Raw genomic sequence first — 41,506 nt, 5'->3', positions numbered from 1 at the left:
GGCGATAAATTTGATCACCAAATGCCATGAATGTTCCTCACTATTTCACCTATCTCATTATTTATTCATCTCTTTTTGTGGGGATTCGTCAGACTCTGAGTAGATCAACTTCTTATACTGAATTGGTATTAATATCTAGTTACCAACCAAATTGACGGGCTAAATTAATCCCTAATAAGGTTAATTTAGCTTCTCGATATAAAGGATCACCTCCCCCACCTTGATACCAAACTTGGTCATTTCGGTTTTATTAAACAGCCTTTGTTCATCAAAAAGATACATCCAGTCATCCAGGGTCACTTGATAGGTTTCTCCATCAACTTCGATATCCAAATCGTATCGCCAAAAAAGGGCTGAGCCACTGGTTTCACCTTGAGCAATACCGACAACATCCGCCGCCTCACCGACATATTGATTATCACCTTGCTTCGTCAACTGCCAAATGCGTGTTGAGCGCTCACCATCATCAAACACAAATTGCTCATTGATGGTGCCGGATTTTCCTTCCCAATGTGCATCAATATCGGCTTTAAAGCGACGTAACATCTTGCCAGAGCGATCAAACACCACTCCATAAGCAACCAGCTTACCGTTGAAAAATTGGTCTAAATGCAGCTCTGGAGTCGTTAATTCATAATCGTCTAACGTTGCAGTACTGCAAGCGCTAAGTACGAGTGTTAACAAACAGGTTAACAAACTGACTAAGATGAGCTTCATTTCACACCTCCCAATAATTTCACTCTTAACTCTGGCTCAGAGGTTTTTTCTGACAACCAGATATCTAAAAACGCCGGACCAAACTCTTCATCCTTAATCACACCTAACTCTTGAGTCGACACATCACTGATGTCTGAGTAGAAAATGCTTTGCCCAGCCTTATTGACATAAATAATCAGTTGATCGCCTTCATTAATATCCGGCCAGATAGTTTGCAATTGAACAAGCCAGCCAGCAATTGCGCTTTCGCTAATACCAATATGCTGCCACTGCTCTTTAGTCGCATTAAGTAGGTCTTCTTTTTCAATATCCCTAAAATACTTAATTTTAAGGAGTTTAGGATACTCACCTTGCTGATAAGGCAACTCTTTCACATACAGTTCAGCACGGTAAACATTCCAAAAAAGATAGCTCATCTCCCCTTCACCCAACTTAGTCAATTGCTGTAGTGGGCTAGCACTAATGGCACTGCTTACAAGTAACAAGCACAGTATTAACTTTTTCATCATGCCTCCCTTTCGTTCAATCGAGGTCGAGTAATATAACGAAAACACACCGCTAGCGTGGGCAGTAACAATCCCCAAACGAGAGATAAAAACAGTAAGGCATTGATGCTATTCCAGCCCAACTGCAGCGCTCCCATCTCCACACCTAACCGATAACTCATGGGTCCTGCTATCGCGCCAATTAATGCAATAAATGGTAGCCGTAAATCCATTAGCCATCTCAAGCTATGATTAAAACTGATGACAAATATGCACCATAGCAACGCCAGCCAAAAGGGAAATACACTTGATGGCACTAAGAAAAGGTTAAATTCAATCAGAACCTTATCTACTGCGATGCCCAAGGGCACTAATAACAGCAGCCTTAAATCGTTTTTTGGTGTGGGTGATAATACAAAATGTATCATTATTATCACCACCAAAATGGGCCTAGCGATGTCCGTAAAACCAGCAGAGACAAACCAACACAGCTGAAATAGGACTAGATTAATAATCCAAAACCGCTTCATTTTTCTCTCCCAGATAAGCAGGCTTTCTCGCCACTAAGTGATGCGTACTGATAACTCTTTCAATAAATGCACCTTCACAATAAGCGAAGTAGAATAACCAAAGACGCTTAAATGATTCGCTATAGCCTAGTGATGACAGCGTTGACCACTGCGCTTCGAAGCGCTCTCGCCAGTGATGTAAAGTGCGAGCATAATGCACACCAATATCATCTAAGTTATCCAGCACCATATCGGTCTGTTCAGCTATGTGGGATGCCATCACTGATACCGAAGGTAAGCATCCTCCAGGGAAAATGTATTTCTGAATAAAGTCGACACCACTACGGTACTTGTCATAACGTTGGTCAGCGATAGTGATCGCTTGTATCAGCATTTTTCCATCAGGCTTTAACAAATCACTACAGATGCGAAAGAAACCCGCAAGATAGTCATGGCCTACCGCTTCTATCATCTCTATCGACACGAGCTTGCTGTATTTTCCTTCGAGTAAACGGTAATCAGACTTCAGTAAGGTGATTTGATCCGATAAGCCTAAGCTTTCGATACGTTGTTTAGCATGATCGTACTGTTCATCTGAAATAGTGGTCGTGGTGACCTTACACCCATAATGACTCGCGGCATAAATCGCCAGCCCGCCCCATCCCGTACCGATCTCCAGCAGATGGTCTTCAGAATTTAGCGATAACTTACCGCATATCTCAGCCATTTTATTCTGCTGCGCCGCATCTAAGTCTTCGGCTTGAACATTATAAATTGCACAGGAGTACAGCATATCTGGGTCGAGAAAACGCTGATAAAGATCGTTACCAATATCATAATGCGCCAAGATATTTTTCTTTGACCCTTGCTCTGTATTGGCATTTTTCAAGCGTAAAAATTGATGTTTAATTTTACTCAGCCACTGTGTTTTATTTTCTAGCTCATCTAACTGAGCTTGGTTTCGAGCCATGATCTGAATCAGTACCGTTAAGTTGCTGCAGGTCCAATGATGAGCAATAAAGCTTTCTGCACCGCCAATGCTGCCGTCTTGGATAAGTGAGCTATAAAATGCACTGTCCAACACCACAATTTTACTTTTCAGATGTGAATGAACATCACCGAAAGCAAAGATCCTTCCCGCTTCCTCAATTTCAATAAATCCGCCTTCAAGTCGCGAAAGAACTTTATGAACTAGGGTTCGATATCGATCTACCAGCCAAGTAGTCTTAACCAAGGAGATCTCTTTTTGTGTACTTTCCATTGTTGACCTCAGTAATCTATGTTGTATGTCGGTTTTAAATGCTTAATCACCCTTGGGGATGACGAATAAAAGGCACTTTTTTCAAAAATAATTTTAATGCTTGCCAATAAATCCCAAACACAATGTTCACACTCATCATTGGCAGGCTTAACCAGGTTTTAAATAAGTTTCGAGGGGTGATCTCTCGCTTATTTAACGCCAAACTCGCTTCAAACTGCTTGCCCTCTTTATGATTCTCTATCCGCACAAAGGTGTTATCTGCAGGTGGAGTCACACGCCAGTGATAACGCATATCCATCTCCATAAATGGGGAAACATGAAACGCTTTATCGATAACCATGCTTCCTGACATATCAATCAGATAATAGTGTTGCTGATTCCATGGCGTGTTACTCACCTCAGCAAGCATGTACTGACAAACATCATCTTTGTCATAACAAAAATAGAAGTTGATTGGACTAAAGTAGAGCCCAAAACAGCGGCACTGCACCAACATCAATATTCGCCCTTCGCACCCTTTACCACCTAAGTGTTCAACTTTATTAGCAATACGTTGCTTAAGATTGAAAGGTTCACTTTTAATGTAATCTTTTTCACAAAAACGGATCGGATTAAACCAACGAGTACCGAAAAAACGACTCTTCGTAAGCACTTGTTCCTGTTCGTCAATATCGATAGCCATCATATAAATAGGATAGGTAAACTCATGCTCGAATTTCCCCTGTCGACGGTGATAAACTTGCCCTTGGTAGATCCCACTGTTCATAAACTGAGTCCAAAACGTTCCGTCACATCAAGCGCACTGTGCACACCATCTTCATGGAAGCCGTTGTACCAATAAGCACCGGAAAAATGCGTATGTTGTTTTCCACAAATATCCCCTCTTTGTCTTTGGGAATGAACGGTGTCGCTGTCCAGCACAGGGTGGTCATACTTGAAACGTCTGATGATTTTTGCAGGGTCGATGTAGGCTGTTTGATTCAAGGTGACACAAAATGCATCATCTGATTTTATACCCTGTAAGATATTCATATTATAGGTCACGCTGGCTAGGGCATCTTGTTTATCATCAAGCATATAGTTCCAACTTGCCCAAGCTAACTTACGCTTGGGTAACAAGGATTCATCCGTATGCAGCACCACTTCATTGCCTTGATAAGGGATCCCCGACAAAACTCGCGTTTCGGCTTCTGTTGCATCCATTAACAGTGACAAGGCTTGATCGGAATGGCAGGCGAGTATCACATCGTCAAACACTTCAACGTGTCCATCGCCAAAATAGAGTTGAACCTGTTCATTTTTACGAGTGAGACCTACCACATCAGCTTGTAATACCACCTCTTTGGTTAATTTTGCGGTTAACTTATTAACGTAAGTACGAGAGCCACCTGGCACCACATACCACTGAGGTCGATCAACAATATTCAATAGCCCATGGTGGTAGAAAAATTGAATAAAAAACGTTAATTCAAAAGCTTGCATCTTAGCTAAGCTGGTCGACCAAATCGCTGCTCCCATAGGTAAAATATAATGTTGACTAAAAAAGTCGGAAAATTGATGTTGTTCTAAAAATTCACCGAGTGTCAATTCTGCAGGAATAGCATCTGATTCATGCAATGCCTTACACTTATTATTGAACTTCACTATGTCAGATATTAATCGCCAAAATTTGGGTCTAAAAATGTTTCGGCGCTGTGCGAATAAGGCATTAATACCATGACCATTGTATTCAAAACCTGAGCCACGATGATGAACACTAAAGCTCATCTCGGTCGCTTGTCTCTCTACCTCCAACCGTTGTAACAGTTTATTAAAGCGAGGGTAAGTCCGGTCATTGAACACAATAAAGCCAGTATCTATTGCGTAGCTTTTTCCTTGGTGTTTGATATCAACCGTTGCGGTATGGCCGCCCACATAATCATTTTTTTCAAATACTGTCACCGTGTGAGCTTTATCTAATAGATAAGCACAGGTGAGTCCCGATATACCGGAACCAATAATGGCTATTTTCTTCATTGAGGGTTACATCCTTATGGCGAGTTTGCGCCAGAGGGCAAAAGGTAAGCACGCCAATATTTTCATCATGCAAGTAAAACTAAAGGGGAAGTCGATATGGCTCTTTCCTGTCGCAATTCCTTTAGCGATCTTAATTGCCGCTTGCTCACTGGTTATCTGCATCGGCATCGGAAAATCATTTTTTGCGGTTAGAGGGGTACTCACAAATCCAGGGCGTACAATGCTCACATGAATATCATGCTTGGCGAGATCAATACTGAGCGACTCCCCGAGATAAGATAAAGCCGCCTTAGATGCGCCATAAGCCTCAGCCCTTGGCAAGGCAAGTAATTCAGCACTCGAGCTCACCAACACCACTCTGCCGCCTTTTTTAACATGCTTAAGCCAGGCCTTGAGCCCATATGCTACCGAGATCAGATTGGTCTGAATAACGGACTCGAAACTGTCAGCATCAAAATCAATCACATTGTTGATGTATTGACAATCACCCGCATTAAAAATAAGCAGATCTAGCGACGCTAAATCAGATGATGTAGCTTGCACTTGATGTTTGTCTGTCATGTCAAAAGCCAGGGTTTGGATTGATGTGCCTGATAAGGCTAAATCTGCAAGCCTGTCTTTATTACGGCCACAAGCCAACACTTGCCAACCAAGCTGATCGTAATGCAGAGAAAGGGCTTTACCAATCCCTGATGAGGCGCCTGTTATCATCACGGTACTCATTTAGCAGCCCGCCTTTTAACCGTTTTAACCACCGAACCGAGCAGTGGAATATGCTCATACAACATGGCACCGACATCGAGGTAATCGCGGTGTTTTATCACTTTATTGTCTTGCTCAACCAAATAGGAATGTCCTTCAACAACAATCTCACTGCCTTGGTTAAGTTTTGGGTGACAAAAAGACATGGTCCAATAAAGGGCTGCTTGGTTGTCACAGCTGAACACCTTATCGATACTAAAGTCACAGTGTTCTAAATGGGTATAGAGGGAATCGAAATAGTCCAAAAGTGCATCGAGACCATTAACCTGATGCAGGGGATCCCTAAATTCGATATCCGGATGATATATCTGATCCAATGAGGTTAAGTTATTGACACCTAACTCACGGTAAACAGATATAAAATTTTGAAGCCATAAGGCATGAACCATAATCAACCCTCAATGATAACAATTGGTATTACCCCTTATAAAATGCAATAGCCCTGAGCCTCGCGGCTTTATGCTCTACCAAAAGCGAGCAATAGATGTCCGTCAATCCCTGCTGCGCCATATATTCATGGGGGAAATGAATATATTTATTAGGAATCTCTTTAAGCTCAGGAATATATCTACGAATGAAATCCCCATTTGGATCAAATCTTTGACTCTGAAGTATCGGGTTAAATACTCTAAAATAGGGCTGAGCATCACACCCCGTGCTTGCAGCCCACTGCCAACCACCGTTGTTAGCCGTAAAATCACCATCAATTAAATGCTCCATAAAGAACTGCTCACCGAGGCGCCAATCCACTAATAGATGCTTAGTTAAAAAGCTGGCAACAACCATACGCAGCCGATTGTGCATCCAGCCGGTCTTGATAAGCTGTTTCATGGCCGCGTCCACTAAGGGGTAACCAGTCTCCCCTCTTGTCCAAGCCTCAAAATGTACTCTCTCTCCGGGCCATTTGGTGTGGGCATACTTGGGTTGGAAAGGACTGCATTTCGATAATTTGGGATAGTGAAATAGCAGATGTTTGTAGAAATCACGCCAAATCAATTCATTTAGCCAACAAAATGCCGGATGATTCACATCTTCAATTAACTGTGGGTATCGATGCAGAAGTTGCTGATAAAGGGTTCTGGCACTGAGCGCGCCGATAGCTAAATAGGGAGAAAGACCCGATGTGCCTTTGATGCCGGGAAAATCTCTTGTTTCTGAGTACACTCCCACTTTGTCATCGAGAAAGTGGGGCACGACCTTTTCCATCAACTCATCCGCTAATGGCCACTGTGACGACAACGATGATGAATGACAGTCTTCTTCTGATTGATTTTCATCGGCATCAAATGAGTTTAACTGCTGACTAAGTAATGCGAGTTTTTGCTCTGCAAAAATAATGTGTGATTGAGGCAGGTTATCAGGCACCTTTGGCCAACCTATGCATTCAGCCCCAGACTCCCGAATATGCTTAAGCCAAGCTTTTTTAAACGGTGTGAAGACCTTAAACATCTCACCAGACTGGTTTAGTATTCTGCCTCGTGAAGCAATCACATCACAGTCATAGAAGGTAATATTTAGCCCGCTGTCAAGCAAGGCTTTATCCCTTTGTTGCTCATTAAACTCTGGTTCGGAATTGGCAAAAACATGTTCAATTTGATGATCATGACAGAAGTTTATCAAGCAGTCCTGTTGCTCATTAAAATCTGTAACACTTACATGCACCAGTTCAATGCCGTATTGCGTAAGATGACGCCCCATTTCCAGCAAATGCCTGCGCATAAAGTCGAGCTTAATCTGAGCATCATGATGCAAGTGCCATTGCTTAGGCGTCGATATATACAATGCATATCGGCAACCGCTTTGTACTGCTTGATTTAATGCTGGATTATCAAAACTCCGTAAATCCCTTCGTATCCACAACAGACTCATTAATAGCCATACCTTAACCTTAGTGCTTTAGGGTGTGGATTCAGATATGCCTGCTGCTTTAAGTAGTCATTCGGGAACTCCAATAAGTAGTGCTTAATCAAAGTTAATGGCACTAACAGTGGGGTTAGCCCCAGTCTATAAGCATCAATTTCATCACTTAACTCTTGGCGTTTGGCATGATCAAGCTGCTTTTTAAAGTAACCTTGAATGTGATGTAAGGTATTGGTGTGGCTCTTACGTGAAGCTTTATTTTTAAGCGCCTCCATCAAACCAGTGATATATTCCTGAGCCAATGCTTCAATTTCTAAATCAGCACTGCCAAGCAATTTACCTAATTGACGGTAGCTCTCAATATGGTGACTCATCACCAAATATTTTTGCTCACTGTGAAATTGGATAAGCTTATGTTTTGTGATGCCGCTTTCTTGTAAATCAAGCCATTTTTGGTAGGTAAATACCCGCGTCATAAAATTTTCACGTATCACAGCATCATTAAGCCGACCATTTTCTTCAGCAGGTAGCAGAGGATTTGCTTTCATCACTTGTTGGGCAAAAAAACCTACTCCGTTAGAATCTGAACCTTTACCGTGATGATGATGAACCTTAACTCTTTCCATGCCACAGCTTGGACTTTTGGCACAGAAGATAAAGCCACTGAACTGACTCAGTTTACTGCCAATATTTTTACCGTACTCAGTCAGCGCATCAGACACATCACCACTGCCATCAGGCCGAGATACAGTAATGATGTTATCTTTAATGATTTGACGAATTGTAGGACGTGGAATAGGTAAGCCAATAGCGACTTCAGGGCAAAAAGGTTTAAAATTGGCAAACTCTGCCAGCTCTTGAGTACAAAAAGTGGAACGTTTATGCCCTGAGTCATAACGAACCTTTTCTCCCATTACACAGGCACTTATCCCTATTGTTAATTTTTTATCCATAACCTATATCTCCAAATCAATATATAAACTGTCCAATAGGATTAAGTAACTGACTTACTCCTTTGGTAAAACGGATCGCGTTGCTTGAAACGGTTAAACAGACACAGCCAGTTTTAGTCACGGGTTGGTGAGTATGCTTACCGTCTAGCCAGATAAAGTCCCCCGCGTGATAGGTTCCCATTTCATCTTCGAAACTGCCCTGGAGTAACAAGGTGATCTCAAAGCCTTTATGGGTATGGGTCGGTACACTTCCACCTTTATCTATATGAAGAATACTAGTTCTAATATCGCCATCCTCAAGGCTCAGACGCGAACGAGATAATTTCCCTAACCCTTGAAACGGTTTCATCTCAACGGCTCTTAACGCTCTCGGGATCGTAAAACGAACGCCTGACACTTCAATCTCTTTGTCTTCAACAACAGCAGTATTTACAATCGTGTCCCTTTCTGGTGCCATGCCAGTTATGGCCTCAAGCATTGAAAGCTCGTTACTATCAAGTTCGGCTTCCAAAGAAAAAGAGCCAAATTCATCATCAATTTGGACAGAATCAACACCTGCCATCGGCATTACGTTGCTTTCGCCAAAACATGCATTAGCCGCTTGAAGAGTCAATCGCTCAACTTCTTGCTGGCACACAGAACACATCTCAACATGACTCGCAATAATGACCGACACTGAAGCGGGAAGTTCTCCGGCAACAAACGACGACAACATGGGTGTTTCAGGATGTAGTTTAATCATGTGATTCTCCAACCTGCTCTTTTAACTTTGCAAGTGCTAATCTTAATCTTGATTTTACGGTACCGATGGGTACATCTAATTGTTTCGCAAGCTGTTCTTGAGATAATTCTTGAAAATATACCCCTTTAACAACCAACTGCTGTGCTTCTGGGAGTTGGTCGACATAAGCCACCATTTGACGCTCCATCAGATGATCAGCATAAACCTCGCTATCGCTATGCTCCTCAGTTTCAATCGGCCAAATATCGTCACCTAGCAGTAACTCATTTTTCGTTTTAATTTTTCTGAGCATATCGAAGGAGGCATTTCTCATGATGCTATAGACCCAAGTGGTTGCCGCGCCTTTACTAGGGTCGAAAAGGTGTGCTTTGTTCCATACTTTGGATAAGGTTTCTTGCACCAGCTCCGCAGCCATGGCTTCGGTATTGAGTTGCTTGATACCAAAGCGCTTAATTTTAGGCGCAAAAAAAGTAAAGATAGCGGTAAAAGCCCGCTTATCACGCTGACTGGCTACAAGCGTTAACCAAGAGGATAGCTCTGCAGGAACCTGATCTTCTGATTGACTAGATATAATATTATTGACCTCAACAAAGTGTGGGATCCCATCGCTTTTCTGCATATCAACGTACTCACTTTTCAACACTCTTACTGTCGATACGCGACATAGATCAGAAAGGATCAACTATTTATGGTTGTACCTTGAATTAAAGTCTGTAAAAAACATTCAATTTGGTCAAAACTATAATCAAAGATAAATTTTTCCTTTTTATTCAATGATAAAGGTAACACCTCTATATATCTTGCACAAACCCAATTAGCGTCATAAAAGTGTGTTTTTTTATATAGTTGGCGCAAACTGATATGTTGTTTGAAAATATCACGTAGGTTTTTAACCAACCCTTCAGCGTTAGATTCTATTTCACGGTAGCCCCAATGTTCACGTAGTGTTAATTCGGCCCACAATAAACCGGTAGCCTCACGCGTCAGATTCGAGAGTTCGACCATGGCCAAAGCTTGTATATCAATAAGTAAAATATTGTCAGAACCAAGATTAAAATCGATGATCTTGACCCATACTCCCCAGGAAGAACATGTATAGGGTAAGTCAGGTTTAAGTAGGCTGGCCACAAACCCCTCTCCTTTTATGGCACTTTTTATCATAGATAAGTGCTTAGGGTCATGAACTTTTAATCTCTGAATACCACCGGGCAATAACACCAAAGGCAGGGGCATCACAGGTAAACGTTCTGCAAAAAAATCTCCTTGCGTTGAAATTACATCATCCATATCACGATCCGTTGCAGTTGTTAGTGATATTAGATACGCAGCAAGCAGCCATTGAGATCAATAAACAGGGAAGGAACGAGATCACACACTTACAATCTCTTCTTGGTGAATTTCTTTTGGAGGTTTACGTTCGAGTGGAATTGTTGATATGCACGGCTTTAATTTTGCCTATTGGCTTACATATTGAACATGAACGGTACGCAAAGGTCAGAGCCATAGAAATAGAAGTGCGTATATTGTCATGAATATAGAAAGGCTAAGAGTTTCAGTGACACCTTGCTAACGTGAGTATTATTGGCCTCGTTTAAACTATAAGAGCATTACAATAAAGTGTTATTTATCAAATTCTAGACTGTTATTTCTTTTAGCTTTTGTGCCATTTTTTGATAATTGAGCCGCTTTGGTTAACGCCCACCAGCCGATAAAAATGCTCATAATAATGCGGATAGGAAAATACATTAAAGCTGGCAAACTAAACAGCCATAAAACCACCGTTTCAGGTAACACATAGAAGGCAACTTGTTTTACCCAATAGATAATAGCGACATAATCGCGGATAAAATCATTTACCGATATGTTTATTGATGCCCAGTTATCCATCACATTTATCCAGAGCACATATAAAGCTAACGCCCCATCACCAATACTGCCTACAACTGATGACCAACCCAGTATTAATAGAAAAAGCCTCATTTCCGCTCCTTATCTCATCATTCATATACCCAGCAAACACAATAGAGATTCACAGAGCCGTAAACAATTGCGACTTATTGCCAAAGCAGCTGTTTACATAAGCACTTTAAATGATGTTGAAGAAATTAACATGCGTTTCTAACTTAAACCTCCCCCAAATACATCTAAATATTAGAGGGGTTAGATGGTTCAGATCAGTATCAGAAAGATTAGCCTAGTAACTGATTCTTTATTTATTCTTCCCTGCCAATACCGACTTCATGGAAGGAACAATCGTGACAGGATCGAGTCGCATCTGATACCAATTAACTCGCCAATCAAGATGCGGGCCCGTAACACGGCCAGTAGCCCCTACTTCTGCAATAGGTTGGCCTTGTTTTATGCTTTCACCTTCTTTGACGTACAGTTTACTCAAATGAAGAAAGCTAGAGCTGACACCATAGCCGTGGTCCAAAATAATTGTACCGCCGGAATAAAACATGTCTGGCACAGACAAACTAATCACCCCATCTGCAGGCGCAACGACAACCGTGCCAGTTTTAGCCGCCACATCCACACCATAGTGAGGATTTCCAGGCTTACCGTTATAAACCCGCTGACTGCCGTAAACTCCGGAAATTCTCCCCGTTAAAGGCCAGATAAAATCTTGATTGAAGGCCCCTTGCTCAGAAAACTGGGCTCTGGCGGCTTTTACCTGTTTACTGTCTTTTCTAGAACGCTCAACCGCTTTGGGATCCGGCTTCATGATCTTTTTACTGATCCCGTTCACTCTGTCAATTTTGTACTCTTTTGCACTGATGTTTAATGGCATGATTTGAGTCAAACCATCGGGATAAACAACTTTAAGCTCTTGGGTCAGTTCAGCTTCACGCGCAAAACCAAAGGCAAACTCCCCTTGAGGTGATACCTTAATCGAGTCTCCATTAAGAAATGCAGTGGTCCCAGGTTCAACTTGAGCACGAATTAATGCCCCTTGCTCCATCTGACCGATGAGCTCAATTTGAGCCGATGCACCTTGTGATACAAGCAAGCTAGTCGTCGCCAAGCAACACCAGACTAGAGAGAGGGAGCTAGGTATGTTCAAATTCATCTCCAAAAAATTCAATGTATCACCAAAGACTAAACTTGATGACCTTTAACAGATATTGCACCTTTACCTACGCCTTCATAGGCAATCACCTTAAACTGATTTCCCGGTGACATCTCAACTAAAGTATGTGCAATAAACTCAGCTAATAACTCGACGGTGGTGTCATGTGGGATAATTTCACATGATGATTTTGGCATGGCCAACTGAAAATCACCTTGAGGTGCTTGATAATGGAAACCGAAGTGGGTGTCATCGCTCACTTTAGCTTGAGGCGATAATGTGAGTTCATCCACCTTAACAACATCTTCCAACGTCCCTAAGTAGATATCTTTCCAACGCTTAGCCCAATATTCATCCCATTTAGGGGCAGCGATGCCATTTTCAAAAACATTAATCGGGCTACGATGTCCATGGGCAATACGCTGGCAGTTGCCATCGTGTTTCTTTAATCCGTGAGTATAGTGATAGTAAGGCGCTTCGTGCAGCTCGTTTCTCAGTGTCAAAGCTATCCCATCGACGTTATCCGGTAACACCGCCTTTAACGCTTTTTGCAAAAACGTGTTCACACTCTCGAAATCGATAAGTTCACTAGGAATAAGTGCAAATGCTTGTGCGGGACACGCTAAATGTATATCACCTTTAAGACTATTGAAGTCCATCCAGACGGTGTCGCCCTGCTGCTGCCAGCGAATTTCACTGCACGCGGTCGGGATCAGTAATCGATGATCGGCAATATTATCTATCGTGTCTTTAATGGTGCGCTTCACTTTTGAAAAATCGAGGACCATGTTTTGATCATCTAATCCACCATCAAGTAGCACATCGACAATCCAACTTTCTCCAACCATGCCACGAATGGGGCACAGGTAAGAAAAGTCGATCACGGTTAAATCTCTAACAAAAAGTTGCATTTAATCTCCTAGGTAGAAAAACAGTCTACCTTTGTACGTCCATTCGGCAGGAGCCAAAAGACAAAATAGTTCAAAAATGATTCACATCATCTTTTCAGTTATGGCAAGTTTACATCTGAACACGGTTTTTTTCGACACGTTTATTCTCTGTAATTGTAAAGTTGAAAAGTATGATTGATTTGTCATCAACATTAGTCCGATAATTGACTTGAACAGTCTATTTTCTTTCCAAACAGCAATGACCGGAGAGGTTATGTCAGATAGTAACGCAAGCCACACTCATCTAAACCTCCTGCATCAAGTTGACTCTGATATATGGTACTACGATGGCCCGGCAGTTTCATTCTATGGCATGCCCTATACCACCAGAATGACTGTTATACCAATCAGTATAAGACGTTGAGCTACTCAGAGTGTTTTTTGGCAAACTAATTCAAGGCGAATGGATGACATAATGGTTATTCCCTTATGAGTTCATTCAACGCAGAAGTAGGCAGCCAAAAACACTCCTTACAGGCGAGTTTTAGCGGTTCTGATGCTGTGTTAACGAGCTTAAACGTAGAATAACTATGCTTTTCACTCGCTGCAAGCCACATGGATGTCGTGAATGTCATTAATGCAGGAGCAATTAATGACCTTGCCTCAGAACCGCTAAACTCTCGCTGAGCGATCAAATCTTTATACTGATTGGTATAAATTAGTGTTTACCGAGCTAGCTTCTTCAACTAATAAAAAAGGCGCCTCAGGCGCCTTCTCATATTGAAGCAATTGATTTAGTTAGACACTACTGCCCGCCTTTCAAGCGGCGATCCAGTTGGTCCTTCAAATTTGCAGGGACACCTTTAATCATAATGGTATCTGAAATAGGATCGTACATGACTCGCTCACCAAGGTGTGCACCATCAAAACTCAAGGTAACACCGCCACCGGTACCAGAGAACTTTTTCAACTGCCTTAACGTCGGCTTATCACCAGGAAATTCATCTTCAAGTTCATAATTTCCACCGCGAGCAAAATCATAAAAAGATTCCATACCAGAATCTGCAAGCTCATCAGCAAGATCTTTAATTTCGATGTCTGCGCCGACATCGCAACGTTCAGTACAGTAATCGAATACTTTTTCACGACACTGCTGACGTTCATCTTTAGTCAACTCACTGCTAGAGACAAAGTCTTCAACCGCATTCATTAGCTCTTTATTTTGAGCCTTAGTGTTAACGCCTTCGACACATCCCATAAAATCGAGAAAGAAATCAGCCACTTTTCGTCCTGCACGACCACGAATAAATGAGATGTACTTCAGTGAGTCGCTATCGGCTTGCCACTCAGTGAGATCGATGCGAGCGGCGAGCTGCACATCTTTAAGATCCAAGTGAGTGTTTTGTGTCAATTCCATATCATCTAATACTGTCATGGATGACTTGGCATTTAATAAAGAGACGTAGAGGTAATCACTTGTCATGTGGGTGTAACACGAAAGCAATAGAAAGCCGCCTTGACTAAAATCATACTTCGACAGCTCTTCTTGCAGCAATTTACCTGCCAAGCCAGAGAACTCAACAAACCCAAGTTCACCGTTACGGTATGCCGTTAATGACTGCTCAAACTTAGGGTTCGTCTCACCATCTTCGCCATGAGTGCCAAAGTGACCAAAACCTTTACCCGCTTTAGTGGTATACGTTTGATGTAACTCTTCAAGCATGGCTTCAACAGCGTCACTGTTCAACAGGGGTTGCGGACGCAATCGACAGCTAAGCTGACCTTCACTATTCTGAGTAATGGAATGGATGATTGCTTGCTCGACGTTAATACTCATAGGCCTCGATATTGAAAATAATGTAAAGAACAACGATTGGTTCGTTGCTAAAAATAAGGGAAGTTATAGGATAGAGAATCGACCCTAAACGATATCGCTTATATTGCCCCAATTGAGCTATGGCAGCAAGTGAGAAACAACGCTATTGGATGTTAACTGGCTCATTTATATTCACGGCAAAAATACGAAGCTATGTAATAGTCATAAGACTACCACCATCAATCAAGCTTGATAATTCTCCCAAAGCTTCACCAAGTCGCCCCATAAGAAAAGAGACTAATTCACCTTTTTCATAAAAATGACTTCACATTTAACGCGCTATTACTTTAAATCGTAATCATAAGCCCGCGACTCAATGATTAAACACTCAAAACAGCGCATTAAAACGCAGTATGGATATCGTGATCCCTGAGAATTTCGGTTATCATATGCAGTTAATCAAGTTTAGAGTGAACATTTTTTAATTATGGCTATCCAATCCAAATATTCAAACATACAAGTTGAATCAATAATTGCTGAACTAAGTGCTGTCCTTGATAAGCATCAAGCACCCACAGACCTTAGATTAATGGTTCTAGGAAACTGCGTAACGGATCTTTTAGCGCGTAAAGTGCCAAGTGAATCAAGAGCAAAAGTCGCTGAACAATTCTCAAAAGCACTTGCACAATCAGTGAAAGGTTAATACCTTCTTCTTGTATTAAGCAAGATTACTGTACCGAAAACACACTTAAGATACACCAGTACCTAATTCAGTAAGCGGAGCCACATGGTCGAGCGTAAAAAAGAGATGGGACGTGATCGCGTATCACGCCTAATAAGTTGGGGGCATTGGTTTGCCTTCTTCAACGGCTTTCTTGCCATGATCGTGGGTTTTCGCTACCTAGACACCGTCGGTTATCCTGAAACATGGATCGGCTGGGGATATTTGGCGGTCAGCACCATCGGCCATTTTAGTTTTTTATCCTTTATCGTATATCTGGTACTGATTTTCCCCGTTACCTTGCTCCTGCCCTATTCTAAAATATTACGCGGGTATGCAGCTACGGTAGCCACCATCAGCCTATGTATTTTATTATATGACACTGTCATATATGATGATTATGGCTTGCATCTAAGTCCATTTGTGTTCGATTTAGCGTGGGCCGATCTCAATGCATTATTGCATGGTACCTCCTACATCATTACCCCTTTATGTATCATCATCATTGAACTTTCAGCGGCTAACTTTCTCTGGAAGCGCATAGACAAAATTCATAAAGCAAAATGTGGTAACAAGGTTGTGGCCTTCGTTGGCGTCTGTTTTGTTAGTAGTCATCTTATTCATATTTGGGCAGACTCAGCTTCAGTCAAAGAGATCACACGTCTAGACGATGCCTACCCGCTTTCTTATCCTGCCACTGCACGTTCATTTATGGAGAGTTATGGTATCGATAGTGAGCATAGCAAGAGCCGTAATTCGAACCCAAGAAGCAACATCAGTTACCCAGTTAAACCATTACAATGTGTGAGTGAGGAGCAACCCAACATACTCTTAATCACTATCGACAGTTTACGCGCTGATATGCTAGATGAAAGTACCATGCCTTTCCTGAGTCAGTACGCTAAAGAAAACTTGGACTTTCATCAGCACCTCAGTGGTGGAACCCAATTTACCAGCGGCTTGTTTTCAATCATGTATGGGCTTCAAGGCAGTTATATCAACGATATGACGTTAGGCACCACTGCGCCATTGCTCACCCAAGTCCTTAAACAACAGCATTACCAAACAGCGGTATTTGCAACGGATGATGTCGAACTAGAACCTAAAGCTATCTTTAAAGGTCTTGAACACCATATTTCCCATGTCGACAATAGTCATGCTATCGCTGACAAAGAATCAATTGCCAATTTTACTCAGTGGGTAGCAAAAACTAAAACACCTTGGTTTAGCTTATTAAATTTACGTTCGCCTGAAAGTTACGATACACCCGTCGGTTTTCTGGGAATAGAAACCGTACGCCCCAAGAAAACGTTAAAATCGGCTGAAAGAGTATTATTCAACCAATATCGTCAATCGCTTAATTTTATTGATCAAGAACTAAAGAAGCTAGTTGAAAACTTGCCTGAAGATACCTTAGTCATTATCACTGGTGTTAGCGGCAAACTGTTTACCAGTAATCCACATGAAGTGCGTAGCAATATGTCACCAGACAATGTTCATGTACCTTTGGTTATCCACTGGCCTGGTAAAGTACCAGCAAAAGATGTGAATTATCGTACCAGTCATTATGGTATTGCCCCCACTTTAATGAGTCAGGTACTTGGCTGTACTAATGCGCCAACCGATTATAGTGCGGGCCGAAGTTTACTTCAGCCTGATAGCGAGTCATGGATCTATGTGGGCGACAATCTTGTTTTTGGTATTTATCAAGACTCAGAAATAACCGTTATTGACCGTCACGGTAAATACCGTATTTATGATGAGAATTATGAACATAGATTACGTAAAAAAATGAGTGCGCCAGAACTTATCGAAGTGATGCGTGAAGGCAGACGCCTATACAATCATTAGTGCCAATACTAGAACAATTGTTTAATTTGCTATAAAAAGCATACAAATTAAGCAATTGAAAAGACTTGGTGACTAACTACTTGCACTAACAACGGCAAATTGATAAAGTTCGGCCTCGTTAAACAAGGCTAGTCCTTGTATGACAAACATCGGGATATGGCCTAGTCCGGTAAGGCGCTTGTCTGGGGGACAAGAGATCGCAGGTTCAAATCCTGCTATCCCGACCAAATATAGAAAAGCCGCTAATCGCAAGATTAGCGGCTTTTTGCTATCTGCCATTTCAGAATAAAACTGCCCCAAAATCAACCCTCTGCAACTCATACCAATCAGTATAAAGATTTGATCGCTCAGCGAGAGTTTAGCGGTACTGAGGCAAGGCAACGAGTGAAGAGCATAGTTATTCTACGATTAAGCTCGTTAACACAGCATCAGAACCGCTAAAACTCGCCTGTAAGGAGTGTTTTTGGCTGCCTATTTCTGCGTTGAATGAACTCACAAGGGAATAACCATTATGTCATCCATTCGCCTTGAATTAGTTTGCCAAAAAACACTCTGAGTAGATCAACTTCTTATACTGATTGGTATCAATCATTATATCTCCTGATCAAACATATCCTCATTAACCAATACATCGTAAGCTGTCGTGAACTAAACTGTTTTTAAGGCTCTATCATCAATGATATGAGTAATAGAAAGCGGCCAACTCAGTCCCCTTTATGAAAAGCATTCATAAAGAAAATTTGTGTGTTTCATTCGAACCGTATGTTAACAAAATACAGGCATTCTATTTTATATAAGGGTTTGTTACACTTGCGTTAGGTTTCTACTCCTAACGATGAGTTTCAATATTTAGCATAATAAGTGACAATGATAAGGCTTAAATGCTCAAGATAAACCAACAACACCTAAAACTTTCAGTCTTACTCGGTATTTTAGGTTTCATCGTAAATCTTTACCCTATTCCACTCTTTGGTAATGTCCAATTAGTGCTAGGTAATCTGTTTTTTGTCATTATTGCTATTCTGTTAGGCCCTTGGTTTGCTTTACTTTGTGCAGCAATATCTTCAATGGGGCTCATTATCACTTGGGCAAGTCCCCATGTATTTATCTTTTTTTGTCTCGAAGCACTCTGGCTTGGATTTGCTCGTCGAAGGGATATTTATGCGCTCTATGCCGATATAGGATATTGGCTTCTCTTTGGAATGCCACTGTTTTACTTATACGCCACCATTTTCTCTGAATTGCCACAAAGTCATCTCTCATTTATTACCCTAAAACAAGGCATAAATGGTTTTATTTATACTGCGTTAGGTTCGCTGGCTGTGACGGTATTCTCAGGATTCTGGCATCTCAAAGGTAAAGTTAAGGATAAAAAAAGACGTACTTTCAATGCCCAAATAACCTATAGCTTCACCTTAGTACTCACTATTTCTCTACTCAGTTCTGCCCTCATTTTTAATCATCAGGTGATTCTGAAGCAACAAGCTAGCCTCAAACAAAACTTACATGACTCCGCCATACACTTAGGTCAAGCAACCGAAGCGTTTCTTGACACTCACAAAAGAGCTATCGATAACGCCTCTCACTGGTTAAGCCTCTCTCAAACGGATATACAAGGGTGGCAAGCAAAACTGACCAAGCTTCACCACAGTTATTCCGGTTTTATCACCATGCTGGTTACTGATGATCAAGCAAAAATTATCGCAGCGACCCCCATTGAGCAACTTGGTTTTGAACTCGTCAAAAATAAAAGTTTTTCAGTCAAAGATCGGCATTATTTTCAGCAAGCTTTTCACAAAGAGATAACCTACGTCTCGCCTGCATTTTGGGGACGAGGCTTTGGTGCAGATCCCATTGTGGCGATAAGCGCTCCTATTTACCAAAAAGGAGTGTCTGAGAAGCCTATTGGGATTATCGAAGGCTCACTAAATTTAAATGGTTTTATCGATATTGAGCAGAGAAATCTGGTTTATGAATATCAATCTATGATACTCATCGATGAGAATGAGCGCATTATATATGCATCAAAAGAGTTAGCGTTACCAGTGCTCTCGACATTTAAATCCGTTGAAAGCGGTCAAAAATATAAGACCTCATTGCAGCTTATTAATCTCTATGATCTTAAAAACCCTAATCCTGAATTTGTTTACACCAACTATCAACTCAATAACGGTTGGGAGCTCTATGTTGTCAAACCCTTCTCCCCTTTATTGCAACTCTTAGAGACGCAATACCTCACCACTTTTGCAATTCTATTACTTTCTTTAGTGATCACCGTCATAGTCACCAGAGTGATTAGCGCTAGATTAACAGAGCCCTTGACCATAATAGCCAATAAGTTTGCAGATAAAGGCCAAAGAAACGCCGCTGACTTTCATATAGATGAAGAGTCTCCTCAGGAGTTTCTGACCCTGTATCAAAGTATAAAGAAGAGTAAACAAGAGCTCGTTAGCTACCAACTAGAACTTGAGGAGAAAGTTGCGATCCGCACTTTTGAGCTTGAAAAAGCCAACATCAAATTACAATCTTTAGCTGAAAAAGATGATCTAACCGGACTATATAATCGCCGATGCGCAGAAAGTAAATTTAGTACCACTTACAATCTATGCCTTAGAAGTAACGAACCTATGATCGTCGCCATTTTGGACATTGATAACTTTAAAGGAATTAATGATACTTTCGGTCATCTTGCTGGTGATGAATGTTTACGCATGATAGCAAAGTGCATGAAACGCTTTTTCAAACGAGACAGTGATGTCATTGCAAGATACGGTGGCGAAGAGTTTTTAATCATTTTACCAATGACCAATACTGATATGGTTGAAGAGCATCTAAATGAGTTTAGAACAAAGGTAAAAGAACTCGTGATCCATCCCCCTCAAGGAGGAGAAGATATCATGATGACCGTGAGTATTGGTGCGATTATGGCCCAAGCAAGCTATAGCAAAAATTTGGAAGAGTGGTTTAAACAAGCAGATTTAAACTTATACCAAGCTAAAAACCAAGGTAGGGACAAAGTGATTGTGACCAAACCTCTACTGCCAAATAGCGCTAATTTTATATCCTAACGACTTACTCATGATCTAGAAGTAGAGCAACGTCAGAAACACATGCTACACAGCGCTCATATCTTTATACCGAATGGTATTACATGTCTAAACAAGTAAAGCCTCATTAACACTAATACTGAGTAACAATGCCCTCATCAACCATTATCAGCACACAAAAAATGAATATAGGTTCACCGGATCCGACATACTGTTTCTATCTTCCTAATCCGCCACTGCTACCTGAGCATTGGCATTTCAGCCATGAAGATGCAGTGACTAAACTGATCGAGTTAAATGGGAATCATTGGCGTAAGATTCTGACAATTATGGCAAAAATTTGTGCACCAGATGATAATTGGAAGCACTATCGAGATACACAACTGCTCAAGCAAAACGAAGTGATCATGATAGGATCAAACCAAATGTTTACTGGGGAGATTCAAAGGGTACGATGGCATTTTCTTGTCGGCGCGGTTGTGTCAGAAGAACTATCGAAGCAGATTGAGGATTCATCTTTTGTGATTATCGATGACAAGAAAAAGTTACTATTTAATAACCAATCGACCTTCATAACGCCTTACTTAGATTACCGACAATACCCTAATCAATTAATTGTAGAAACCCGTCAATTAATCGCTCAAAAAGTCTAATTGATTACCGACGTCTAGCTGAACCCTAACAATTAAAAAGGCGCATAATGCGCCTTCTATCGTAAGTTCAATATCAATCAGTCATAAATAGTTGGTATCGCTTTACGCTTATGCTGAGTAGCCTTATAGATCCCAACCAACTTATCATCGACATGAGTATCGACCGGTTTACCTTCCAGAAAATCATCAATTTGATCATAAGTTAGCCCTAATGCCACTTCATCTTCAAGCTGAGGCTTATCCTCTTCCAGATCCGCTGTAGGGGCCTTTTCAACTAAAACCGTTGGCGCACCAAGATGGGCAGCTAACTGACGTACTTGACGCTTATTTAAACCAAATAATGGGGCTAAATCACAAGCACCATCACCCCATTTAGTATAAAAGCCCGTAATATTCTCAGCACTGTGGTCTGTTCCAACCACTAAGCCTCCAGTTAAGCCTGCAATCTCATACTGCGCAATCATACGCATTCTGGCTTTAACATTGCCTTTTACAAAATCTATTTTTGAACTATCAGAGATATTAATGCCAGCAGATGCAAGCCCATCAATGGTTTCACGGTGAATTCCAGCGACACCATCATGGATATTAACCGTAACTTGGCTTGATGGACGTATAAACTGGCAAGCTAGTTGTGCTTCGTCTTCATCTTTCTGCACATCATAAGGTAAACGCACTGCGATAAAATGATATGGTGCAGAGTCAGTTTCATTGTTTAACTCATCGACAGCCAGTTGGCATAATTTTCCAGCCAATGATGAGTCAACACCACCACTAATTCCAAGCACTAACGTTTGTGTGCGTGACTCTTTAAGCTTTAGCTTTATAAATGCAATCCGTCTTTCAATTTCATAGTCAGCCTCTATCGCTGGTTGCACTTTCATTTCACGTAAAATCAGTCCTTTCACAAGCTGAGCTCCAAAAATTGTTTCATTTTACAGGCCGATATTATGAGCTAAATTAAAATAAATACCAATCCCAATACTCGTTTAACGCGACTAACTTTACTTATTCAGTATTAAAAACATAGGCATATCTCTCTGTAAATTAATGATATTGGTAACTTTGCAAAACTAAGCCACAGAGTCGCTCATTCAAAGTTATGGTCATTTAAATATAAAAATGCCAGCACACAATGCTGACATTCTACCCACTCAGGTTACAACACGAAAAATCATATATATGAAGCACAAAAACTATTTAATCTTTCATGCCACTCTAAATAGCTCTGCCTAGATCAATTGACAATCCCATATGAAAAGGAGTAAACAATACCAAGTGAAATAGCATGAGGGTCATTCCCCATCATCGGAATCACTTTATCCCCATGACCTTTACCATTCACACTAAAGTTAACATTCTCATCGTTATTCATATTGGCATAAGCAATATAAATGGTTGTCTGCTCATCAAAACTATAATCGTATCCTACAGCTATTTGAGTCGCATCACTTGCATCGCCTTCACCTGAACTAACAGCAAACTGGGCTTTTACCTTTCCTTTTTCACCAACCTCCATGCTGCCGCCGACAGAGAAGCTTTCTCTGTCGTTACCACTGGCTCCGCCAATGTCCATTTCACTTTGATATCCCCCACCGACACTAAATTGTCCAAAAGAATAACCCAAAGTTACTGCGGCTGCCGTATGATTGTTATCAGCTACTTCACCTTGCCCAATACTGGTATACATTACACCTAGCTGTAAGTTCTCCCGCCCATAATTACCCTTCAACAAGTAGTAATCGGTGTCATTGACTCCTTCTTCAGGAACATAAGTTACCGCAGCGTCAAAGCCTGAAAAATCAGGTGTTTTATAGTAAATCACATTATCTGCTCGACCTGGAATACCGTTCGCTTCCCATAAATTACCAAGGTCACCAATCTGATCAGCAAAAAGATTGTAGTCGTTAGCATATTGATCTAGAAACGGCATGTGACCAGCTAAAACAGTACCAAAGTGACCTTCAACACCTAAGTATGACGGCCGTCCTTTTGTAAATATTTGACCCGATGATTCAGCACCACCATTGCCATCATTTCCACCTTGGGCAGTTAAATCGATCCCTGTTTCGTACTGGAAAATAATCTTCATTCCATCGGTTAATTGATGCTCACCATTAAGCCCTAAACGTGAGGAGTTACTGGCAACATATATACTGTTTTCTTGCCCATCATCAACACTATCAACAGATAGATGCCCTAGTCCATAAACATTGAGTTCAATAGCTTGTACTGGTGAGTACAAGCAGTAGATACATGTTGCTAAGAGAGTCGTTTGTCTAATCATCATTCAAATTCCATTTATTGTTGTGTGAAATCTTTATGCTTGATTCAGCTTAAAACGCGACAACATTAGCTGTAACTGCTCAGCCTGTTGAGACAACTGCACTGCTGCAGTCGCACTTTGCTGAGCTGTATCATTGTTCTGTTGAGTCACGCCATCAATTTCAACGACGCCCTGGTTGATGGTCTCTGCGCCAATGGCTTGCTCATTACTCGCTGTTGCTATTTCAGAAACAAGTTCAGAGGTTTTTCTAACGGTTTCAAAAATACTTCTTAAACTCTCTGCAGTCTCATTCGCTATTGCACTGCCTTTCTCTGTTTTAGTGACAGAGCCAGCGATTAATTTTGACGTTTCCTCTGCAGCAGCCGTACTTCTAGCCGCTAAGCTACGAACCTCATCTGCAACCACAGCAAACCCACGTCCTTGCTCGCCGGCACGAGCAGCTTCAATTGCAGCATTAAGAGCCAAAAGGTTAGTTTGTGCGGCAATTTCATCAATCGTGCTAATAAAACCAGAAATGCTCTTGCTCGCCTCTGACATCTCTGACATAGCAACAATCATCCCTTCCATCTTCTCGCTGCCCTCTTGTGCTGCAGTCTGCGCCTGACCAGCAAGAGTACTCGCTTGATTAGCATTTTGGGCATTGGTGTTAATTTGTGTGCTTAATTCATTGAGAGAACTGGCGATATTGTCCAGGCTAACTGATTGTCTTGACGCACCATCTGAAAGTGCTGAACTACTTGATGAAACACTAGCACTGCCCTGGGAGATTTCATCACTGGCAATTTGTGTGGAACCTAACACTTCATTTAAATTCTCAGTCATTGCTCTCAGTGCAAGGCCTAAAGCATCTCGATCTGACTCTAATTGAACGGTATGATCTAACTCTCCCTCAGCAATACTTTCTGCCAGGTTGACCTTTGATCTCAGCGATGTCTTCATCCTTTTTATATCAGCCAAAATACCTAGAGTAGCCCCTTTACTTTCAAGGGTTAGGGATAAATCACCATCGGCAATTTGCTTGATTACCTCGCCTATATAACTAGGTTCACCGCCAAGAATACTCATAATGTGCTTTGTTAACCAAAGTGCTATGCCAATCCCTATAATTATGGCAATTAAAGTACCAAAAATGGTTGCATTAATAACCAAGGATTCAGTCGCTTGCAGTGAATCCATTCGCGATCCCATCAAACTACTCTCTCTTTCTTTAAACGTGCTAATTTGCGCCCTAAATTTATCGAAATAGACTTTCCCTTTGGCTTCACCAACGAAATCTGCCATATCGTCCATGTTCTTGCCATCACCTATCTGATGTCTTAACTCCACTTGTCCATTAACGACTTTACTTATCCAGTCATCTATCGTCAGTTTACTTTCCTTTAATAATGTTACTTGAGCAGGATTATCGGAAACCGTATTCGACAACTGGTCAATTAACGCATAGAAACTGGCTTTACCATTGGTAAAAGGCTCAAGAAACCTATCATCTCCAGCGAGCAAGTAGCCTCTCATGCCTGTTTCCATATCGACAGCAGATGCAACGATAGCTTGCGCCATAGCAATGACTTTATAGGTATGTTCTACCCGTTCATTTAACTCTCTAAGCTCATAAATATTCTGTGTTTGACTTGCAGCTGCTTGACGAGACTCCATCAAAACACGCTCACGTTGGATAAAGGTTGCTAATTGGCCCCTAAAGGTATCGAAATACTCTTTTCCTTTCGCTTGCTTAATCAAGTCAGCCATATCATTCATGGAACTTGAATCACCAATCGCAGCCCTCAATGCAATCACAGGCTCTGTCACATTAGTCTGCCAATCACCTATCGTGGTGGATATTTCATTCAGTAGCGTCACTTGAGCCGCGTTATCTGACACGGTACTTTTAAGTTCACCGACTAGTTTATTAAAAGATTTTTTTCCTTCATTATAGGGAGTCAAAAAATCAGGTTTACCGGCAAGTAAGTACCCTCTCATCCCCGTTTCCATATCAACAGCTGCAGCTTCAATCTTTGAAGCTGTGTCCATTACTTCATGTGTATGGTTAACCCAACCAAAGTTTGTCGTCAGAGACTTAACACTGGCGAAAACGACTAGCGCGATAAGAAACATCAAGGCCAGTACCAAACCATATCCTGATAATATTTTTGTCCTAAACCTCATGTTACTTAATACTTTGCTATTCATCGTGCACCTCTAATCATTCAAAACCAGCCGTTCTTTAACTAAACGGTCATTTTCATTCCATGGGGATTGAAAAATAGAATAGGAATTACCTATTCGCATTAGTGATTTAAGTATTGACGGGATTTTGGCTATAGATGTTATTTTTTTATAACTTTTTCAACTAAGCATCTATTTATGTATAACTATGGAGAGGATGGCCTTTCTTAATACAGCAAGGCATATTATCTTTATAAAATCATGTTCGTAGCGCTGTTGAAAATAACTTTCTTATTTAAAAACTGGCTAGACTAGCTGATATTTTTCAAGTCGATACAGAAAAGCCTTATAGGTTAATCCTAAAAATTTAGCGGCCTTAGTTCGGTTACCTTGATGTCTATTCATCGCTTGTTCAAGACAGCTTTTTTCAAACTCCTCCCATTGTATACCTGAGTCAGGTAATGAGAACTCGTTAGTATTAATTGTTTTAGGTTGACGACTTAGTTCCTCCACCATCTCCTCTTCATCTCCTAATAAAACAAAACGCTCAATTCGATTAGCCAACTCTCTGACATTGCCAGGCCAAGGGTAATCAAGAAGCTGCTTCATTGTACTGGCAGAGAGTGTTGAAGGCGTATGGTTATATTGGTTCGCATGGAGCTTTAAAAAATGTTCAACCAGTCTGCCAATATCTTCCTGCCGGTCACGTAAAGGTGGCATATGTATCGGCACCACATTAAGACGATAATAGAGATCTTCCCTAAAACGACCTTCTGCTACTTCATATTGCAGATCTCTATGAGTTGCAGCAATCACCCTGACATCCAGTTTTATTTCACCATTTTGCCCTAAGCGGCTAATCACACCTTCTTGTAAAAAGCGCAATAAGTTAGTCTGTAACAACAAAGGCAGCTCACCAATCTCATCGAGAAAGATAGTCCCTCCATTTGCAGCCTCAAGCTTACCTATCTTCAATGCAGTGGCCCCCGTAAATGCCCCTTTTTCTGCGCCAAATAACTCGGCTTCTGCAAGGTTTTCGGAAATAGCACCACAATTAATCGCAATAAATGGCTTATTATTTCTGGCTGACAGCTGATAGAGGGCTCGGGCAGCCAGCTCCTTGCCAGTACCACTCTCACCACCAATTAAGACAGTGGCATCGGTTGAACTGACTCGCTGAACTCGGGTATACACCTTCTGCATACAGGGCGCTTTGCCCACCAGCCCCACCATCTCTTCTTGCTGAGATAACTGAGAAGCTAACATTCGGTTTTGCTGTTTGAGTACAATAGATTTGGCCACTTTTTCAATGGCTAGTAGTAATGATTGCCTTTGATAGGGTTTAGCTAAATAATCATCAGCTCCGGCTTGCATTGCATCAACCGCATGCGTAATGGTTCCGTAAGCCGTTGCAATGATAAACCCCATGTCAGGGTGATCACGGCGTACATAATTAAGCAGGTCCATTCCACTGAGTTGACCCAACTTCCAATCGGAAAAGACTAGATCAGGATGATCGGATTTGATCGATAAAATGGCCTCTTCCACACTCTCCGCACTCTTGGTTTGGTAACCATTGGCTGCAAGCATTTTGGTTATTAAACTGCGCTGTTCTGGCTCGTCTTCTACAACAAGGATTTTAAGCGTCGGCTCTTTCATTGTCTTTCACCACTAGTATTATTATCTTCCCATTGACGAGAAAACGTTATCGTCACAACCGTGCCACCCTCTGGATTATCTTCAAACAAGAGTTCCCCACCGTAGTGCCCTTTAAGCAGTCGCTCTGCAATATATGCCCCCATACCAGTTCCTTCTGCTTTAGTCGTCACATGAGGCTGACAAAGTCGCTCCCTCACGCCCGGTAATATTCCTTTACCCGTATCCTTCACAACGACCTGATAAATATGTTCTGTCTCATTGATAGAGACTGTCACCTCGCCATCATTCGGTGTTGCTTCAACCGCATTGATGATCACTGCATGCAATATGCTTCTTAATTCTGATTCAGCCCCAAGCAAGCTATAGTGCTTTTCATTATCCTTAAACACTATTTTAGGTTTAGAGCCGTTAATGGAAAGCTCTAACAAAATATCGTGAATGATGGCATCCAATGGTACAGAGTGAGTCCGATTAACCTCATTACTGGATAACGTCAGCAATGACTGAATACTCTTATCCATCATGGTAATTTTCTGTTGGATTTTTTTAAGTAATAGCTCACCTTCAACAGGTGTTTCAGCTTGCAGCGCCCCTTCTGAGAGCAAACCTATAGTATGAAGTGGATTACGTAAGCTGTGCGCTATCCCTCGAGTGACCTCCCCAAGTTCCGCTAGCTGTTTTTGCTGTGTCATCAAGCTCTCTTTTTCACTGAGTTTTTCGAGTTGTCGACTCATCTTATTGAAACCAATCAATATCGCTTTAAGCTCTTTAACCCCTCTCTCCTCGACTTGAAAACCCAACTCCCCCTCCCCTAACTTCAGATGTCCCTGAGCCAACTTAGTCAAGGGTGAACTAATAAAATGGCTCAGCATATAAGCAAAAATAAGTGCCGCAATTGAAGTCAGTAAAATGAGTGCGAGCATCGACTCACTAAACCGTTCAAGTTGATCCTTAGTCCGGTGACTCGGTACTGAAATATCTTGAGAAACTCGAAAAGCGACTTCACCACCAATTGGCGAAGCTGGCGACTCTATAATCGCCACGTGACCATCTTTTAGCCATGAGTCAGCATCTATCTCTATCTGGCTGACAACCTCATGTAGTCGCTGTCGGTAAGCCACTGCGGTCTCCAGTCGAGCGTCAGCAATATTGGCCTTTTGTTGCTGTTTATATTCATACTCATGACGGGACATCTCTTTCAAGTGAGCCTTTAACTCTCTCTCTTTCTTTTGCAAAGCCTGCTTGAGAGCGACACGTTCCCCTACTGTGGCACGATTATTCGAGCTGCTCTCCAATAACATGACATCTTCGCTCAGTAGAGTGATCTCCTGACTTATCTCTTCAATATCTTGATTGAAATCATGTCTAGCATCTTCAATATCAACAATAGCCTCTTGTAAGTCATCTTCATCAAGTTCAAAAACAAACTCCTGTTCCATGCCGACATTATCGATAAGCACTTTCACCAGGTTTTGAGATAACGTTTTGGAGCTTTCACTCAACTCGCTTTGTAACTCACCTTTATAGTACTGAGATATCAATAACTGACTTAATCCCAATAAAATGATTAAGGTGCCAAAAAGCAAAAACAGATAACGTTTTATCGACATTCAAACCTCAAAGTAAATTCACTGCCCTCAGTCAGTCCATCAAGAAACATACCAAGACTAGTGCGCTAGATTTCAGATACTTAACAGACAGACGTTAGCATAATTTTAACAACATTCCTCAAATGCGGAAACTTATTACTGATATGAGGCTTAACTGCAAACCTGCTCTCCTTTCAATAAGTCACAAGTCCTGTGAAATAAGGTTTTTACCTACTTGGCACACTCTTCGCTAATGACTGTTAGCTATTAACTATTGCTAACCACCACTTCATTTAACTCTGATAGAAAAAGGAAAACCCATGAAATCAAAAAAACTTGCCATACTGTTTGTCTGCACAAGCTTACTTGCTTTTACCGCTAACGCTGCTCCCTCTAATGTGCGTGAAATTGAAATTGTGGATAGTGCAACGGTGATGAACATTAATCAGGATGAGAATGAGCTAACCCAAGTATCCGTTAAACTGGGTAAAGAAAAACACGAGTTTACATTTACGCCAGCGGAGCTCAAAGACCCCGCAGTGATTAAATCTAAGCTTGCTGAACTGCCTGAGAAGCCCAAGAAAACACTGACGAAGCTCTTAACCAAACTAACGGCAATGGAGCATCGCAAGTTCGCACAATTTCACAGTAAAGAGCTTGATGCCAAAACCAGAAAAAAACTGGAAACCATCGCTAAAAAAATGGAGGGCAAGGAAGCTGAGATGCAAAGAATAGCGATGAAACTTGAAGCTAAAGCTGCTGAAATGGAAGCCCACGCGATGGAATTTGAAGTTCTCCATCAACAGCAAGAAGATGAGTATGCATTCATCGTAGAATCGATTGAAGGAAATGTCGCTGATATCGTTTCTGAGTTTGGTGATCTGGACATAGACATCGATTTTGCTCATGACAATGGTCATGGAAATCGCATCGTAATTATTAATGGTCATGATGAGGATGAGCAGGCAGAGCATCTAATCAAGATGATTAAGAATAGCAATCTAACTGACGAGGATAAACAAGCGATAAAAGAAGCACTGAATTAACCTCAAATTTTATAAACTGTGAACAAGCCGATAGAATACATCTTAAAGAATATCGTATTCTACGGCTAAAAGAGTAACTGGATTATTTTATGTGGTGGCGTGTAACGATAATAACTTTAGCTTATCTGCTTCTTGGTGCACATTTTATGCGCTACGGACAGATGTTTATCTGCGCTGCATATGTTGGCGCCCCTTTATTACTGATGTTAAAACACTCAACACTCACTCGATTACTTCAGATAGTGTTAGCCGTGAGTGCGCTGTTTGTCTGGGGACTCAGCAGTTATGATTATGTTCAAATGCGCATCGCAATGGACATGCCTTGGTATCGACTAAGTGCCATCATGTCATTGGTGACTCTATTCACGGTTTTAGCATCGCTTTGTTGTAATGGACTCATCGCTAAATGGAATAAAGCTAGATCTTTGGCTTAATGTGTACGAGAAGTGAGTGCCTTTCATCGCCGATAACAGGCATTCACTTTACCTTCTTATCGGCAAGCTAATCCCCCTCTCGTGCTTTGTGTCAGCAGTCGCCTGCTCACCAAATCCACCACAATATTGAGTAAAGCTGTACATGCCATCAAGAGCAGTGCAGTGCTGTAACGAATTTCCGAAAAAGCACTGTCGATATAAAAGCCCAAAGTCGCAACCCCTAAGATCCCAAAAATAGCCGTTTCTCGAAGTATTACCTCAAAACGATAGAAAAGTAATCCCATTAAATTGGGGTATATTTTGGGTAAAATATCGTAACAGTAACCATCAATACGGCCATTGAAATCTGCCGAAACCGAGACAGTATCCGATTGCCTTAAGGTTAAAAAGGCAATAAGCGCCCCATTATGCAGAGCAAGCGCTAACATGGCTGGCAACATGGAAGGGCCAAGTAACATCATAAAAATAAAGGCAAAGATGTACTCTGGAATTGATCTTAATATCAGCAAAAGTAACTTCATCACACTTGAAAATATACTGCCTGTTAATGGTTTAAAAGCTAATGCAGATGCAGAAACAGACACTAGATGCGCCATTGCCAGTGCACTCAATGCCAACAGTAAAGTCAATATCATCCCAGGGAGCGCTTGCTCAAGTAAGATCTTATACGCCCAATTCAGCAACTGAGTAAAATCAAATTGACTAAAGCCATCAAGGTTTTGCAGTGCAGGCGGCAAGATATCCTGACTGATAAAACGCCAAAGCAACATCCCATCAACCGATGGAATATTGGGTAAGGTGAACACAGCGCAGAACAAATAAAGAATAATTAAAGTAGGCCTACACCAAAACGATATTGTGCCTATCAGCGTAATAAACAGAATAAGTAACGCCGCTCCCTCATGGTAATTTCCCTGTCTGAATGCCGTTTCTAGATAAAAGCCTAGTGTTGGCATACCGATGAAACCCAATACAGCACTACTTCTTAGTGCACATTCGAATCGATACCTTATATAGGCGAGTATGGGCACAATGACATGGCTAATTCGCCCATAAAAATACCGACTTATTTTATCGGTATGTGCGGGCAGTGTTTGCACTGTAGTAACGGGCGACTGCAATAGGATATCGTGGAATACTCGAGCAAACGTCGCTCCATAGGGCAGCGCAATCGCGAGAATACCAGTAATGGGAGACAAGCCAAATATTTGCAGAAATAACAGCGCCCAAAATATCTCATGAATTGAACGGATGACGGCGCACATCGCAGCAATAAAACGATTGGTATATACAAGGGCTAGTGGCGCCCCCCATAAGAGACCAACAAAGACGCCTAATAGAGCGAAACTGACTGTTTGCCATAATGCTTCAAGCAGGTATTCAGTAGCGAAGAAATCAGGGCTCACTAGCCCCAAGCCCATACGCTGCAGCTCGCTCCAAGGATCAAGCGAGATAATCTCTGTATCGGATAAATAGAAACACACAAAAGCGATGACCCACAAGCTTAACGTGGTTTTCAGCCAATATCCGATAAAGGGAGACGACTTAGGCATTACAGGGCTGCGGAAATGACTCATGGGAATAAAAATGCGCTAGCAACTCAGGCGTCAGCTCATCTTGAGTGACATCAAGGCACAACTTTCCTTCCCGTAAACCAATGATACGGTCGAAATGTGACAAAGCTTGAGATTTATCATGCAACACCATGATCGCACTTGAGTGGCGAGCTAACACCAACTTAAGCAGATGTTCCGCCATCAAGGGATCGAGAGCCGAAAAAGGTTCATCACCAATAAAAATGGGTTGTCGCTGATACAAAGCCCGAGCCAAAGCAACTCTTTGTCTCTGACCACCAGAGAGCTCTGCCAGTAACTTCGCCATAGGGACATCAAGTGAAAGCTCATGACATAAGCCGTTCACTTCACCTAAAGGTACGCTAAAAGGGGTGACTAAATTAACCACATTATAGAGCCAGTTATGTCGAGCAAGCGACCCCATGTAGACATTGTGATAAGTACTTAAGCCATCAACCAATCCCTGCTTTTGAGAACAAAAGGCTGCATTATCTTTGAGTAAAGAGTAGAGGTGAAAAAGCAAGGTCGACTTCCCTGCACCAGATGGACCAATGATGGCCACCTTTTCACCATGCTTTATAGACAAAGAAAGCTGGCTAATAGCCAGCTTATCAGTATATTTTAGCGTAAGATCTTCAAAATTAACCATAGGTTAATCGATGAGCCCTATCGCTTTAGCCACATTTTCAATAGGTTCATAATCTAAGTTGTCAGCAGGCACAAATGAGCTTCTTGGAAAACTGGCAAGTAGATCAGGATCATTCATATTGAGCAAAGTCTGGGTTAAGCGTTCTTTAAAACCTTCGCCAAATGTTTCATCCACACCAGCTCTTACCGTCCACTGATAATCAGGGTAGGTTGGGCTCTGCCAGATAACCTTCACTTTATTGGTATCAACTGTGCCATTTTCAACCGCTGTCTCCCACACTTTGTAATTCACAGCGCCAACTTGGTACGCACCAGCCTCAACCTGCGTAATGGTACGACTGTGATCACCAGAAAAACCAATCCGCTTAAACACATCTTTGGTCTTCTTACCTAAATTTCTCTCAATATAAAACTGTGGCATCAGACGACCTGAGGTAGACCCCTTTGAGCCGAAAGTAAATGTTAGACCATTTAGGTTAGGGAAACTGTCTGACGACAAGACTTCCGCTGATTCATGTGCAATAAAGTAACTTTGAAAGAACTGATCTTCATTACCCTGTGCTATCGCATCAGAGCCAGGAACCAAGCGGCGTGCTTGAACTCCGGACAATCCACCAAACCATGCCAACTGAACTTGATTATTTCTAAATGCAGTCACTGCGGCTGAATACGATTTAACTGGCACATAATTAACTTCGATCCCTAATTCTTTTTCAAGGTAGAGAGCAACTTTCTCAAAACGTGTACGAAGCTGACTCTCATTTTCATCAGGAATTGCAGTGAAAGTAAAAACGGCAGCAAAAGCACTCGAGGTAATGGTGCTTAACGTAATAAACGCAGCTATTTTAAACAGCCCCATGAAATGTTTCCTATTGGTAACAAAATTGCGGCATTTTAACGAATCTAACGTTACATAACTAGCAGTTTATCCTTTATAACTTCACCTTATCCAAATAGCTATTTCATGGTCTTACAAAGAAGAAGTCAACGCAAAGTCATGCAGGAGGTGTTAGCAACCTCGAACCCTCTATTTTCTCGACATTATGCATGTTGAGAATGCTTGAGTATAAAGCCAAGTAAATGTCTATATCTCAGCCAGCTCAATACATAAGTCAGCTCTGGTTAAGTTAATCTCAGGTAAAATATTTTCTAAGATCAATATGTACACAGTTGGCACATCTTAGATATGTGAGTAAACTGAGCTAAATAATTATAAAGGCATCAAATTATGAGAATTTTGGTTGTTGAAGATGACCCAATCCTTTCCCATCATCTCAAAGTACAATTAAGTGAGTTAGGCAATCAAGTCCAAGTCGCGTTAACCGCCAAAGAGGGATTTTATCAAGCAACTAATTACCCTATTGATGTCGCAATCATTGATTTAGGTTTACCAGATCAAGACGGTATCAGCCTGATCCAAAGCCTACGAGATGAAGGGTTAAAAGCACCAGTGCTCATCTTGACTGCCCGAGTGAACTGGCAGGACAAGGTTGAAGGACTCAATGCTGGTGCCGATGACTATTTAGTTAAGCCTTTCCAAAAAGAGGAGCTCGTTGCCAGACTCGACGCTTTAGTCAGACGAAGTGCAGGTTTTGTCAAACCAGTGATAACCAGTGGACCGCTTGATTTAGATCTCGCAGCCAAACAGGTCACCATGCATGACGAAATTATGGAGATAACAGCATTTGAATATCAAATACTGGAATATCTAATGCGCCATTGCCATGAAGTCGTCGCTAAACAACGACTTTTAGATGTGGTTTATGCTGATAAAGAGGGAGATCCCAACACCATAGAAGTGATGGTGTCGCGGTTGAGAAAAAAACTCACCCTTGGCGGGCTAGACAACCCCATCGCCACCATACGTGGCCAAGGCTATAAGTTTAACTTACCATGCAGCTAAAATTTAGACCCAAGAAACGTCTGCTCACCCGGATGTTTCTCACTTCCTTGTCCATTATTGCCTTAGTCGGTTTTGGCTTGGCTTGGATGATCAATATTCTTCATGCTCAAAATAGCTATAACGAAGAAACAGCCCAATTGATCGCTGAGATCCCCAAAGTTGCAGCTGAACTTAAAGAGCACGATCTTATTCCTGACAGCAGTGAGTGGCTCAATGAGAATAACGCCCCTGAACGCTATGTTATCGCCAGTTGTGATACCGGGTTTAGGCAAGTGTGGACCTCTTCTTTAGCGGTCGATAGGGGGTTATTTGATACTTGTGAACGTTTTAATGAAATTCGTAACGACTCCCCTCCCTATTACCTTAACTTAGCTGATGATAATGGGTATTTTATCTATTTGTTAGTCGTTGAGATTGCTGGCAATAAGTACAACTTGCTTGTAATGAAGGATGCCGCCAACCTTGAAGCAGAGCTGGACAAGTTCAGTCGCCTAACCTACATAAGATTAGCCATGGTATTGGCCCTAGCACTGATATTGCTCATCAGCGCAGGTTATTGGGGAATGCGTCCTCTAGTGCGCATGAGATCTGAACTTGAAAACGTCAACAGTGGTAAATTGAAAACCTTATCACAAGATTACCCCGTTGAGTTAGAAGGCGTGACGCAAGCACTTAACCAACTCCTAATCCAATCCAGCGCCCAGCAGGATAGATATCAAAACGCGATGAACGATCTTGCACATAGCCTGAAAACAAGACTCGCGGCCGTGCATGCCATCACTGATGATGCCACCTTAGATAAACACGGTGCTAGTGAGAAGATTATGGAGCAGGTAAGCCAGATGGATCTGCTGGTTAAATATCAACTCAAGCGCGCCATGTTAGGTCGTAAAGGCTTAAAACAGCAGCAAACCTTAGTCGCACCTCTTGTTAATCAGCTTTCACAGATGCTATTTAAGGTCTATCGCGATAAACAGGTGATGTTTGAAGCTCATATTCCAATAGAACATGTGTTTCCCGGAGACAAAGGCGATTTGATGGAGCTCTGTGGCAACTTGATGGAGAATGCCTTTAAACTCTGCATTAGCAAGGTTAGAGTCAGCGCCAGTTACAACGACCACTCAGAGTTTGTACTCATCGTTGAAGATGATGGCCAAGGTATTGAGGAAAGCATCAAACAAAAAATCATCCAACGTGGCGTCAGGGCCGATACCCAAAAACCAGGACAAGGGATCGGGCTCGCGGTATGTCATGAGATAGTAACCAGCTATAGCGGTAAACTTGAAATTGAAGACTCAGAACTTGAAGGCGCCAAGTTCATCATCACCATCCCAATCTAATTTGCCGCCATCGATTAAAAAGGCTTTAACCCGCAAAGGTTAAAGCCTTTTTCTTTATATTGGTTGGTATAATACCAATCAGTATAAAGATTTGCTCGCTCAGCGAGAGTTTAGCGGTCCTGAGGCAAGGCAGCGAGTGAAGAGCATAGTTATTCTACGGTTAAGCTCGTTAACACAGCATCAGAACCGCTAAAACTCGCCTGTAAGGAGTGTTTTTGGCTGCCTATTTCTGCGTTGAATGAACTCACAAGGGAAAAACCATTCCATCATCCATTCGCCTTGAATTAGTTTGCCAAAAAACACTCTGAGTAGATCAACTTCTTATACTGATTGGTATAACAGCTCAGCTCGATTAAACATCACCCATGATGTGGCAATATATTTATCGCCACTAATTGGCGTGTTGCCACGATGAGAATGAGTAAAGCCTGCCGGAGCAATCACCATCGTACCTTTTTTAGGCTTTAGCTTTCTATCTTGATAGAAAAACTCAGTCTCCCCTCCCTCCTCGACATCATTAAGGTAAAACATATACAGCACAACTCTGTGCAACGCCTCATTATGACCCGCTTGAGGGAACTGCTCTGAATGCCAATGAGGATAACCGCCGAGGGACTGAGGATACTTTTGAACGTTAATAGTACCACTGCGATATAAGTACTTAACTAAGGCCTCTGCTCTCGGCTCTCCCAATATCGGGTAATTGTCTGGCGTCAAACTCACCCCAAGCCCTTTTTCATCTGCCACTTGCACTGAAACAGCCCCCATCAAAGCCATAGAATACTGATTAAAATAACGGGTAGAATATTTGAGGGTATGCGACAAAAGCTCATCCCTTAAGGGGAGGAGATCTTCAAAACTGTCTAAGGTTAAGTCACGGCTAACTTTCTTGGTCGTATCAACACCATGTCCCGTACGACCATCTGTCACACCCTGATGCTTTTCAAAAGCGGCCATCAATCGGTCACACAAATCAACGGGGATAGCATCGGGGTAAACTTCAATAAAATCCATTATAAGCTTCTTATATTTCAAAAGGCCTAGATATGCTTACACAGAGGTTAATCAATTGTAAAGTGGGTAGATAAACTTAAATTTTTACTGCTGTAAATTCAGCTTTTCAGCCATATTCTAACAATCAAAAATATAAAATAGAAAAGTACTAATCAAGTGGTTTTAACTTCAATTTCTTGCTCAATAGCGCTCCCTTAACTAGCTTAAAGGTATCACTTTCTATTAGTGGAAGAGGATATGACTCAGCTACCTAACTTCGATAGTCTTAAATGGTTGGCGGAAAATAATCCGGAAGAACTGGAACGATTACAAAAAAAGATGTGTGAAGAAGCTATTGAACGCTGCCCCGAATCAAATAAGGAGCAGCTTATTTCCATGCATTTTCATCTGGAGCAACAGCTGTCTCGTTGCTCCAATCCGTTTCATCGATGCTACCTTGCGATCAGTATCATGAATGATAAGTTTATTGCACTCAATGATATAATCAATAACCCAAATGAGTTTAAAAAACAAAATGCCAAAATTTTAAGCTTACCAGTTAAGAAGCTATAACCAGCCTTTTCGCTTAAAGAAGAAATAGGTACCAGCAGCACTCGCTATCATCATCAAAATGGCCATTGGATAACCCAAACGCCATTCTAGCTCCGGCATATTAACGAAGTTCATCCCATAAGCACTGGCTATCACTGTTGGCGGAAGAAAAATAACCGCAGCAACTGAAAATATTTTAATGATCTTATTTTGTTGTAAGCCACTAAAGCCCATTGCAGCATCAAGCAGAAAATTCAACTTGTCGAAAATGAACTGACTGTGAGGCATCAAAGATTCGATATCTGATAGCATCTCACGTAGATCTTTAAAATTCTCATCGGTTAATTGCCCACGATAATAACGCTGCATATAACGCAATGATCTTTGAGTATCCAAAAGACTGAGGCGAATTTTACCGTTTGAATCTTCCTGTAAAGTGATAAGTTTGAAAGCCTGATCCAATTTGTCATTGTCAAAAACCTGCTCACTGATCCCATCAACAACCGTATAAATATCCTCGATTAGATCTGACAGATAATCTACCTTCAACTTGAAGAGTTCCAAAAAAAGCACTTGAGGTGTATTCACCTCAATACGGCCTAATCTTAGGTAGTTTCGTAGCAAACGGATTAAACCAACGTCATCTTCTCTGATCGTGAGTAGAAAATCTTTTCTTAGATTGAAAGAGACGTTTACACCACGAACATCTTGTCCTACCCGTTGAGGAAACAAGGAGTTGATGTGCAAGCCGTCATTGTTTTGATAAAAACGGGCTGACGCTTCAATTTCATTAATATCTTCTTCGTCAGGCACTTCTTCCACTGAATACTTACTTAGCCATTCTCGCTCTTCTTCACTTGGCTTGAAAAGATCCAACCACAGTGTCCCAGGAGGGACTACGTCCTGAATATCTAATTCATTTATGCTTAAATTTCTGTCGGTATAGACATATGCAGTTATCATACAACCTCCTGAAAAACACTTGGCCTAAGTACGTTTGGCAAAGCGCAGGGTAAATGGACAACATTTTACCTGATAAATCACGATTTAAAAGAGCTAGCTAAGCCTCAATCCTAAATCACTCTTGCGTTTTTTGGGCGATAATAACGCGTTCCTGATTCGATAAACGTATATTTAATCCGTCTAATGTTTTGATTTCATGACTTAAAATATCTTTCTTTTTTACTTTATAAGTCATTGAACTGTTTTCAAGTGGCGACACGATAGTCACCGTAACCACTTGGTTTCCATCCTGCCAGTTCCAACACCAATAACCGCCACTGGCTAGCATAGAGATAAGAATAAACCCGTAAAAAACATACTTGAACATCATCTCCTGACCAAGCCGACTCGCACCTTGAGTGCTAGTATTGGCTTTCGGCTTTCGTAGGTAAAACCAAGCACCAAAAATAATGAGTAAAGTAATGATAATTTTAGTGAGCACATCTCTCTCCTAGAGAAAAAAACTAGCAAAGATTATAGCTAAAATTAACTTATAAAACTGTTATAAATCTCTATAACTACTGATGAATAAACAATTATCGCCCCTAGTCAGCTTCTACAACACCACTAAATAAAGCGCGACTAAAACAAGCAAACAAATAAGAGAGCATCATTTATTCCATAAAAGATGCTATAAAGGCACATAGAAAAAGTACATATTTACATTAGGATCCATCAATGAAAAACACCTTCCTCGCGACGAGCCTTTCAGGTCTAATATCACTCATGTTTGTGGCGCCAGCATTTGCCAATGTCAGTTTAACACTGCCAAAATCTGCTGAATTATTATTGGTCAATGGTCAAGAAGCATCAAGCCAACCGAAAATTGAGCTGGGTAATGGTGACAATCAGATAGTTTTCAGATACCAAACAAAGTACAGAAGCCATGGACAAGAAAAACGCTTTAGCTCAGAAGCTGTTATTCTCAGCTTTGCTGCAAAAGATACTGATTACAACTTAACTTTACCAACTTTGAAATCCGATAACCAAGCCGATAAATTTGATCTTGATCCCGAAGTTTATGTCGAAGACAGCGAGGGGAATAAGCTTGAGATCCGCACAGATACACTGCGTAAAGAGGGCATTCAATTAGGGCGGAACTATGACGACGAAATACTCGCCTATAACCAAACTAACTCGATAGCAGCTATCAAGGGTTTAGCCCCTACAAGTATGGTTATTTCACTGACTCAAAGATCAACGCAAGCTGAAAAAGAAGCCATTGTAAAAGCAACGCCAGCCTTAAAAGATCAGATAAACATCAGTGAAATGCTCGACTTTTGGTACAATCAAGCCGATGAAGCGACTCAAAACGAATTCAAAGCAAAGATAAACAAAGCTCAACACTAGTCACACATCAAGTACGACTCTACGTGTATCGACCTCATCCAGATCGCCAAGGGATTCGAGATTGAATCCCTGCTTTCCAAGTAATATTTTCGATAGCAGAATTCAGACCATAACAGCTTTAGCAAAAGCTTATAGAGTTTCTCTATTTGAGTGATTGAATTAATCAATTATACAAGCGGAACCTGATTCTATAGATTTAACTCATTCCACTGGGGGAATCTCTTTTATCAGGTCACATCATGCCATTAGCCTCTTTTCCGTCTGCTCAATACGAAGCTTCAGCGTCTGAACATTTATGTGGACATCGTTTAGACCATTCAGCATCACAGCCCGTCGCTCAGACTGCGCTCGTGGCTGAGGGCGGCGGTCAAAGGGGAATATTTACAGCAGGCATTCTAGACAGTTGGCTCGAAATGGGTTTTAACCCGTTTGAATTACTCATTGGCACATCTGCTGGCGCACAAAATCTATCAAGCTATATCACCCATCAAGCTGGTTTTGCTCAAGCATCCATTGCTAGGTTGTCACGCAACCCTCAGTTTTTTAATCTTGGACGAACCTTAAAAGGGCAAAACACAGTCGATCTTGATTGGTATTTCAACCAAGTGGAATTAGTAAATAGATCGGTCAAGGGGCCTTTAACACACAGACTCAATACTGAATGCGGTTTTAAACGGTTAAAACAGAGGCAACTGCTCATTTCGACCACCAACAGCTCTAATTACCAAGCTAACTTCTTCAGCCCAAATCAAGATAACTGGCTTACTCTACTCAAGGCCTCAAGTGCTCTACCCTATTTGTACCGCAAAGGAGTGAAACTTGATGGTGACTTTCATGTCGATGGTGGACTCTCGGCACCGCTACCTGTAGAAGAAGCTTATAAACGCGGCGCTCGTAAGATAGTCGTACTGCGTACTCTACCGAAAGAATATGCAGCTCATACCCCTTGGGTTAACCGACTAAAATCATGGATATGCTCATCTAATCAATGCCCGAAAGCTATCGATTACTTTGTTCACCACGAGCATGCTTATCGAGAGTCGCTAAAATTTATTCAATCACCACCATCAGGGGTAGAAGTGATTCAAGTTTTTCCTGAACAAGGATTAAAAAGTAAATTACTTGGAAGTCGAGAATCCGATCTCAATCAAGATTACATTCTAGGTAAGCAAGCGGGTGAAAAGTTTGTCGCTCAATACTCTCAGCCATTCTTGCAGTTCCAGCCCCAACCTCTTGAGCAAGAGAGAAAGACTAACGTAAAGTCCGCCAAACGTTACTGTTAACCGTAAATACACATATTGAGGCTGTTGAGGAACCGTAGTCTACTCAACATAGGGAGTAGGCACGCACGTATTCAAGTCAATAGATCAAGCGAGTTTCTCTATTTATACCAATCAGTATAAAGATTTGATCGCTCAGCGAGAATTTAGCGGTACTGAGGCAAGGTCATTAATTGCTCCTGCATTAATGACATTCACCACATCCATGTGGCTTGCAACGAGTGAAGAGCATAGTTATTCTACGGTCAAGTTCGTTAACACAGCATCAGCACCGCTAAAACTCGCCTGTAAGGAGTGTTTTTGGCTGCCTACTTCTGCGTTGAATGAACTCAC

39 protein-coding genes and 1 tRNA gene are annotated in these 41,506 nt (G+C 41.5%); 12 read left to right on the top strand and 28 right to left on the bottom strand.

The window, feature by feature from the left end; all coding sequences use genetic code 11:
• Positions 1-180 precede the first annotated feature (180 nt).
• The 17 genes from FN961_RS23535 to yejK form a co-directional block, all read right to left on the bottom strand.
• Positions 181-717 (bottom strand): DUF3833 domain-containing protein, encoded by a 537-nt coding sequence (locus FN961_RS23535; RefSeq protein WP_144042588.1) that lies wholly within the window; start codon positions 715-717, stop codon positions 181-183.
• On the bottom strand, positions 714-1,223 hold the full coding sequence (locus FN961_RS23530; RefSeq protein ID WP_144042587.1) for a chalcone isomerase family protein: 510 nt from the start codon (positions 1,221-1,223) through the stop codon (positions 714-716). The genes FN961_RS23535 and FN961_RS23530 overlap by 4 nt, the downstream gene beginning before the upstream one ends.
• On the bottom strand, positions 1,223-1,732 hold the full coding sequence (locus FN961_RS23525; RefSeq protein WP_144042586.1) for a DUF2878 domain-containing protein: 510 nt from the start codon (positions 1,730-1,732) through the stop codon (positions 1,223-1,225). Before FN961_RS23525 ends, FN961_RS23530 begins: the two co-directional genes overlap by 1 nt.
• Positions 1,710-2,972 carry an SAM-dependent methyltransferase gene (locus FN961_RS23520; RefSeq protein ID WP_144042585.1) on the bottom strand — a complete coding sequence of 421 codons (1,263 nt, stop codon included), beginning with the start codon at positions 2,970-2,972 and terminating at the stop codon, positions 1,710-1,712. Before FN961_RS23520 ends, FN961_RS23525 begins: the two co-directional genes overlap by 23 nt.
• Before the next feature lie 46 nt (positions 2,973-3,018).
• The gene (locus FN961_RS23515; RefSeq protein WP_144042584.1) at positions 3,019-3,738 is read right to left on the bottom strand and encodes a DUF1365 domain-containing protein; all 720 of its coding nucleotides are present in this window, start codon (positions 3,736-3,738) and stop codon (positions 3,019-3,021) included.
• The gene (locus FN961_RS23510) at positions 3,735-4,988 is read right to left on the bottom strand and encodes an NAD(P)/FAD-dependent oxidoreductase (protein WP_144042583.1); all 1,254 of its coding nucleotides are present in this window, start codon (positions 4,986-4,988) and stop codon (positions 3,735-3,737) included. The genes FN961_RS23515 and FN961_RS23510 overlap by 4 nt, the downstream gene beginning before the upstream one ends.
• 6 nt (positions 4,989-4,994) lie before the next feature.
• A complete protein-coding gene (locus tag FN961_RS23505) occupies positions 4,995-5,711 on the bottom strand; it encodes an SDR family NAD(P)-dependent oxidoreductase (protein ID WP_144042582.1) in 717 nt (238 codons plus the stop codon).
• A complete protein-coding gene (locus tag FN961_RS23500) occupies positions 5,708-6,139 on the bottom strand; it encodes a nuclear transport factor 2 family protein (protein ID WP_144042581.1) in 432 nt (143 codons plus the stop codon). The genes FN961_RS23505 and FN961_RS23500 overlap by 4 nt, the downstream gene beginning before the upstream one ends.
• Positions 6,140-6,167: 28 nt before the next feature.
• The gene (gene phrB / locus FN961_RS23495; protein WP_144042580.1) at positions 6,168-7,619 is read right to left on the bottom strand and encodes a deoxyribodipyrimidine photo-lyase; all 1,452 of its coding nucleotides are present in this window, start codon (positions 7,617-7,619) and stop codon (positions 6,168-6,170) included.
• Positions 7,619-8,563: a YbgA family protein gene (locus tag FN961_RS23490; protein WP_144042579.1), complete on the bottom strand. Its 945-nt coding sequence runs from the start codon at positions 8,561-8,563 to the stop codon at positions 7,619-7,621. Before FN961_RS23490 ends, phrB begins: the two co-directional genes overlap by 1 nt.
• Positions 8,564-8,579: 16 nt before the next feature.
• On the bottom strand, positions 8,580-9,305 hold the full coding sequence (locus tag FN961_RS23485) for a ChrR family anti-sigma-E factor (RefSeq protein ID WP_144042578.1): 726 nt from the start codon (positions 9,303-9,305) through the stop codon (positions 8,580-8,582).
• A complete protein-coding gene (locus FN961_RS23480) occupies positions 9,298-9,924 on the bottom strand; it encodes a sigma-70 family RNA polymerase sigma factor (protein WP_144042577.1) in 627 nt (208 codons plus the stop codon). The genes FN961_RS23485 and FN961_RS23480 overlap by 8 nt, the downstream gene beginning before the upstream one ends.
• Before the next feature lie 59 nt (positions 9,925-9,983).
• A complete protein-coding gene (locus FN961_RS23475) occupies positions 9,984-10,592 on the bottom strand; it encodes an LON peptidase substrate-binding domain-containing protein (RefSeq protein WP_144042576.1) in 609 nt (202 codons plus the stop codon).
• A 333-nt stretch (positions 10,593-10,925) separates the two neighbouring features.
• Positions 10,926-11,285: a hypothetical protein gene (locus tag FN961_RS23470; RefSeq protein WP_144042575.1), complete on the bottom strand. Its 360-nt coding sequence runs from the start codon at positions 11,283-11,285 to the stop codon at positions 10,926-10,928.
• Between the two features lie 229 nt (positions 11,286-11,514).
• On the bottom strand, positions 11,515-12,330 hold the full coding sequence (locus FN961_RS23465; protein WP_229814789.1) for a M23 family metallopeptidase: 816 nt from the start codon (positions 12,328-12,330) through the stop codon (positions 11,515-11,517).
• Between the two features lie 74 nt (positions 12,331-12,404).
• Positions 12,405-13,286, bottom strand: coding sequence for a 6-carboxytetrahydropterin synthase (locus tag FN961_RS23460; protein ID WP_144042573.1), 882 nt, complete (start codon positions 13,284-13,286; stop codon positions 12,405-12,407).
• Positions 13,287-14,070: 784 nt separating this feature from the next.
• Positions 14,071-15,102, bottom strand: a complete 1,032-nt coding sequence (yejK, locus tag FN961_RS23450) for a nucleoid-associated protein YejK (protein WP_144042572.1) — start codon at positions 15,100-15,102, stop codon at positions 14,071-14,073.
• Between the two features lie 466 nt (positions 15,103-15,568).
• Here yejK and FN961_RS23445 point away from each other — a divergent pair, with 466 nt between their 5' ends.
• From FN961_RS23445 to FN961_RS23420, 5 genes are all read left to right on the top strand, one after another.
• A complete protein-coding gene (locus tag FN961_RS23445; protein WP_144042571.1) occupies positions 15,569-15,784 on the top strand; it encodes a YejL family protein in 216 nt (71 codons plus the stop codon).
• 84 nt (positions 15,785-15,868) lie between these two features.
• Entirely contained in the window at positions 15,869-17,653 is a 1,785-nt protein-coding gene (locus FN961_RS23440; RefSeq protein ID WP_144042570.1) for a DUF3413 domain-containing protein, read from the top strand.
• A gap of 150 nt (positions 17,654-17,803) precedes the next feature.
• Positions 17,804-17,880: transfer RNA gene (locus tag FN961_RS23435), tRNA-Pro, on the top strand.
• Between the two features lie 654 nt (positions 17,881-18,534).
• Positions 18,535-20,721, top strand: a complete 2,187-nt coding sequence (locus tag FN961_RS23425) for a sensor domain-containing diguanylate cyclase (protein ID WP_144042569.1) — start codon at positions 18,535-18,537, stop codon at positions 20,719-20,721.
• Between the two features lie 128 nt (positions 20,722-20,849).
• A complete protein-coding gene (locus FN961_RS23420) occupies positions 20,850-21,353 on the top strand; it encodes a DUF6942 family protein (protein ID WP_144042568.1) in 504 nt (167 codons plus the stop codon).
• A 77-nt stretch (positions 21,354-21,430) separates the two neighbouring features.
• On the opposite strand, the gene nadE is transcribed toward FN961_RS23420, so the two are convergent.
• From nadE to FN961_RS23395, 5 genes are all read right to left on the bottom strand, one after another.
• A complete protein-coding gene (gene nadE / locus FN961_RS23415; protein WP_144042567.1) occupies positions 21,431-22,261 on the bottom strand; it encodes an ammonia-dependent NAD(+) synthetase in 831 nt (276 codons plus the stop codon).
• A gap of 329 nt (positions 22,262-22,590) precedes the next feature.
• Positions 22,591-23,643 carry a porin gene (locus FN961_RS23410; protein ID WP_144042566.1) on the bottom strand — a complete coding sequence of 351 codons (1,053 nt, stop codon included), beginning with the start codon at positions 23,641-23,643 and terminating at the stop codon, positions 22,591-22,593.
• Between the two features lie 30 nt (positions 23,644-23,673).
• On the bottom strand, positions 23,674-25,827 hold the full coding sequence (locus FN961_RS23405) for a CHASE3 domain-containing protein (RefSeq protein WP_144042565.1): 2,154 nt from the start codon (positions 25,825-25,827) through the stop codon (positions 23,674-23,676).
• Positions 25,828-26,109: 282 nt separating this feature from the next.
• Entirely contained in the window at positions 26,110-27,462 is a 1,353-nt protein-coding gene (locus FN961_RS23400; RefSeq protein WP_144042564.1) for a sigma-54-dependent transcriptional regulator, read from the bottom strand.
• A complete protein-coding gene (locus tag FN961_RS23395) occupies positions 27,459-29,072 on the bottom strand; it encodes a sensor histidine kinase (protein WP_144042563.1) in 1,614 nt (537 codons plus the stop codon). Before FN961_RS23395 ends, FN961_RS23400 begins: the two co-directional genes overlap by 4 nt.
• Before the next feature lie 299 nt (positions 29,073-29,371).
• Between FN961_RS23395 and FN961_RS23390 the strand changes: the two genes are divergently transcribed.
• Positions 29,372-30,097, top strand: coding sequence for a hypothetical protein (locus FN961_RS23390; RefSeq protein WP_144042562.1), 726 nt, complete (start codon positions 29,372-29,374; stop codon positions 30,095-30,097).
• Positions 30,098-30,186: 89 nt separating this feature from the next.
• A complete protein-coding gene (locus FN961_RS23385) occupies positions 30,187-30,531 on the top strand; it encodes a hypothetical protein (RefSeq protein WP_144042561.1) in 345 nt (114 codons plus the stop codon).
• 56 nt (positions 30,532-30,587) lie between these two features.
• Here FN961_RS23385 and FN961_RS23380 read toward each other — a convergent pair whose 3' ends face one another.
• From FN961_RS23380 to FN961_RS23370, 3 genes are read right to left on the bottom strand one after another with little or no spacing between them, the layout of a single operon-like run.
• Positions 30,588-32,084, bottom strand: a complete 1,497-nt coding sequence (locus FN961_RS23380; protein WP_144042560.1) for a PhnE/PtxC family ABC transporter permease — start codon at positions 32,082-32,084, stop codon at positions 30,588-30,590.
• The gene (locus FN961_RS23375) at positions 32,077-32,754 is read right to left on the bottom strand and encodes an ATP-binding cassette domain-containing protein (protein ID WP_144042559.1); all 678 of its coding nucleotides are present in this window, start codon (positions 32,752-32,754) and stop codon (positions 32,077-32,079) included. The genes FN961_RS23380 and FN961_RS23375 overlap by 8 nt, the downstream gene beginning before the upstream one ends.
• A 3-nt stretch (positions 32,755-32,757) precedes the next feature.
• Positions 32,758-33,612, bottom strand: coding sequence for a putative selenate ABC transporter substrate-binding protein (locus FN961_RS23370; protein WP_144042558.1), 855 nt, complete (start codon positions 33,610-33,612; stop codon positions 32,758-32,760).
• A gap of 369 nt (positions 33,613-33,981) precedes the next feature.
• On the opposite strand from FN961_RS23370, the gene FN961_RS23365 reads away from it, so the two are divergent.
• Both FN961_RS23365 and FN961_RS23360 read left to right on the top strand, forming a co-directional pair.
• A complete protein-coding gene (locus tag FN961_RS23365) occupies positions 33,982-34,656 on the top strand; it encodes a response regulator (protein WP_144042557.1) in 675 nt (224 codons plus the stop codon).
• A complete protein-coding gene (locus FN961_RS23360; protein WP_144042556.1) occupies positions 34,647-35,996 on the top strand; it encodes an ATP-binding protein in 1,350 nt (449 codons plus the stop codon). Before FN961_RS23365 ends, FN961_RS23360 begins: the two co-directional genes overlap by 10 nt.
• 321 nt (positions 35,997-36,317) lie before the next feature.
• Here FN961_RS23360 and FN961_RS23350 read toward each other — a convergent pair whose 3' ends face one another.
• The gene (locus FN961_RS23350) at positions 36,318-37,010 is read right to left on the bottom strand and encodes a 2OG-Fe(II) oxygenase (protein ID WP_144042555.1); all 693 of its coding nucleotides are present in this window, start codon (positions 37,008-37,010) and stop codon (positions 36,318-36,320) included.
• Positions 37,011-37,247: 237 nt separating this feature from the next.
• On the opposite strand from FN961_RS23350, the gene FN961_RS23345 reads away from it, so the two are divergent.
• Positions 37,248-37,562, top strand: a complete 315-nt coding sequence (locus FN961_RS23345; protein WP_144042554.1) for a DUF3135 domain-containing protein — start codon at positions 37,248-37,250, stop codon at positions 37,560-37,562.
• Here FN961_RS23345 and corA read toward each other — a convergent pair.
• Positions 37,557-38,504 carry a magnesium/cobalt transporter CorA gene (gene corA, locus FN961_RS23340; protein WP_144042553.1) on the bottom strand — a complete coding sequence of 316 codons (948 nt, stop codon included), beginning with the start codon at positions 38,502-38,504 and terminating at the stop codon, positions 37,557-37,559. The two genes, FN961_RS23345 and corA, sit on opposite strands and share 6 nt — an antisense overlap.
• A 115-nt stretch (positions 38,505-38,619) precedes the next feature.
• Positions 38,620-38,985 (bottom strand): hypothetical protein, encoded by a 366-nt coding sequence (locus FN961_RS23335; RefSeq protein ID WP_144042552.1) that lies wholly within the window; start codon positions 38,983-38,985, stop codon positions 38,620-38,622.
• Positions 38,986-39,221: 236 nt separating this feature from the next.
• On the opposite strand from FN961_RS23335, the gene FN961_RS23330 reads away from it, so the two are divergent.
• Both FN961_RS23330 and FN961_RS23325 read left to right on the top strand, forming a co-directional pair.
• Complete coding sequence (locus FN961_RS23330; protein ID WP_144042551.1) at positions 39,222-39,893, top strand: YccT family protein; 672 nt, start codon at positions 39,222-39,224, stop codon at positions 39,891-39,893.
• A 239-nt stretch (positions 39,894-40,132) separates the two neighbouring features.
• A complete protein-coding gene (locus FN961_RS23325) occupies positions 40,133-41,176 on the top strand; it encodes a patatin-like phospholipase family protein (RefSeq protein WP_144042550.1) in 1,044 nt (347 codons plus the stop codon).
• The last annotated feature ends 330 nt before the right edge of the window (positions 41,177-41,506 follow it).

The sequence above is a fragment of the Shewanella hanedai genome (assembly GCF_007197645.1).
Taxonomy (GTDB): domain Bacteria; phylum Pseudomonadota; class Gammaproteobacteria; order Enterobacterales; family Shewanellaceae; genus Shewanella; species Shewanella hanedai.
The sequence above is the reverse complement of the archived record's forward strand: the minus strand, read 5'-3'. Positions and strand labels throughout refer to the sequence as shown.

Excerpts from the sequence above, each read along its gene's own strand:
- FN961_RS23535 (WP_144042588.1), bottom strand. The coding sequence starts at position 717 with ATGAAGCTCATCTTAGTCAGTTTGTTAACCTGTTTGTTAACACTCGTA.
- FN961_RS23530 (WP_144042587.1), bottom strand. The coding sequence starts at position 1,223 with ATGAAAAAGTTAATACTGTGCTTGTTACTTGTAAGCAGTGCCATTAGT.
- FN961_RS23525 (WP_144042586.1), bottom strand. The coding sequence starts at position 1,732 with ATGAAGCGGTTTTGGATTATTAATCTAGTCCTATTTCAGCTGTGTTGG.
- FN961_RS23520 (WP_144042585.1), bottom strand. The coding sequence starts at position 2,972 with ATGGAAAGTACACAAAAAGAGATCTCCTTGGTTAAGACTACTTGGCTG.
- FN961_RS23515 (WP_144042584.1), bottom strand. The coding sequence starts at position 3,738 with ATGAACAGTGGGATCTACCAAGGGCAAGTTTATCACCGTCGACAGGGG.
- FN961_RS23510 (WP_144042583.1), bottom strand. The coding sequence starts at position 4,988 with ATGAAGAAAATAGCCATTATTGGTTCCGGTATATCGGGACTCACCTGT.
- FN961_RS23505 (WP_144042582.1), bottom strand. The coding sequence starts at position 5,711 with ATGAGTACCGTGATGATAACAGGCGCCTCATCAGGGATTGGTAAAGCC.
- FN961_RS23500 (WP_144042581.1), bottom strand. The coding sequence starts at position 6,139 with ATGGTTCATGCCTTATGGCTTCAAAATTTTATATCTGTTTACCGTGAG.
- phrB (WP_144042580.1), bottom strand. The coding sequence starts at position 7,619 with ATGAGTCTGTTGTGGATACGAAGGGATTTACGGAGTTTTGATAATCCA.
- FN961_RS23490 (WP_144042579.1), bottom strand. The coding sequence starts at position 8,563 with ATGGATAAAAAATTAACAATAGGGATAAGTGCCTGTGTAATGGGAGAA.
- FN961_RS23485 (WP_144042578.1), bottom strand. The coding sequence starts at position 9,305 with ATGATTAAACTACATCCTGAAACACCCATGTTGTCGTCGTTTGTTGCC.
- FN961_RS23480 (WP_144042577.1), bottom strand. The coding sequence starts at position 9,924 with ATGCAGAAAAGCGATGGGATCCCACACTTTGTTGAGGTCAATAATATT.
- FN961_RS23475 (WP_144042576.1), bottom strand. The coding sequence starts at position 10,592 with ATGGATGATGTAATTTCAACGCAAGGAGATTTTTTTGCAGAACGTTTA.
- FN961_RS23470 (WP_144042575.1), bottom strand. The coding sequence starts at position 11,285 with ATGAGGCTTTTTCTATTAATACTGGGTTGGTCATCAGTTGTAGGCAGT.
- FN961_RS23460 (WP_144042573.1), bottom strand. The coding sequence starts at position 13,286 with ATGCAACTTTTTGTTAGAGATTTAACCGTGATCGACTTTTCTTACCTG.
- yejK (WP_144042572.1), bottom strand. The coding sequence starts at position 15,102 with ATGAGTATTAACGTCGAGCAAGCAATCATCCATTCCATTACTCAGAAT.
- FN961_RS23445 (WP_144042571.1), top strand. The coding sequence starts at position 15,569 with ATGGCTATCCAATCCAAATATTCAAACATACAAGTTGAATCAATAATT.
- FN961_RS23440 (WP_144042570.1), top strand. The coding sequence starts at position 15,869 with ATGGTCGAGCGTAAAAAAGAGATGGGACGTGATCGCGTATCACGCCTA.
- FN961_RS23425 (WP_144042569.1), top strand. The coding sequence starts at position 18,535 with ATGCTCAAGATAAACCAACAACACCTAAAACTTTCAGTCTTACTCGGT.
- FN961_RS23420 (WP_144042568.1), top strand. The coding sequence starts at position 20,850 with ATGCCCTCATCAACCATTATCAGCACACAAAAAATGAATATAGGTTCA.
- FN961_RS23410 (WP_144042566.1), bottom strand. The coding sequence starts at position 23,643 with ATGATGATTAGACAAACGACTCTCTTAGCAACATGTATCTACTGCTTG.
- FN961_RS23405 (WP_144042565.1), bottom strand. The coding sequence starts at position 25,827 with ATGAATAGCAAAGTATTAAGTAACATGAGGTTTAGGACAAAAATATTA.
- FN961_RS23400 (WP_144042564.1), bottom strand. The coding sequence starts at position 27,462 with ATGAAAGAGCCGACGCTTAAAATCCTTGTTGTAGAAGACGAGCCAGAA.
- FN961_RS23395 (WP_144042563.1), bottom strand. The coding sequence starts at position 29,072 with ATGTCGATAAAACGTTATCTGTTTTTGCTTTTTGGCACCTTAATCATT.
- FN961_RS23390 (WP_144042562.1), top strand. The coding sequence starts at position 29,372 with ATGAAATCAAAAAAACTTGCCATACTGTTTGTCTGCACAAGCTTACTT.
- FN961_RS23385 (WP_144042561.1), top strand. The coding sequence starts at position 30,187 with ATGTGGTGGCGTGTAACGATAATAACTTTAGCTTATCTGCTTCTTGGT.
- FN961_RS23380 (WP_144042560.1), bottom strand. The coding sequence starts at position 32,084 with ATGCCTAAGTCGTCTCCCTTTATCGGATATTGGCTGAAAACCACGTTA.
- FN961_RS23375 (WP_144042559.1), bottom strand. The coding sequence starts at position 32,754 with ATGGTTAATTTTGAAGATCTTACGCTAAAATATACTGATAAGCTGGCT.
- FN961_RS23370 (WP_144042558.1), bottom strand. The coding sequence starts at position 33,612 with ATGGGGCTGTTTAAAATAGCTGCGTTTATTACGTTAAGCACCATTACC.
- FN961_RS23365 (WP_144042557.1), top strand. The coding sequence starts at position 33,982 with ATGAGAATTTTGGTTGTTGAAGATGACCCAATCCTTTCCCATCATCTC.
- FN961_RS23360 (WP_144042556.1), top strand. The coding sequence starts at position 34,647 with ATGCAGCTAAAATTTAGACCCAAGAAACGTCTGCTCACCCGGATGTTT.
- FN961_RS23350 (WP_144042555.1), bottom strand. The coding sequence starts at position 37,010 with ATGGATTTTATTGAAGTTTACCCCGATGCTATCCCCGTTGATTTGTGT.
- FN961_RS23345 (WP_144042554.1), top strand. The coding sequence starts at position 37,248 with ATGACTCAGCTACCTAACTTCGATAGTCTTAAATGGTTGGCGGAAAAT.
- corA (WP_144042553.1), bottom strand. The coding sequence starts at position 38,504 with ATGATAACTGCATATGTCTATACCGACAGAAATTTAAGCATAAATGAA.
- FN961_RS23330 (WP_144042551.1), top strand. The coding sequence starts at position 39,222 with ATGAAAAACACCTTCCTCGCGACGAGCCTTTCAGGTCTAATATCACTC.
- FN961_RS23325 (WP_144042550.1), top strand. The coding sequence starts at position 40,133 with ATGCCATTAGCCTCTTTTCCGTCTGCTCAATACGAAGCTTCAGCGTCT.